This is a genomic window from Streptomyces enissocaesilis, from assembly GCF_039533765.1.
Classification (GTDB): Bacteria; Actinomycetota; Actinomycetes; order Streptomycetales; family Streptomycetaceae; genus Streptomyces; species Streptomyces enissocaesilis.
In genome coordinates, this window is record NZ_BAAAUD010000002.1 from 1 (window position 1) to 57,671 (window position 57,671).

Annotated in this window: 40 protein-coding genes and 6 pseudogenes (1 of these 46 running past the window's edge); 16 read left to right on the plus strand and 30 right to left on the minus strand. The window is 69.2% G+C overall.

What is annotated here, in order from left to right:
• Positions 1 to 349 precede the first annotated feature (349 nt).
• Positions 350 to 823, plus strand: coding sequence for an ATP-binding protein (locus ABD374_RS00395; RefSeq protein ID WP_344488760.1), 474 nt, complete (start codon positions 350 to 352; stop codon positions 821 to 823).
• A gap of 506 nt (positions 824 to 1,329) precedes the next feature.
• On the opposite strand, the gene ABD374_RS00400 is transcribed toward ABD374_RS00395, so the two are convergent.
• The 13 genes from ABD374_RS00400 to ABD374_RS00460 all read right to left on the minus strand — a co-directional run bounded on the left by ABD374_RS00400 (position 1,330) and on the right by ABD374_RS00460 (position 28,655).
• Positions 1,330 to 1,599 carry a hypothetical protein gene (locus ABD374_RS00400; protein ID WP_344488763.1) on the minus strand — a complete coding sequence of 90 codons (270 nt, stop codon included), beginning with the start codon at positions 1,597 to 1,599 and terminating at the stop codon, positions 1,330 to 1,332.
• A gap of 157 nt (positions 1,600 to 1,756) precedes the next feature.
• Entirely contained in the window at positions 1,757 to 2,392 is a 636-nt protein-coding gene (locus ABD374_RS00405; RefSeq protein ID WP_344488766.1) for a hypothetical protein, read from the minus strand.
• A 1,599-nt stretch (positions 2,393 to 3,991) separates the two neighbouring features.
• Positions 3,992 to 5,458 (minus strand): HAD-IB family hydrolase, encoded by a 1,467-nt coding sequence (locus ABD374_RS00410; protein ID WP_344488769.1) that lies wholly within the window; start codon positions 5,456 to 5,458, stop codon positions 3,992 to 3,994.
• Complete coding sequence (locus ABD374_RS00415; protein WP_344488772.1) at positions 5,455 to 7,311, minus strand: 1-acyl-sn-glycerol-3-phosphate acyltransferase; 1,857 nt, start codon at positions 7,309 to 7,311, stop codon at positions 5,455 to 5,457. The genes ABD374_RS00410 and ABD374_RS00415 overlap by 4 nt, the downstream gene beginning before the upstream one ends.
• 79 nt (positions 7,312 to 7,390) lie before the next feature.
• A complete protein-coding gene (locus ABD374_RS00420) occupies positions 7,391 to 16,078 on the minus strand; it encodes a beta-ketoacyl synthase N-terminal-like domain-containing protein (RefSeq protein ID WP_344488775.1) in 8,688 nt (2,895 codons plus the stop codon).
• A 167-nt stretch (positions 16,079 to 16,245) separates the two neighbouring features.
• Entirely contained in the window at positions 16,246 to 18,579 is a 2,334-nt protein-coding gene (locus tag ABD374_RS00425; RefSeq protein ID WP_344488778.1) for an SDR family NAD(P)-dependent oxidoreductase, read from the minus strand.
• The gene (locus ABD374_RS00430; protein WP_344488781.1) at positions 18,576 to 19,301 is read right to left on the minus strand and encodes a phosphopantetheine-binding protein; all 726 of its coding nucleotides are present in this window, start codon (positions 19,299 to 19,301) and stop codon (positions 18,576 to 18,578) included. The genes ABD374_RS00425 and ABD374_RS00430 overlap by 4 nt, the downstream gene beginning before the upstream one ends.
• 121 nt (positions 19,302 to 19,422) lie before the next feature.
• Positions 19,423 to 22,314, minus strand: coding sequence for a type I polyketide synthase (locus ABD374_RS00435; RefSeq protein WP_344488784.1), 2,892 nt, complete (start codon positions 22,312 to 22,314; stop codon positions 19,423 to 19,425).
• A 510-nt stretch (positions 22,315 to 22,824) separates the two neighbouring features.
• Positions 22,825 to 24,246 carry a PfaD family polyunsaturated fatty acid/polyketide biosynthesis protein gene (locus tag ABD374_RS00440; protein WP_344488787.1) on the minus strand — a complete coding sequence of 474 codons (1,422 nt, stop codon included), beginning with the start codon at positions 24,244 to 24,246 and terminating at the stop codon, positions 22,825 to 22,827.
• A gap of 311 nt (positions 24,247 to 24,557) precedes the next feature.
• Positions 24,558 to 24,917 carry a response regulator transcription factor gene (locus ABD374_RS00445; protein WP_344488790.1) on the minus strand — a complete coding sequence of 120 codons (360 nt, stop codon included), beginning with the start codon at positions 24,915 to 24,917 and terminating at the stop codon, positions 24,558 to 24,560.
• A gap of 160 nt (positions 24,918 to 25,077) precedes the next feature.
• Entirely contained in the window at positions 25,078 to 26,448 is a 1,371-nt protein-coding gene (locus ABD374_RS00450; protein WP_344488793.1) for a wax ester/triacylglycerol synthase domain-containing protein, read from the minus strand.
• Between the two features lie 39 nt (positions 26,449 to 26,487).
• The gene (locus tag ABD374_RS00455; RefSeq protein WP_344488796.1) at positions 26,488 to 27,963 is read right to left on the minus strand and encodes an alpha/beta fold hydrolase; all 1,476 of its coding nucleotides are present in this window, start codon (positions 27,961 to 27,963) and stop codon (positions 26,488 to 26,490) included.
• Between the two features lie 506 nt (positions 27,964 to 28,469).
• Positions 28,470 to 28,655, minus strand: a complete 186-nt coding sequence (locus tag ABD374_RS00460; RefSeq protein WP_344488799.1) for a hypothetical protein — start codon at positions 28,653 to 28,655, stop codon at positions 28,470 to 28,472.
• A gap of 233 nt (positions 28,656 to 28,888) precedes the next feature.
• Here ABD374_RS00460 and ABD374_RS00465 point away from each other — a divergent pair, with 233 nt between their 5' ends.
• Positions 28,889 to 29,122 (plus strand): hypothetical protein, encoded by a 234-nt coding sequence (locus ABD374_RS00465; protein WP_344488802.1) that lies wholly within the window; start codon positions 28,889 to 28,891, stop codon positions 29,120 to 29,122.
• A 116-nt stretch (positions 29,123 to 29,238) separates the two neighbouring features.
• Here ABD374_RS00465 and ABD374_RS00470 read toward each other — a convergent pair whose 3' ends face one another.
• From ABD374_RS00470 to ABD374_RS00490, 5 genes are all read right to left on the minus strand, one after another.
• Positions 29,239 to 29,868, minus strand: a complete 630-nt coding sequence (locus tag ABD374_RS00470; protein WP_344488805.1) for a hypothetical protein — start codon at positions 29,866 to 29,868, stop codon at positions 29,239 to 29,241.
• Positions 29,869 to 30,045: 177 nt separating this feature from the next.
• A complete protein-coding gene (locus tag ABD374_RS00475; RefSeq protein WP_344488808.1) occupies positions 30,046 to 30,432 on the minus strand; it encodes a magnetosome magnetite crystal formation protein family in 387 nt (128 codons plus the stop codon).
• Between the two features lie 494 nt (positions 30,433 to 30,926).
• On the minus strand, positions 30,927 to 31,217 hold the full coding sequence (locus ABD374_RS00480) for a hypothetical protein (RefSeq protein ID WP_344488811.1): 291 nt from the start codon (positions 31,215 to 31,217) through the stop codon (positions 30,927 to 30,929).
• 517 nt (positions 31,218 to 31,734) lie between these two features.
• Positions 31,735 to 32,544, minus strand: a complete 810-nt coding sequence (locus tag ABD374_RS00485) for a transposase family protein (RefSeq protein ID WP_344488814.1) — start codon at positions 32,542 to 32,544, stop codon at positions 31,735 to 31,737.
• Positions 32,545 to 32,652: 108 nt separating this feature from the next.
• Entirely contained in the window at positions 32,653 to 33,108 is a 456-nt protein-coding gene (locus ABD374_RS00490; protein WP_344488817.1) for a hypothetical protein, read from the minus strand.
• A gap of 159 nt (positions 33,109 to 33,267) precedes the next feature.
• On the opposite strand from ABD374_RS00490, the pseudogene ABD374_RS00495 reads away from it, so the two are divergent.
• Both ABD374_RS00495 and ABD374_RS00500 read left to right on the plus strand, forming a co-directional pair.
• Positions 33,268 to 33,742 (plus strand): annotated as a pseudogene (locus tag ABD374_RS00495) (transposase); the annotation flags it as partial.
• A 27-nt stretch (positions 33,743 to 33,769) separates the two neighbouring features.
• Positions 33,770 to 33,934, plus strand: a complete 165-nt coding sequence (locus ABD374_RS00500) for a hypothetical protein (protein WP_344488949.1) — start codon at positions 33,770 to 33,772, stop codon at positions 33,932 to 33,934.
• Positions 33,935 to 33,961: 27 nt separating this feature from the next.
• Here ABD374_RS00500 and ABD374_RS00505 read toward each other — a convergent pair whose 3' ends face one another.
• Complete coding sequence (locus ABD374_RS00505; protein WP_344488820.1) at positions 33,962 to 34,414, minus strand: hypothetical protein; 453 nt, start codon at positions 34,412 to 34,414, stop codon at positions 33,962 to 33,964.
• Between the two features lie 255 nt (positions 34,415 to 34,669).
• On the opposite strand from ABD374_RS00505, the gene ABD374_RS00510 reads away from it, so the two are divergent.
• Positions 34,670 to 35,065: a hypothetical protein gene (locus ABD374_RS00510; RefSeq protein ID WP_344488823.1), complete on the plus strand. Its 396-nt coding sequence runs from the start codon at positions 34,670 to 34,672 to the stop codon at positions 35,063 to 35,065.
• A gap of 278 nt (positions 35,066 to 35,343) precedes the next feature.
• Here ABD374_RS00510 and ABD374_RS00515 read toward each other — a convergent pair whose 3' ends face one another.
• Positions 35,344 to 35,808: a hypothetical protein gene (locus ABD374_RS00515; protein WP_344488826.1), complete on the minus strand. Its 465-nt coding sequence runs from the start codon at positions 35,806 to 35,808 to the stop codon at positions 35,344 to 35,346.
• Between the two features lie 400 nt (positions 35,809 to 36,208).
• Here ABD374_RS00515 and ABD374_RS00520 point away from each other — a divergent pair, with 400 nt between their 5' ends.
• Positions 36,209 to 36,460 carry a hypothetical protein gene (locus ABD374_RS00520; protein ID WP_425577082.1) on the plus strand — a complete coding sequence of 84 codons (252 nt, stop codon included), beginning with the start codon at positions 36,209 to 36,211 and terminating at the stop codon, positions 36,458 to 36,460.
• A 36-nt stretch (positions 36,461 to 36,496) separates the two neighbouring features.
• Here ABD374_RS00520 and ABD374_RS00525 read toward each other — a convergent pair whose 3' ends face one another.
• Together ABD374_RS00525 and ABD374_RS00530 are read right to left on the minus strand one after the other, a co-directional pair.
• Complete coding sequence (locus ABD374_RS00525) at positions 36,497 to 40,918, minus strand: nSTAND1 domain-containing NTPase (protein WP_344488829.1); 4,422 nt, start codon at positions 40,916 to 40,918, stop codon at positions 36,497 to 36,499.
• 16 nt (positions 40,919 to 40,934) lie between these two features.
• Positions 40,935 to 41,315: a CU044_2847 family protein gene (locus ABD374_RS00530; protein ID WP_344488832.1), complete on the minus strand. Its 381-nt coding sequence runs from the start codon at positions 41,313 to 41,315 to the stop codon at positions 40,935 to 40,937.
• Positions 41,316 to 41,605: 290 nt separating this feature from the next.
• Here ABD374_RS00530 and ABD374_RS34485 point away from each other — a divergent pair.
• Positions 41,606 to 41,820: pseudogene (locus tag ABD374_RS34485) on the plus strand (S8 family peptidase); the annotation flags it as partial.
• A gap of 284 nt (positions 41,821 to 42,104) precedes the next feature.
• Here the strand turns inward: ABD374_RS34485 and ABD374_RS00540 are convergent.
• Complete coding sequence (locus ABD374_RS00540; protein WP_344488838.1) at positions 42,105 to 42,821, minus strand: TetR/AcrR family transcriptional regulator; 717 nt, start codon at positions 42,819 to 42,821, stop codon at positions 42,105 to 42,107.
• 181 nt (positions 42,822 to 43,002) lie between these two features.
• On the opposite strand from ABD374_RS00540, the gene ABD374_RS00545 reads away from it, so the two are divergent.
• Positions 43,003 to 44,607 carry a CocE/NonD family hydrolase gene (locus ABD374_RS00545; protein WP_344488941.1) on the plus strand — a complete coding sequence of 535 codons (1,605 nt, stop codon included), beginning with the start codon at positions 43,003 to 43,005 and terminating at the stop codon, positions 44,605 to 44,607.
• A 236-nt stretch (positions 44,608 to 44,843) separates the two neighbouring features.
• Positions 44,844 to 45,308, plus strand: a complete 465-nt coding sequence (locus tag ABD374_RS00550; RefSeq protein ID WP_344488841.1) for a hypothetical protein — start codon at positions 44,844 to 44,846, stop codon at positions 45,306 to 45,308.
• 105 nt (positions 45,309 to 45,413) lie between these two features.
• Here the strand turns inward: ABD374_RS00550 and ABD374_RS00555 are convergent, their stop codons facing one another.
• On the minus strand, positions 45,414 to 45,692 hold the full coding sequence (locus ABD374_RS00555) for a hypothetical protein (protein WP_344488844.1): 279 nt from the start codon (positions 45,690 to 45,692) through the stop codon (positions 45,414 to 45,416).
• Positions 45,693 to 45,857: 165 nt separating this feature from the next.
• On the opposite strand from ABD374_RS00555, the gene ABD374_RS00560 reads away from it, so the two are divergent.
• Positions 45,858 to 46,091, plus strand: coding sequence for a hypothetical protein (locus ABD374_RS00560; protein ID WP_344488952.1), 234 nt, complete (start codon positions 45,858 to 45,860; stop codon positions 46,089 to 46,091).
• On the opposite strand, the pseudogene ABD374_RS00565 reads toward ABD374_RS00560, so the two are convergent.
• The 5 genes and pseudogenes from ABD374_RS00565 to ABD374_RS00585 all read right to left on the minus strand — a co-directional run.
• A pseudogene (locus ABD374_RS00565) lies at positions 46,052 to 46,652 on the minus strand (IS3 family transposase); the annotation flags it as partial. The gene ABD374_RS00560 and the pseudogene ABD374_RS00565 overlap by 40 nt on opposite strands.
• A gap of 184 nt (positions 46,653 to 46,836) precedes the next feature.
• Positions 46,837 to 47,733 (minus strand): tocopherol cyclase family protein, encoded by an 897-nt coding sequence (locus ABD374_RS00570; protein WP_344488943.1) that lies wholly within the window; start codon positions 47,731 to 47,733, stop codon positions 46,837 to 46,839.
• Positions 47,734 to 47,867: 134 nt separating this feature from the next.
• Entirely contained in the window at positions 47,868 to 48,860 is a 993-nt protein-coding gene (locus ABD374_RS00575) for a polyprenyl synthetase family protein (RefSeq protein WP_344488847.1), read from the minus strand.
• 74 nt (positions 48,861 to 48,934) lie between these two features.
• Complete coding sequence (locus ABD374_RS00580) at positions 48,935 to 49,987, minus strand: prenyltransferase (RefSeq protein WP_344488850.1); 1,053 nt, start codon at positions 49,985 to 49,987, stop codon at positions 48,935 to 48,937.
• On the minus strand, positions 49,984 to 51,084 hold the full coding sequence (locus ABD374_RS00585; RefSeq protein ID WP_425577083.1) for a methyltransferase: 1,101 nt from the start codon (positions 51,082 to 51,084) through the stop codon (positions 49,984 to 49,986). The genes ABD374_RS00580 and ABD374_RS00585 overlap by 4 nt, the downstream gene beginning before the upstream one ends.
• 232 nt (positions 51,085 to 51,316) lie before the next feature.
• On the opposite strand from ABD374_RS00585, the gene hppD reads away from it, so the two are divergent.
• The 5 genes and pseudogenes from hppD to ABD374_RS00610 form a co-directional block, all read left to right on the plus strand.
• Positions 51,317 to 52,441, plus strand: a complete 1,125-nt coding sequence (hppD, locus tag ABD374_RS00590; protein WP_425577087.1) for a 4-hydroxyphenylpyruvate dioxygenase — start codon at positions 51,317 to 51,319, stop codon at positions 52,439 to 52,441.
• 38 nt (positions 52,442 to 52,479) lie between these two features.
• Positions 52,480 to 53,211 (plus strand): demethylmenaquinone methyltransferase, encoded by a 732-nt coding sequence (locus tag ABD374_RS00595; RefSeq protein ID WP_344488856.1) that lies wholly within the window; start codon positions 52,480 to 52,482, stop codon positions 53,209 to 53,211.
• Positions 53,208 to 54,509, plus strand: a complete 1,302-nt coding sequence (locus tag ABD374_RS00600; protein ID WP_344488858.1) for a geranylgeranyl reductase family protein — start codon at positions 53,208 to 53,210, stop codon at positions 54,507 to 54,509. The genes ABD374_RS00595 and ABD374_RS00600 overlap by 4 nt, the downstream gene beginning before the upstream one ends.
• Positions 54,510 to 54,602: 93 nt before the next feature.
• On the plus strand, positions 54,603 to 56,768 hold the full coding sequence (locus ABD374_RS00605) for an MMPL family transporter (RefSeq protein ID WP_344488947.1): 2,166 nt from the start codon (positions 54,603 to 54,605) through the stop codon (positions 56,766 to 56,768).
• Positions 56,769 to 56,876: 108 nt separating this feature from the next.
• Positions 56,877 to 57,056, plus strand: a pseudogene (locus ABD374_RS00610) (RNA polymerase subunit sigma-24); the annotation flags it as partial.
• 178 nt (positions 57,057 to 57,234) lie between these two features.
• Here the strand turns inward: ABD374_RS00610 and ABD374_RS00615 are convergent.
• Positions 57,235 to 57,558, minus strand: a pseudogene (locus ABD374_RS00615) (Dps family protein); the annotation flags it as partial.
• 18 nt (positions 57,559 to 57,576) lie between these two features.
• Between ABD374_RS00615 and ABD374_RS00620 the strand changes: the two are divergent.
• A pseudogene (locus ABD374_RS00620) lies at positions 57,577 to 57,671 on the plus strand (IS5 family transposase); it runs 700 nt beyond the window's last position.

A 57,671-nucleotide genomic window follows, 5' to 3' on the forward strand; every position in this document is an offset into this window, starting at 1 on the left:
CGCAGATTGCGCGCCACGACATCGAGGGAGCCCACCGGCGCGGCCTCCTCCGCCGCTGCCAGCACCTCAGCCAGTCCGATCCGATCACCAGCCACAACAGCCTCCCTAAGTTGGAGACTCTCCTTCCCACCGAAGCGGCGGCATCACAGTTGCGACATATGCCTCAGAACGCACGGTGTCTTGGCGAGGGGTCCGATCAGATCTCGGTTGGACACATCCACGGTTCGCTGTCCAAGGGCAAGCAGGCCCAGTCGCCGCCCCTTCTGTTTGGCGTGCGTACGTGTGATGTGAAAGTTCGGGGGTAAACGGGTTGCGGCATGACAGGGCGCTTGGGGGAGGGCGGGTCGGTATGGGGCAGACAGTGGGCGGTGGGGGCCGGGAGACGTTGCTGGGAGACGTGATCTCGGTATCCGGCGTGTTCGAGGGCAGCGAGGGCATTGCCGCGGCCCGTGATCTGGCCCGCGCCTTTCTCGCCGACGTTCAGGCCGTGCATGGGCTGCCGGTGTCCGGGCGCGCGATGGGCATGGTGCAGCTCGTGGTCAGCGAGCTGGTGACCAACGCCCGCAAGTACTCACCCGGCCTGTGCCTGCTGACGCTGGAAGTTGGTGGCGGCGCGGTCGAGGTGTCCGTATGGGACAGCAACCCGACGCCGCCGGCGATCCTCGCGCCCGACCCGACCCGGATCGGTCAGCACGGGCTGGAGATCGTCATGGCGGTCGGTCAGAGCTTCGCGGTGCACCGCGAACCTGTGGGCAAGCGGATCTCCACGGCCATCGTGCTGGCCGATGACCCAGGTGGGGACGCCGCCGGCCGCCAGCGTTGACGACATCTGAAGCCAGATGCTGCCCGCCCACTGGCCAACGATCGCGCCGCCGTCGGCCCCACCCGTGGGCGGCGTGCGCTGCGGACATCCAGGCATGGCCCCCACGACCCGTTCTGGGCTCAGTCGGCGGTTTTTAGCCCGCTCACCCGCGACAACGACGCAGGCCAACCACGAGTCCAAGTACCCTCGCGGATGCACCAACGTGTGCGTGAACGCCTGATCCCTCATTTTTGTGCTGGAAGCCGCCCCCGCCACCCCTGGCTCGTCGCGCGAATCACGCGCCGCAGAGGAGTGCCGGAAGGCGAAATGAGGCTTTCGGTCTGGCGCCACGGCCTGCACGAGGCAACGTCACGGCGTTCCCGCGCGGCTGCGTCTTGGCCGGGGAACCGCGTGGGGTTACGAAGACTCTGTGGCCGGCCCGGTGCGGCGAGGCCCGGGCCGGCCACATTCGCTGCGAAGCCCGGGCGACGGGCCTGAGCGCCCACGAGTCCCGGGCGCAGCGCGTGTCAGCTGCCGACGGGTGTGACACCGAACATCAGGGCGCGGCGGCTGATGTCGTAGTGCACCGTTGACGTCTCGGAGAGCAGGTCCTGGAGGACGTCCGCGTCCTCAGCGTTGACGGTCAGTACCTCTTCCCACGCGCCTTCGTCGAGCACCAGCTGCAAGGTGATGGTCCCTGGGGTGCCTGGACCACTGGCGACCCAGGTGAACTGGTAGTGGCTGAGCTGACGCACCTTGATGCTGTCGTCGGTGACAGGCTGCGTGACCTTGGCCATGAGCTTTCTCCTTGAGGGATCAGGGTTGGGCGGGATGGGTTCACGACTACTGGATGATCTTGTGGAACCCCCGATACGGCCCGTCGGCATGATGGGCCGCGAAAGCAGGTTCCGGCTCGGGCGCCGGGACGGGAGCCCGGCGGCCGGGGACGGTGCATCACGCGTCGCGGGACCGTCCCGGCACGCCGCGCTTACGCGATCGCCGAGCGGCAGCCAGACCGGCTCCCCCAGCTGTGGCGAAGGGTGAGGCGGCCCGGCGCATCACCCCCAGATGTTGCTGTTCGGGGCGCTGCTGCTCACCGTGCAGGGCGTTGAGGACCAGCACACTTGCGGTCAGCGCCGGTACGGCCCACTGCAGCAGCACGAGCTGACGCTGCGCCTGTTCGAGCTTGACCGGGTGCTCCGCGGCCATCTCGGCGTCCCTGGGGTCCAGGGACGAGGCGAGTTCGACCTTCTTGCCCACGACGCGGGTGTAGGCGGTCGCGGCCAGGGCCGCTCCCGTGAGCACCAACTTGGCCACAGTGGAGGCGCCGACCCCCTGTTGGTAGGCCACCCGGGCGCTGTTCGCACCCAGCAGACCGGCCCCTCCCACCAGATGAGCACCGATCGCTGCTGCGTTCACCGGTGTCCAGGCTGCCCAGCCGGCGCTGGCGATCCGCGCGGTGGACATTTCGTCGTCGGCGGATCTGTTCGCCGCCCCATTGAGGCCGATGGCACCCATCAGGGAACCACCGAACCAGGCCGCCAGCCCGATGTCGTGCAGGCTGCGCAGAACCGTGTTGCGTTCTGACATCCGAATCCTTCCAAGACTTGTGCCCCGCGACCCAGGGCACCGCAACCAGCTTCGGCGTGATCACCCGCACCTGCCAGGCAAGGCGCGCATACGAGCTACCAGCCCAGCTCAAGCCCCTGTCGCAGGGTGACTCGGTCACGGAGTTTCGGCGGTGAGGGCGCGGCGTCACCGATTCCTCATGTGTTCCGTCAAGGCACGGGTGTGGTGGGTGGCAGACGGGACCGAGCGGTTCGCTCGACAGACCCGCTCGGTGCTAACCGGGGAGCCTCGAGGCCGCCCAGCAGCTGCGTCGCCCGCCCGGAAGACGCGGCGGCGGTGCGCGCTCATCGCGCTCGGTGAGCACCCCTCGCCGCCGGTGCCGGCACCGGCGGCCAGGCGCCTTCCGACGCCCGTCGGCGCAGCAGCCGATCACCGATGTGGGGGGCGCCCCATCCGGTGCCCGAGAGACGGCCCTGCGTTCCCTCCTCCCTGCGGAGCTGCGGCCGAAGAACGGGGCCTGGGAAGACGACTCGGTGCTTTTCGCGATGGAGCTCCCCGGTCAGGCCGGGTCTGCGTCGCGGTCGTCCTGGACGGCTGCTGACGGTCGATCGTCGGACGGCAGCCCCCCACTCACCTGTGGGCCGGCCTTCCCCTGCACGCCCCGGAGACGGTGCTCCCGGTGCAGCTCAGAGTGCGACTGGGCAGTTTCGGCAACGGGGTATGTGACAGGAGCGGAGGGGGCGTACGGGCAGGGGGGTGGCGTTCGGCAGGCAGATGGCGTCAGGACGCCGGGCTCGGAGCCTTCGGGACAGACCGTCTCAGAACCCCGGGGCGTTTCGGAAAGGCCGGGCTCTGCCGCGAAGGCGTCCCCGATGTTCTCCCGCGGGGACCCGGAGGGCCTCGGTGCTGCTTGCAGCGGATCCTCGGCGGACGCGGATGTCCGTCCCAGGTCCTCAGTGTGTGGGGGAGTGCGCACGCTCGCCGGCTCACAGGGGTCGCCGTCGGGTTCCGGCTCGCTGGGCACGGCAGACACCGAAGCCGGGAGGGAGGGCGTGGGGTGTGACGAGCCCTGCGGGAGGGGAACGGCCGTCGGTGAGAGCGGAGCGGCCGATGTGACAGGGCTCCCGGCGCGCGACGGCGTTTGTTGTGACGGTTGCTCAGGGGGCGGTGTGAGCCACCGGGTCGGGCCCTGTGTACTCGCCACGGTGGGAAGGAGCACGGTAACGCCGTGCGGGGCGGGCGGCGGCGAGTGCTGAATCCGGTAACCCACGGCGGTGAGCAGACCGGCCAAGGAGACCACGAAAGCGGTGAGCATCTGTCGTACGGACATTGGTGTCCCTCTGTGCGGAGTCGTCTCAGGAACTGAGTTCTTCGAAGTAGCGCCTGGCAGATCGAAGGAAGTCGACGAACCCGCTGAACAGGTTCTGGGTCGCCTCGGCGAATGCTTCTGGGACGGTGAGAATCAGGTAGAGACTGGTGAGAGTGAGTAGCCAGAAAAGAGGGCTACGGCCGCGCATGAACACCTGTGCCTCCTGTATGTGGTGCGACGAGTTCCCTCTGCGGTACGCAAGAGGGAGGCGGGAAGAGGGAAGCGGGGCAGTTGTCTGGCTCCCGCACCCGTCAGGCGCGCAGGGCCTCTACGAGTGACTGACGCACGCGGTCTGCCTCCGTGCGGATCCTCGCCGGATCCCAGCCCCGGGTGTCCACCGGAGGCAGGACGGTGACCTCGATCGTGCCCGGCCGCAGGGTCAGTCCCGATCTCGTCATCACATCGGTGGCGTTGTGGATCGCGATGGGGACCACTGGAACACCGGCACGGGCAGCGATTCGGAACGCGCCGCTCCGGAAGGGCCCGACGTCCGGGGTCAACGCCCTGGTGCCTTCGGGCAGTACGAGCACGGAGCGGCCCGAGGACAGGCGCTCGACGGCCCTGTCCAGGAGGCCGGCCGATTGGAGTGGCCTGTTCCGGTCGACGAACAGGGTGTCCGCGAACCTCAGACAGGAACCCAGCACGGGGACGCTGCCCAGCTCCCGTTTCGCCACAGCGCACCAGTCGCCCTCGATGAGGCGTGCCAGGACGACGGCGTCCAGTGGGCTGGTGTGGTTGGCGACGTAGACGGCGGGCCCCACCTGGGCCGGTCGCTCACCGCCCCGGATCGCCACCTCGACCCCGGCAGCCCGCAGGATCAGGGCACTGCCCAGACGGAAGGCGCTCGAAACGACAGCGCGCGGTTCGCATCCCGCTCCCGCAGCGGAAAGGGCCACCGCGAGAGAGACCGTTGCCGCGCCGGCGGCCCCTGCGGTCGACCTCAGCCTGCCAAGAACCGAACCGCGGGACCGACCGGCCAGAACGGCGGGCCAGCCCTGTCTGCTCGCTTCGGCGGCCAGAGCAGCCCTGGCACGCACCACCCTGGGCCTGCCGACCGCCTGAAGCAGGGGGATGTCCTCGTAACCGTCGCAGTACGCGTAGCTGTCCGTCAGCTCAATGCCGTGGCGTCGGGCGTGCGCGCGTACGGCGGCCAGTTTGTCCGCCCCAGAGCACATGGTTGGCAGGGTGTCGGTGACCACCCGCCCGTCGACCACGGGAACCGGTGTGCAGAGAAGCTCGGAAACGCCCAAGGAGGCGGCCAGCGGCGCCACTTGTGCGGAGCTCGCCGCGGTCGCTACGCACACTGAGTGCCCTCTGGCCTGATGGGCGCGTACCAGGGCCCACATGTCGCGGTCGATCTTCGGAGCGATCTCCTCCGCGAAGACGCGCTCGCTCAGTGACCCCAGTTCGTCCTCGGCGCGTCCGTGCCAGCACGCAGCCGCCGCAGCTGCCAACCGGGCCGCCGCGCAGGTTTCGACCCCGGATCGGGCGCGCCACAAGTCGGCGGCGATGTGGTGAGGCGCCGCCGAGGTCAGTGCGTGCCAGGCTTCGGCCGGCCATTCCCCATGGCGCAGACGGTTGATGCAGAACGCGATCGAGGAGTGACCGTGGATCAGGGTGCCGTCGAAGTCGAAGTAGGCACCGGTCGCCGGCCCGGGCGGCGAGTTGTCGATGTCGGCCAGCAGTTCGCGCAGGGCGAGTGCGGGTGCCCCGGTCACGGCCGGTCTCCGCCGGGCCGGCCGGGCACCGGGGGCAGCTTCGCGGTTCGCCGGATCAGAGCGATCGTCATCAGGTCGGCATGGAGTTGCCTGGCCTCGGCGTGAGCGTGCCGGCGCCTGCGCGCCGCGTCGAGGCCCGTCTCCAGCAGGCCCGATCGCCGGGCGTCCAGGAGCAGGGAGTGATAGAAGCCCGGCGCGTGCGGGGGGACGAGGGACGCGCTCCCGATGGTGTTCGACCTGGTTCGGGCGCGAGCCAGTATGCGCGGAAGCACGACGTCGGGGTCGATCGTGTGGCTGTCCGGCTCCCGGGCCAGTTCCTGGAAGGCTACGAGTTGGCCTGCCGATGCGTCGGACAGAACGTCGGGGGCGATGAGTGCTTCCGCGGGAGTGAGCGGAATCGGGAACGTCCACAGGCCCTCTTCGGTGCCGTCCGTGGATGTGGCGAGCCGCTTCAGCTCGACCACCCCTGTCGCCAGCAGACTCGACTCGACGCCCAGTCCGGTTCCGCATGCGGCAGCCGTCAGTACGCTGCGCAACTCCTGCACGGCTGCGTCCCACGCGTCCATGGGTGTCACACGGGCGGCCCGGAGGGCGGCGACCTCGGCCGCCGCACGTGGCCACAGCCAGTGGATGCCCTGGTTGCGGTAGAAGGTGGCCACCGCGCGGTGCTCGCGGACGTGCGCGCGCAGGACCGGGGGCAGCCCCCGTCCGGCCTCCGAAACGGATGCGTCGGTCCCCGTCAGCGACACTGCTCCGACGTCTCGCAGACACAGGAGAGCCCTGCGCACTCCCTGTTCGGTGCGCAGGTCCTCGGTGTCGAGTGTCGGTGCGTCCGATCGTTCGAGGCTGTCCAGGAGGGGTTGCGCCCGCTGGTGCACCTGTGCCGTCGTGGACCAGTGCCCCGCCGCCGACACGGCGAGAGCGACCAGGGTCTGCCCGGTGACGGGAGTGACCCGGCAGTGTGCGCGGCTCACCTCGCGAGCCATGATGCGGGTGGCGGTGGGCTCGGAAAGGGTTCCCCTCGCGTGTTCTACGAAGTCGTCGACCGACAGCGGGGCTGCGAACCGTACGTGCACCACGCCCCGGGTGCGGTGCTGTGCTTGCAGATAGCGCAGGAACCAGCGGAGGGACTCGGGGCGTTTGGCCTGTCCGTTCCCCTCCCTCGCGAGGGCGGTCGCGTCGGGCAGGGAGGAGAAGGACAGGGCGACGGGAACGAGCCAGACCTTGCTGCCCGGCATGTCACGGACCGCGGCCAAGGTGTGCTCGAGCAGCCCGTGCCGGGGTGGTCCGGGCAGCCCCGTACGCGACCTGCCGCCCTCCTGGTACCACTCCAGGGTCTCGCCACTGCCGACGAGGTGCCGCAGATACAGCCGGAGCGCGCTGCGGTAGTCCTCGTCGGCGGGGGAGGCGCGGCGCAGGAACACCACCCCGGCGCGGGCGGCAAGCGAGGCGATGAGGGGGAGCCGCAGGTTGTCACCCGCGAACCAGAGTGGCCGGGGCCTGCCGATGTCGCGCAGAGCCAGCGACACGAAGAGCGGATCGGTGTACGCGCGGTGCTGCGGGAGGAAGATCAGGCAGGCGTCGGTCGCCGCCGGCCCCAGCAGCATCCGCCGGTCCTCCTCGAGGATGTTCACTTCCCAGGAGGGGACGAGCGCACGACACATGACGCGTGTGAAGAGGCCGGTCCAGGGTGTCCCCCGAACGGTAACCATCTCGCGCAGACACCGGCGCACGCGACGGCGTGCCACCGTGGCGTCGACGCCGGTGCGCTGTGCCAGTGCGAGGATCTCGTGGGATGCGTGGGGATGACGCAGAACGGTGTCCACCTCGGTGGAGCGACGGCGCTGGAACATGTGCTGCTTCTCCCTGTCTGCCGGGTGATGCCGAGAGGCCCCTTCGGCGCGTGGCCGGGGGTGTGCGGGCGGCGGGGCGTCACGTCGGTTCCGTGACGATCCGGCGGTGTGCGTGCCGGTGTTCCGCGGCAGCGGTTTTCGCCGCCGCGCCCGAGAAGCGTTTGCGGACGTCGCGCGCCCATGCCGTGTCGGAATCGGACATGTCGCCGGTGAGCAGGGCCTCGAAGGTTCCCCGCGGCCTCGGCAGCCCTCGGACCAGCGCCAGCAGCAGCGAGTCGTCCGGATCCATGCCCGTGTACGACGGATGACGGGTGGCGTGGGCCCGGGCGTCGTCCAGCGCGGAGGAAACGACGAGGGCGGGAGGCGGGGGGACGAGGGCGAGCGCCGACAGTGCGGCTGCCAGCCCCGCCCGGACGTCCTGGACCGTACCGGCGGGGCAGGGCGCGGCCACGTGATGCGTGGCGGCCACACGCAGGGCGCCCACGGCGACGTGTTCCTCCAGCCCGTCGGCGGAGCGCACCGGCCGGAAGCACACCGGGTGCACGGGTACGCCGGCGCGGACGGCGGCTGTGAGCACCGCTTCGGATCCCTCATCGCCGGTTCGTCCCAGACCTGCGGGGAGGACGATGTCGCCGCCGTGCGCGAGGTGGGTCAGCGCCCGCCGTGCCAGGGGGGCCCTGTCGGACGCGCAAGGACAACGGCGGAGATCGGTACGGGTGCCCGGGCCGTCGAAGAGCAGGCGCAGAAGCCCACGAGCGGTGCGGGAAGGAGCGGGAAGCAGCGTCTGCTGCCCGCGCAGGGCGGAGTTGGCCGCCGCCAGGACCAACGCCGCGGGTTCGTGGTCCGGTCCGTAGGCGTAGACCCGGCCGGGACCCGGGCACCCGTGGGGCGGCCGCGGCACCCGAACCAGCTCGTCCGACAGACGGATGCCGCCGAGGAAACCGTGGAGCAGGGCCGAGAGGAGGTCCAGGGCCGGCCAGTCCGGGCCGTTCTGCGCGGCCCACCAAGCGGTCGGTCGCGCCAGGTCGAGGGAAGGGGGCGCCGCGTCACGAACGCGTACCTCTGTGCCGCGCCGCCGTACGGAGAGGTGGTGCGTCGTCATGGGCAGGTTCGGAGCATGGGCCTGGGCGCGGGCAGTGCTGGTCACCAACCGGGGGTGGATCGCGCTGTGGCGGGCGACATGTTCCCGTAGGGCGATCGCGAAGGGCAGTTCCTCGTCGTCGGTGTTGTCCGCCAGTCCGAAGGCGTGCGTCAGCGTATGGGGAAACCAGTCGAGGGCCCGCAGGTCGTCGTCGGTCAGCACGGTGTGGGTGCCGCGCACCTCACTGATGCCCTCGCCGGGCAGATTGGCGTCCCCGCGCAGGAAGGAGAGACGGTCCTCGGGGGAGTGGGCGGCCAGCCTTCCCAGGCCCATCATCCGTAGCTCCAGTCGCATGGTGACCAGGGGAGTGCGCCCCTGGTAGAGCCAGAGGTCGAGCAGCGGACGCATCGGGTCGTCGTCGGCGAGCCCGGCGTACCGGGCCTCGGTGCGCAGGGCGCCGTGCGACGGGACGGGCGCGTGACGGCGCAGGTGGTGGAAATGGCGGGGGTAGCCGGCGTGACCGGACGGGATCCGGGGGTCCCACAGTTCCAGCTTCTGGAAGGGGACGACGTGGAGGGCACCGTCCAGAAGGCCGGGGTGCAGGGTCCCCGCAGGGACCTTGCACCGGCGGGTGTCGAGCACGCCGCTGCTTCCTGCGTCGCCCATCCGCAGTCCGACCAGGGAGCGGAACGCAGGTCCGTGAAAGAGGTGCCCTTCCGTGTAGGGAGAGCTGAGCACCGGCCGGGTGCCGGACAGGCTGGGGGGCGCCGCGGGCGGGGAAGGCGGTTCGTGTCGGATCTCCGCCCGGGCGACTCGCTCGTACCGGGAGAGCGCGGGCCGCCCCGCTTCGCGCCACACCAGTAGTTCGACTGTCGTGCCTTCCCGGCGGGCCCGTACCTCCGTCATGAGGTGGCGCGGACCGTCGAGTACCACCCAGCGTTCGAGGGTCAGGGTTTCGATGGAGTGACAGGTGCGACCGGTGTGCCGCTCGGCCGCCGAGGCCAGGACATCGGCGATCACGGTGGCGGGCAGGGAGGGGTCGGCGCAGGTGGGGCGGTGGTCGCGGAGCCAGGTGTCGACGGCCGGGTCGAGCGTCCGGGTGCTGAAGTGCCGGGGGAGTGCCCGGGGACCGGTGTCCGTCACGCGCAGGGTGATGTTGTCCACACGGTACGCCCACACACCGTCCACGCCGAGCCAGCCGTTGGCGACGGCGTACCGTCCCTCCGCGGTCTCACCGGTCTCGGTGATCTCCAGCCGGAAGACGACGTGACGTGACGCGGGGCCGACCTGCCCGCGGTATTTCCAGGTCAGCGGTTTGCCCATGTTCGCCGCCTCGAAGCGCGGCGCGCGCATCCCGGCGCCGAAATCCTTGTCGATCATCAGGACGCGCAGGAGTTGGTACAGGCCTTCCACACCGAGTGAGCCCGGCTGAACAGGGTCCTGGAAGAAGTGCGCCCTGAAGTACCAGTCGTCGGCCCTGACGTCCTTCTCGCCACGGATGCTGCCCAACCCGGCCGCGCCGCCCCCGGTGTCGCGATGGGTGGCTCGCTGGGGCACGACCAGGCGGCTGTGCCCGATCCTCAGGGGCCCCCCGCAGTACTTCTCGGGGCGGGTGGTGAGGTCGACGGGGGCCGGAGCGGAGTGCGCCTCCGCGGGCTGGGACTCCGCGTCGTCCGAGGAGGGAGGAGCGGGCAGACCACTCGCGGACTCGAAGGCGCCGTCTGCGAGGTATCCGAAGCTGGTGGTGCAGTTGAGCACCGGGACGCCGTCTGCGCGGCACTCGATGTCGAAGAAGGTGAGCACCATGTCGTCGGCCACGGTGTGGCCGGTGAGCTCGACCCGCGTACGCAGCGTGCGCGTACCTTCGGGTACGGCTTCCAGAAGCGTGGTGGCCCCGTCCAGGTTGCGGAAGTACAGACCACGACCGTTGTCGGGGGCGCAGCCCGTGAACTGGGCCAGCCAGCCGCAGGGTTGCAGGGCGGCTTCCATGAGGATCGCCGTGGGGAGTGTCGTGCCGCTGTCCTTCCAGTACCAGGCGTCGGCGCGCAGTTCGAATTCGGCCTCCGCCCAGCTGCCCTCGACCGGTTGTGCGGCCTGTGCCCCCAGCGCGACGACGCGGTCCACGCACAGGTAGGGCGGGCCGGGCAGACGGGGGATCCTGCGCCCGTCGTCCTCTCCGACGAAGGCCGGCCCCGGGTACTGACGTGCCGACCCCCAGACCAGCCCCAGCATGTACTCGCGGTCCAGGGCTGTGCCGTCCAGTACGTACGCCGTCCCTTCCGGCTCCACTCGGGCCAGCTCGTTCGGATCGACCGGCATGGGCGGACACTGCGCCGAGGGCAGGGCGCGCGCCTGGCCCCGCCAGTGGGCGAGAGGGGTGTCGGGAACCAGCCGCAGGGCGAGGCTTGCCGCGTGGAAGGACGGCCTTCCGTCGACGGTGCACAGCAGATCCGCGCGCAGGACGGGTTCCGGCCCCTCTTCGAGGTCGGTGACGAACAGCTCGTAGACCAGGAGCGAGTTGGCGGGCACCGCCTGGCCCCGGCATCGCATCCGTGAGGTCTCCTCCTGGACGGGCTCGAAGCGCCAGCCGTCCCGGGACGCGGTCAGGCCGAGGGCCGCCAGATGGAAGGCCATGGCCTGGTAGCCGCCTTCCAGCATCAGGGTGCCCGGCATGCAAGGGTCTTCGTGGAAGTGCCCTTCGAAGAACCAGTCGGCCTGGGTCAGGTCCAGTTCCGCGCGCAGGTAGCCGGCCCCGGTGGGCCCGCCCCGCGGGGCGAAGTCGGTCACCTCGTGGAGCAGTTGCAGATCACCCCCGTTGATGCGCGGGGTTCGCAGGTGGGTACGTGTGATCTCCCATTCGGAGCCGAAGCAGTCGGCGGGGCTGCCCAGCGCGAAGGCACGCACCTGCTCGGCCGAGAACCTCCGCACCGTGTCCCCGGTCGGAGGCAGCGGGCCCGTCCGTGCTGCGCGGGGCAGCTCCGAGGGTTGCCACAGCACGCCCGCCGATTGCTCCAGTTCCGCATCGGTGAAGAAACCCGCCTGACCGTTGCGCACGCTGATGCGCAACTCGTCCCCCACCCAGCAGTCGTACTGGAAGAAGAAGAGGCGCACGCCCGCGTGCTCCGCGTGTCCGGTGATCTCGATGCGATAAGTGAGGGTTTCGCCGGGCCGGGGCAACGGTCCGTGGAAGGTGAGATCGCAGCCGAGCAGACGGTAGACACGGCCGTCGTCCGGGCCCAGGTTCACACCGAGCCAGCTGATCAGCAGAAGGTCCGCCTGGCCGGCTTCGACCATCAGCGCCGGAGACATCCGCCCTGCCGGGTCGAGGTACCAGGAGTCGTGGGTGACGTCCGTCTGCGTCCAGATCACTCCTGTGCCCATGGTCGCCGGCTCCGCCTCGATGGACGTGACGCGGTCGACCAGCAGCATGGGGGGCTTGGGCAGCCTGGTTTGGCGCCGCCGACCGTCCTGAGCACGGAAACGGGAACCGAACAGGTGGGAGACCGGTTTCTCGGCGAGGTACTCGAGCTGAGCACGGTCGAACAGGACGGCCGGGGAACCGTCTTGTACGGCCGGGGCGGGATCCGGCCCGGCGGGGCCCGATACGGGCGGTACCGAAACCGCGGGCGCGCCGGCGGACACGGGTCCGGCTGCGGAAGAAGGTCCGGCCTTGGCCGAGGCCGAAGGGAGGACGGCCTTTCGAGGGCTCAGGGCCGCGGAGGCGTGTGCCTTGCTCTGTCCCGCACCGCGGCCCTCCTTCCGGTCCCCTACCTGGGGCCGCGCCTGTCCTGACGAGACGAGGATGGTTCGGGCTGCCGCGGCGAGATGCGTGGGCGGCGGTGAGAGCCGTTGCGTCAGGGCTTCGTGGTCCACTTCGAACCCGGCCGCGACCAACTGCGCAGCGACGTCGAAGGCCTGTGAGAAGGACTTCTCGGGGGAGGCGTCCATCGCCACCGCGAGATGGTCCTTGCCGCGCAGCGTCTCGCCGATCCAGTTCGTGCAGACCTGCTTGGGTCCGTGCTCCACGAAAACGCGCGTCCCACGCGCATGGGCGTCGAGCACGGAGCCGGCGAACTCCACGGTGCCGGTGGCCTGCGCGGTCAGCGCGTCGGCCAGGGAGTCCGCCGTCGGGATCTGAGGAGTATCCGTGGCGCATGTGTAGAAGGAGACGTCGGGCAACGGGCTGAGCGGCCGGTGGTGGAAGGCCCGCCAGGTCGCGGCGACCTCCTTCACCTCGGGGGCGTGCGCGGCGACGTCGTACTCCAGCCGGAAGGCGTACCGGGGCCGCAGCCGCTTCAGCACCCTCGCGCAGCCCGCCTCCTCACCACCGATGGTGCAGTTCTGCGGGCTGTTCACCGCGGTGAGATGGACGGCCTCCTCACCTGCCAGTGCCTCCTCGACCTGCTTGCGCGGGGCGCCCACCACGTGGGTGGCCCAGCGCTCGCCGGCGATTCCTTTCCTTCGCCATTGGGCCCTCACCGCGCTGCAAGGACCGGTGAGGGCACCCGAGAACAGGGGGTCTGCGACGGAGTCGGCGATCAGCGGGCCCAGTTGCTGCCAGTACCCGAGCGAGATCAGCGCGCTGGTGGCACCCGATGAGTAGCCGATGACACTCCGCGGGCGAAGACCCAGGGTGTCCCGGGTGAGGGAGGTGTGGACGACGCTCAGGGTGGTCGCCGCCCAGATCCGCTGCATGGCGGACAGTTCCACTGCGTCGTCCTGGTCGAAAAGCCACTGCACCAGAGGCCCCAGTGGCCTCCCGCAACGCTGTGCGAGTGCGCTCAGTGAGTCGGGCAGCGCCAGCATCAGCGCGCGGCCCATCTCGGGATACGAAGCCGCGCCTCCGGTGTAGACGAACGCGACCGAGCCCTCCAGGGGCTTCTCGCGGTAGTGCACTCCCGCCGGGCGCACGCCGCCCTCGCGCAGCCAGCGGGACGCCGCCCCCACCCGCTCGCGCAGCTGGTTCTCCCCCTGGGCCCGGACGACGAGACGCGCGAGGCCGTCCCCGCCCTCGTGGTAGGCCGCGGCATTGTCCAGGAGCGCGGCCGTCCCCGTCCCCCGGTAGACGTGCAGGCGAGGAGCTCGCTCGACAAGACAGGCACGCGGCGGGGACGGCGCGGCCCGCAGCCGCAGGCGGTGGGCCTCGGCCGCTTCGGCGGGCCGCACCACGACCTCCGCCGACCGTTCCCCCAGCCACGGGCAGGCCGGAGCACCGGGCCGTGGCAGGGTGGCGCGGTCGAGGCAGATCACGGCGATCGCGACCGACACCAGGGCGTGCGCACAGTCCGCGTGACCGACGAGCTCGGACACGTTCAGGTCGGTATGCCCGGAATCCTGGCGGGCGGTGACGTCGCCCACGGTCAACGGAGCCGGGAAGGCCGGCGGTCGGGGGGCGCCGGAGGCCGGTGAAGGCGCGGCGGGAAGCAGGGCGAGTACACGGTCGCCGTCCCGCGCGGCGTGGTCGGCGCGCTTCAGGACGAGTACGACGGCCGCGTCGACGGGGTCCGCCGGCCGTCCCAGTGCTGCCAGCACATCGCGGTGAACCGGCTCGTCGGGGGTCGCCACAGCCCCGATGATCGCCGCGTCGCTCTCGCCCGCCCGGATGGAACGTGCGGCCAGACGCAGTGCCGTCAGGCCAGACGCCTCCCGGTCCGACATCGCGAAGCCACACCCGGTGAGGTCCAGAGAGACGTTGATCTGGTTCGCGAGGGTGGCCGCGGTGTGCCGCAGCACGGCATTCGCGGTCAGTGGCTCGGGCGTCGGGGCGTCCGGTGTCGCGAAGTCGGCGCCGGCGGCCACAACGGTGTCAAAGACGCGGTCGCCGGCGTAAAGAGCGTTCCAGCGTTGCCGGAAACTCGCGGTTTCCGGTGCTCCCTCCGCACCCACCAGGACGAGTGTGCGCTCCCGCGGCAGGCGCACACCGGCTGCCGCCTCCTGGCAGGCGCCCATGAGCAATGCCTGATGGGGGAGGGCTCCGGTGTAGTCGGCCGGCGGGAAGTGCAGTTCCTGGAGGGAGAGTTCGACGTGTGCCGCAAGCGTGGCGCGCCGTCGGTCGCCAGTGACGAGCCGGCGGACCAGATCCTCGACGGACCGGCCGCCCGCCAGACGGGCGCCCAGGCCCACCACCGCGATCTCGATGTCCTCGGGAGGGCCGCCGCTCGGGGGGTTCTCCTGGGGGGCGTCCGAGCACGCGGGTACGGGGTGCGGGGCGCGGGGTGCGGACTGCACGGGGCGGGTGGGCGCGGCATCGCCCGGCTCTGTGGGCATGGAGGGTCCTGTCTGCTGGGGCAAGCGCGGGCGGTCGGTCGCGTCGGGAGGCGTGGGGTACGCCGCGCCCGAAAGGCGGGTCCGAGCGGAGATTCCGGCGGGAGCCACGGAGGGGCGGGCGGGCGGGCCTTCGAGGACGAGGTGTGCGTTGTTTCCGCCGAATCCGAAGGCGCTCAGCCCTGCCAGCCGCGGCCCTTTCCACGGTTCGGGCGCGGACGGCAAGCGAAAGGGACTGTTCCGCAGAGCCCTGGACGGTGTCCGCACCCCGCACACCGGCGGGATGACGCCCTCCTCCAGCGCTGCGGTCAGTTTGAGCAACCCGACCAGGCCCGAGGCCGTCAGGGTGTGACCGAAGTTGGCCTTCGCCGCCCCGATGGGCAGGTCGCTGGCATCGGCGAACACGCGGGCCGTGCTGCGGATCTCCGCGCCGTCCCCCGACGGGGTGCCCGTGGCGTGGAACTCCAGGAGTCCGACGTCCTCGGGAGCCAATTCCGCGTCCCGGTAGGCCTGACGCATCACGAAATCCTGGACGTCCTCGTCCGGCGCGACGAAACTGCCGCGCCGGCCGTTGTTGGCCCACCCGATGCCCCGGACGACGCCGAGTACCGGAAGGCCGCCGGCGAGGGCGTCCGCCAGTCGTACCAGGGTGACGAAGGCGGCCCCTTCGGCGGGGACCAGACCGTCCGCCGCCTGGTCGAGCGGGCGGCTCCGTCCTTGCAGGCTGAGCACGGAGAGGGCGGTGAAGCCCATGTGGATAAAGAGGTTGTCCGCGCAGCTCGCGCCGCCGGCGACCATGACGTCCGCCTCGTCGTCCTGCAGCCGGTCACAGGCGATCTTGACGGCATACAGCGAGGACGCACACGCGGCATCGAGGGTGAGGGCTCCGGCGCCGAGCCCGAACAGCCGGGCCGTCTGCGCGGCCGGCTGGCCGAAGCAGAAGGCATTGCGCGGATCGACGACAGGCACGCCGTGGGAGGACACGAAGGTCTGTCCTGTTCGCTGCCGGTCCATGACCAGCTGGGCGAACTCGACGGTCGGATAGGAGAGGTTTCCCATGACCAGGCCGCTTCGGGAGCTGTCCCTCGCTTCCGGGACAGGGGCCAGCGCCTCACCGACGGCATGCGCGGTCCAGCGGAACAGCGGAGAGAAACGGGATGCCTCGTCGTGGCTCCAGCCGAGCTCGCAGGGGCGGAAGACCTTGTCGAAGTCCCGGACGTATCCGCCCACGTCATTGCAGACGCGGTCCCGGGACGGCCGGACGGGGGAGCGCAGCGCAGCGGGGTCCAGGCCCCAGTGTCCTTGCGGAAGCGGGGAGATCTCGGAAGCGCCGGAGACCACCGTTCTCCACAGCGCGCCAGGGTCCAGCGCGCCGGGCAGGACACAGCCGCGACCTACGATGGCGATCGGTGCAGAACTCATGAAAAGCCTCGTTCGTCGAGCGGAGCCAGGGAAGCCGGTGAAACTGCAAGGGGAGGTCGTCCGAGTCGTACTGACGGGCAGAGCGTGGCCTCTTTCCCGCCGTGCCCAGCGGGAGCGGCAGGTGGGCGCGACGCGTCGCGCGCACCCCTTTCAGCCTCGGCCCGCGCTCACCGCGGCCGGATGATGAGTTGAATTCCGCCCAGGGCCGCCCGCAGTCCGCCGTCGGCGTCGAGCAGGACGGCATCGCATATGGCGCGCATCCGGTCAGCCCGGCGGGCGGTCACCCGGCAGGTGACCGGGCCGGGCGCCGGGCCCGGGCGGTGCATCTCGTAGCGGTCCACCGCCATGGGCAGGTTGGGCCGGCCCGTGACCTCCTCGCCCCACACCACGGCGAGCTGTACTGCGCCGTCCACCAGTGCGGGATCGGTCCGCCACGGCTCTGCGGCGTCCCAGCCCATCTCCCGCAGCCCGTGCACGATGCCCTGTGCTCCGGCCGGGTCGCAGTGGACGACCTCTTGCAGTACCTGATGCATGGGCCCGTGGAACCGGCTCGTGCCGCCATACCGGAAGCGCCGGTTCGGGGGCGTGTACGCCTCCAGGGGCTCGGGCGTCTCCTGCGGAGCTGCCGGCGGTGCCAAGGTGCCGACCGAACCCACCGCGCTGAACTGGGGGTGACTGCCAGGCCGTCCGAGCCGCAGCGCGCACGTCCCGTCCGGGGCGGGCGAGCGCTGGACGCTGAGCCACTCGGCGCCGGGGTAGTTGTCGAACGCGAGTTTGCTCTGCACCTTGATGTCGCTGAGGACGAAGGAGCCGCCGGCATCTCCGGGCGGAACGACCGCGCGTGCCATCCACTCGACGGCGGTGGCCACCGGGACGATGACCCGGCCCATGATGGCGTGGTCCGCCAGCTCGGGCTGAAGAGTGCCATGAGTCAGCAGCGTGGCGGTCAGCTTCCCCTGGTCCGGCCCGGACTCGTGCGCTGGTGACTTCTCGCCCCAGCATCGCACTTGCTGTTCGTCGGGGACCAGCACCAGGCGTGCGGGGCCCGATCCGGCGGCCAGTTCGGCCGCGAACGCACGCGCCCCCTCCTGGACGGGGATCAGTGCCACTCCCCGGTCGGTGAAGTGCTCCTGCAGTTGAGGCCCCACCATGCCGCCGCGCCAGGCCCCCCAGGCCATGGACACCACATGGGCGTCGGGGTGTTCCCTGGCGAGGTGGGGGGCCAGATGGTCCATGACAGCGTTGGCCATCGCGTAGTCGCTCTGCCCGGCGTTGCCCACCACGGCGCTGACCGACGAGAAGAGGCACACGGTCTTCAACGGATCGTCGGCGGTGGCGTCGAGGAGGTTTCGCAGTCCGGCCACTTTGGTGGTGAAGACCTGATCGAACTGCTCGGGGGTCTTCTCCGCCACCGCCTTGTCCGCGATCACCCCGGCGGCGTGGACGAGACCTGTCACCGGCCCCCATTCGCCCCTGGCCTCGCGCAGACACACCCGTACCGCATCGGAGTCCCGGACGTCCACCGTCCGGTACCGCACGGTCGCGCCGGCGCGTTCCAGCCGCTGCAGCGTGGCGCGGATCTCCCGCGAAGCGAGCAGGCGCGCGGCCGCGGCCCGAACCTGTGGCAGCGGCCTGGACGTCCCCGCAGCCTTGTCGTACTCCAGCAGGGCCCTGATGAGCGAAGGCTCGTCATCCAGTGCGGCGAGCCGGGAGTTCTCGGACACCAGACCGGTACGGCCCAGGAGCAGCAGCCGGGGGGAGCGCCCCGTCGCCAGTGCGGCGAGGCAGTCCGCAGCGATGCCCCGTGCCCCGCCCGTCACCACCAGGAAGGAACGGGAGTCGACGGCCGTTGCGCGGTCCGCCGGGACGGGGGGAGCCGGAACGAATTCCCTCATGTACCGCTCACCGTCGGCGGCGAGTGCCACCTCCTTCTCGTCCCCGCCGAGGAGGAGCTCCTGCGAGAGCGCCTGGCCCACTTCGGTGATCGGGCGTCCGGCGCACTGCAGATCGACAGCCTTGACCGTGATGTCCGGCCATTCCCGGTCGGCGGTCCTCGCGAGGGCTGTCGCACCGTTCAACCAGGCGCCCCCGCCCTGACGGCCCGAGAGTCCGAAGTCACCGCCGCCGTCGTGGACCAGCACCACGGAGTCGACGGCCGCCGGACTGCGGGTGAGCAGCCCGAGCCGCCGTAGCAACTCACCGTGCAGCTGGGGAGACGCCTCGGCGGGCCGCCGCGGACCGCGCAGAGCATCCAGCAGGATCAGACAGCCGGTGTCCGGGGGTACGTCGTCGAACGGCAGGCCGGCGCACATCGTCTCGGCCCGCACACCGCGGGCGACGAGGGCGGCGACGACCTCCGCGGCGATGCCGCGTCCGTCGTCGGTGACGAGCACCCGACGCGACAGACCTGGCAGAGCGAAACCGGGCGACTGCTGTGGACGGGGCGTGAGGACCAGTCGCGTCAACTCGTGCGGGGCGGCGTGCCCCCCGTCGTCGGTCACGAATCCTGCCCGTGCACAGCCCCGGTGAGCTCACCGAGCCGCTGGGCGACGTCGGCGATGGTACGCAGCCTGGCCATCTCGGCCCCGTTGGCGTCGTCCAGGCCGGGAACCTGGTCACGGACGATCGCGAGGATCTGTACACGCTTGATGGAGTCGATGCCCAGTTCCTCCTCCAGGGACATGTCCGGAGTGAGTACGTCCTCGGGATAGCCCGTGACATCGGCGATCACCGACAGGAGCAGCGGAGTGAAGTCCGTTCCACCGCTCGCTCGTCCGGGCGGGGTGGACGCGTCGGAATCTGCGGGAGGCTCGGGGACGGCGGGCGCCGCGGAGCTGGTGAAGGCGGACCCGGGAGGCGGAGTCATGGGCTGTTCGCCGGATCCGGCGGAAGCGGTCGCGGACTCGGGCAGCGGCTGCTCCGCCGACGGGGCGACCGCAGCAGAAGCAGTGCGGGTGGGATCCGAAGGCTTCGCCGGGGAACCGCGGTCCGAGGCAACCGTGGCAGGGACCGTGTCCCTGGCGGAGGCCTCCGCCAGGAGGGTGTGCAACCGCTCCAGGGTGGTCAGAGAAGTCCGGTGCTGTTCCTGGAGCTGCGTGAGGGGGCCGATCAGGCTGCGCAGTACGGCAGGCCAGTCCTCACAGCTCTCGGGAGCGGCATGTGCGGCGCCGTTGCCGTTGGCGTTGGCGAAGGAGGAGGCGTCGCGGTGCGAAAGGGAGGTCATGAGTGCTCCGTGGAGTGAGATGGGTGGGGCGTGGGCAGATGGGCTCGGTACCGGTGTGCGTCAAGGCGGCATCGCCGCTCCCCCTTCTGTCGAGCCTGCGCGAGGACGGAACGGGCGAGGATCAGGCCAGGGACGTGCGGGAGCCTCCTGCCGCAGCTGCGTGCCGGCGTGCGGGATGTGCCGTCTGTCCGGCGTCGGCGGCGTCGGGCGGGTAGGGCCGCCCGTAATTGCTGCCGCGGATGGGTACGGTCATTCCGCGCCTGCCGGGCTTCCTGGGCGGCGCGTCGGTGGCCGCGAACGGAGCCCACAGCGGCGCGAAGTCGAGAGGCCTGGCGCGGTGCACGGTGAGGCGCGCCAGGGTGTCCTGGAGACCGGCGAGAGCATCGGTTCCCCGGTGGTCGACCGCGACGGCGAGGTGCGAACGGTCGCCGAGGTTGCGGGAAACGAGACGGGTGAGCGTGCTGCCTGCTCCGAGTTCGACGAAGTCGTGCACCCCGCTGCGCCGCATGGCGTCCACCTGCTCCGCGAAGCGTACCGGCGACACCATCTGTGTCCCGAGGAGACGTCGTACGGCGGCCGGCTCTTGCGGATAGAGCTCCGCGGTCACGTTGGACCACACGTCGATGCGGGGCGCGCGCAGGGCGGTGACGTCGAGGAACGCGTCGAAGGGGGTGGCGGCCGCGGCGACGGCGGGACTGTGGAAGGCGGCGCCGGTGGAGAGCTTGGTGGAGGGCACCCCGCACCTGCTGAGAGCGTCCGCCGCGGTCTGGACCGCCGCGTGTTCCCCGGCCAGTACCATCTGCTCGGGAGCGTTGAGGCCCACCAGCCAGAGCCCCTTGGGAAGGTGGGGGCCGAGGACGTCCCGCAGACGGTCGGCCGAGCATTCGACGGCCAGCATCCCGCCCGGTTGTTCCGCCCCGGCGCAGGCCATGAGTTCACCGCGTCGCGCGGCCAGCCGGAACAGGGTGGGCGCGTCGTAGACACCGGCGACGTGGAGGGCGACGAGCTCGCCGAAACTGTGTCCCCCGGTGCAGTCGGGGCGCAGGCCCATGGACGTCAGTACGGACAACTGGGCAAGGCACTGCACGGCGAGCGCGGGCTGGGCGTGTTCGGTCTGCGCCAGCGCTTGGGCTTGCCTGCGCCGGGCGGCCCTGTTGAGGGCGGGTGGCGGGAACACCAGTCGGTGCGGGGCACAGCCGAATTCGCCACCCCAGTCCGCTGCGCGGTCCCAGACCGCGAGCGCCTGTGGGCTGTGCAGGGCGAGTGCCGCGCCCATGCCGACGTACTGGCTCCCCTGGCCGGAGAAGAGAAAGGCGAGTCTGCCCGGTTCGCCGACCGGGCCCGCGTAGTGCGCCCGGCCGGGGTGCGAGACACTGCGCGAGGGTTCGTCGCGGAGGTGGTCGGCCAGCGAGCGCAGCCGTTCGGTGGCCTGGGCGCGGTCCGCCGCCAGGACGGCCAACCGGTAGGGCCGGCCGGCGTCGAACGAGAGCTGGGTGGCCCGCGCGTCCTCGTCGAGGGGCGCGGTGGAACCGGAGAGCCGCAGGGCTGCGCCGGCCAGTTCCGCGGGTGAGTCGGCGCCGAGCAGAAGGAGCTCGCTCGTCACGTTGCGCAGCATGGGCGCCCGCCCGGGGCGGTATTCCTCCGCCGTGACATGGAAGTTGCTGCCGCCGAATCCGAAGCTGGACACCGATGCCCGCCGGGGGTGGCGGCCGTCCCGTACCCAGGGCCGCAGTTCCGTGCTGACATACAGGGGGCTGCCGCGGTCCGCGAGGAGCGGGTTCGGCGCGGACACCTTGATGCTGGGGGGGAGCGCTCGCTGGTGCAGCGCGAGCACCGCCTTCAGGAGACCCACCGCGCCGGCCGCAGACTTGGTGTGGCCGAGCTGGGACTTGACGGACCCGACGGCGCACCATGGCTCGCCGGTGGAGTCGTCGGGCCGGTCCTTGCCGAACACGTCGGTCAGCGCGGTGAGTTCGACGGAATCGCCGGTCCTCGTGCCCGTGCCGTGCGCCTCGACGAGTTCCACGGTCGAGGGACCGTAACCGGCTTGTTGGTAGGCACGCTCCAGGGCGATCCGCTGCCCGCCGGGGACCGGTGCGTAGATCGCGCCACCGCCTCCGTCGGACGAGGAGCCGATTCCCTTGAGCACGGCGTAGACAGGATTGCCGTCGCGTTCCGCGTCGGCCAGCCTCCGCAGAGCGAACATGGCGAGCCCTTCGCCGAGCATCGTGCCGTCGGCCTCGTCGGAGAAGGGCCGGCAGTCCCCCGAGGGGGACAGTGCCGGAGTCTTGCTGAAGCACATGTACATGGCGATGCCGTTGAACGTGTCCACCCCGCCGGTGAGAACCGTGTCGCACCTGCCCAGTTGGAGTTCGCTCACCGCCATGGACAGGGCGGCCAGCGATCCGGCGCACGCCGCGTCCACGGTGCAGTTGGGGCCGTTGAGGTCGAACCGGTTGGCGATGCGCCCCGCGACGACGTTGCTCAGCAGGCCGGGAAAGGTTGCTTCCTGCCACGGGGTGTAATGGTCGGCGATGGCGTCGCAGAGCCGGTCGGCCTGCTCGTCGTCGATTCCGTGCTCACGCATCGCCTTGCGCCAGACAGGCCGTTGCAGCCGGTAGCCCATCTCGGTGAGCTGTTCCAGGCCCGAAGCCCCGAGGATGACCCCGGTGCGCGTCCTGTCGAGCGAGGACAGGTCGTTTCCAAAGGCATCGGACAGCGCCAGTTCGGCGGTCATCAACGCCAGGAGCTGTGTGGTGTCGGTCGCCGGGATCATCTTCGGCGGAATCCCGTATGCCAATGGGTTGAAGTCCACGGGGTCCAGGAAGGCTCCCCGGGTGGCATAGGTGCGGTCGGGGGCGCTGGGGTCCGAGTCGTAGTAGTCGCCGACGAGCCAGTGGGACGGGGGCACCTCCTGCATGAGGTCGCGGCCCGAGGAGACGGTGCGCCAGAAGCCGGTCACCGACTGTGAGCCGGGGACCAGTGCGCTGACGCCTACGACGGCGATGTCCAAGGGGGAGGTGGGTGAGGGGGGAACCTGCGCGGGGGCAGCTGGGACTGACGGGGCGGCCATAGGGGCTCCGTAGGGGATGAAGGGCCCGGAGGGGGCCGGATTGTCACGTGGGGGACCGGTGACGCCTTGTACGTGACCGGGCGCGCCTCAGGTGTGGGGCGGCGGTCCGATGCGCCCGCAGGCGGAGCCGGCGCGGTGGTCCGGAGCGGCGCGAGGAGGCGCGGTGGTCCGGAGCGACGTGAGGAGGCGCGGGAGTACCGGCGGCGTTGGACGGACGACTGGCCGCTCTTGCTGGGCGGCGAGGGTTCTCACGCGCCGGGACGGAGTGAGAGGGTGCTTCCGATGCCGATCGCTGGGCCCCTGGAGGGCGGTGACGGGCATCAGGGCCGGGGGACGGGGCACCGGCCGCGGTTTCGCGGCGCTGGGCTGCCCGTCATGGTGGACGGGCCTTCGGTTCGTCCGGCCGGTCTCTCGTCCGGTCCGATGTCGGCTGGGCGTCTGACGCTTCGGCTACGCCGCCTGGCGCAGAGGCCGCGGTCGGAACGTCCATCCCTGGGCCGGCAACTGAACACCGTGACAGCGCAGTTGATGGGCACGGGCGAGGCAAGCCGTCCCTTCCAGCAGATTGAGACCCACCTGGACCACGGAACGTTGCCGGGTGTCTGCGAGGAAACTCCCCGCGACCCAGTGGTTGAACGCGCCCAGTGCGGGACCGCACCACAGTTGGAAGTCCACTGCCCGGCCCTGCTCGCCGCGGATGGCCCAGTGACTCGACTGGCCCAGGTACCAGCGGAACAGCAAGGCCATGCGGTGTTTGGGGTCGGAGGCGGCCCGCTCGATCTCGCCCTGGTCGCGGACGGACCAGAACTTCTCGGTCTGTTCCCAGATGTCGGCGAGGGGAGCCCGGAAGATGTCGCGTTCGAGCCGGCGCCGTGTCTTCTCGTCGAGCTGGTCCAGGCTGTCGTACTGGTCGTAGAGCCGGTGGAGCAGTCGCGCCCGCTGGGCGAACATCGTCCCCTTGCCGAGGACCTGTACCTTGACCCCCAGCTCGAACATGTCCGCGGCCGGCGCCATGACCATGTCGGGAAGGTCGGCGGCGGCCAGCAGAGCGCGGGCCTGTTCGGAGATGCCGGACTCGCGCGTCGTCTGATTGACCGAGCCGGTGACCGCATAGGCCGCGCCGGCGGCGAAGGCCGCAGCCAGGGCGTGCGGCGTGCCGAGTCCACCGGCCGCTCCCACGCGCACGGTGTACCCGTGGACGCGGGCGACGCTGTCGCGAAGTGCCAGCAACCTGGGCAGCAGCGCGGTGAGGGGCCGGTTGTCGGTGTGGCCCCCGCTGTCGGCCTCCGCTGTGATGTCCTCGGCCACCGGGACCCGTGCGGCCAGACGCGCCTCTTCCTTGTTCAGCAATCCCCTGCCCACCAGCTGTTCCAGCAGGGCGGCCGGCGCGGGCGTCATGAAGGCCTTGGCGGTTTCAGGGCGCGAGACCTTGGCCAGGACGCGTACGGGCCGGTGCACCGAACCGTCGGGGCGCTCACTGATTCCGGAGAGCGCCAGGCGCAGCACGGACGGGGTGAGCTCCATGAAGGCGGACACCGACACGCTTGGGACGCGCTCCCTCAACAGCAGTTCCACGACGGCACGTTCCACGGCGGGCTCGGTGGGGCTGTGGATGAGATTGACCGCCCACCCAGGACCTGGCCCGAGCTCCCGCCGGATACGCCCCAGCGCTTCCTCGACCTGCTGCGCGGTCAGTCCCGCGGCACCGAACACGCCGAGAAATCCGCCGCGCGCCGCCGCGACGACCATGTCCGTCGTGGCGATGCCGTTCGCCATCTCACCGACCACGTAGGGGAACCGGACTCCGTGCCGGTCGGCGAACCCCGGGTCGCCCAGCCATTCGGGGAAGACACCGGGAAGAATTCCCTCCACGTTCCATTCGCTGGTGTCGAGTGCTTCCAGCGAGTCGTTGTCGGGGAGAAAAGCCTGACGCCTTCCGTCCTTTCGATGGCTCAGTACCCATACATCTGAACGCGGGGATTCGACTGCGCGAACCGCGAGCTCTTCGGCCTCGGAAGCCTTTTTCGTGTCCTGCGGTGGGAGAGGTGCAGTCAGAGAGGCGTCGACCGGCACTTCCATTTCTTATCCTTTCTCTTGGCTCTTCTATTCTTCCTGGAAGTTAATGGTGTCAGTCGAGTACGTAGGTACTTGTGCCTGCCCCGAAAGTCCTGGCATGCCGTGTGCTACGGGCACTCGGTGGGGTCTTGTCCGCCCTTGCGGGTCCAGTAGTAGGCGGCTTCGGTTCTGCTCTGCACCCCGATCTTGCGGAATACAGTGGACATATAATTCTTGACCGTCTGCTCGGACAAGGCCAGTTCGCGTGCGATCTGCCGGTTGGAGAAACCGCGGCTGGTGAGCTGGAGTACGCGGATCTCCTGCGGACTGAGCGCGGACTTGGGGGTTTCGGAGGGTACCGGTGAAGGGTCTCTCCGGTTGTCCGGCGCGGGCACCCGCTCTGCGAGGTGAGCTCCTTGGGGCAGCAAGTGGGCCAGGTTGGAATGCAGCTGCTGCACGGTCTCGCTGAGCCTTCCGACAGCGGTCAAGAGATCGTGAAGGTTGTGCCGGTGAAGATCGGCATGCTGGGTGCGCTTCTCCGGGGGGTGGGCTCCACGTGTTTCCACAGGTGGTGTTCCTTTCATACTGGAACAGACTCGGTGTCTGTTCGAGGTAGGGCGTGGAAGGGGCACGGAGGTGTTGAATCGGCTACCGACCACCGAGGGACAGGACTTCGTCCAAACCTGCCCGAAGGGAACTGTGTAGCAGTTCGACGTCCTTTACTGCTCTCGGGTCGATATTCACACCGATGGCGCACGTTCCGTCGTATGAGCACATCGCTACGGAGAGTGCGCTGTTCACCACAGGCGCGAAAGCGAAGAGTCGGGTGAGGCCTTTTCCGGCAATACTCCTGCGCTCATCGGGGCCCGGTACGTAGGTGCAGTGGGCGTCGCTCTCCGTGACGAGGTCCGTCAACACCCGTACCGCCTTCGCCGGGGCGGCCGCCAGCAGGGGGGAGAGGGGACCGAGCCGGTCGGGGTCGATCGGGGGCAGGGCCCGGGCCGCACGAACCGATCTGTATGTCTGTTCCAGGCGGCGTCGCACGTCCTCCTCACCGGTTGCTCCCGCAAGCCGTACGCCCGTGAAACGGTTTCGCGCCTCGCCCGGCCACGCGGGCAGTGCGACGGCGACCGCCATGGGAACGCGGTCCCAACTGAGGCCGACCGCACGGTGGTAATGGTGCAACCCACCCACCACTGCCGCCAGGAAGGCGTCGTGAGTCGTCCCGCCGACGGTGCGTCCCGCCCGGCGCAACTGCTCCTTGGGGGCGGTAAGCGTCAGGAGCCTGCGGTCCTGGGACCGTCCGGCGAGAGCGGGGGAGTGGTCAGCCGGGAGGCAGAGCGCGGACCGGGACGCCTGCAGCCCGGCTCCCGCCGTCGCCATGTGCCGCACGCCACTCCCCAGGAACCGAAGTCCCGCACGGACCGCTCCCGCGCCGACGCCGTGCCACGGGAGGCGGCCGTCCAGAAGGGGGCTGTCCGCCACCTCCTGCTCCTGAGTGATCAGACTCAGCCGATTCGGGCTGGGCGGCGGCGCCAGCTCGTCGCACAGCGAGGAGAACAGTTCCAGCGCGCGAAGGCCGTCCACCATGGCGTGGTGCAGGCGCATGACCAATGCGGCGTTGTCCCCCTGCACCCTTTCCACCAACAGCACGTCCCAGAGCGGTCGGTTCTTGTCGAAGGGAGCCGTCGCCGCTGCCTGCGCCAACTCGAGCAGTTCCGTCTGGCCCGCCGCACCCGGCAGAGCGGTGCGACGAATGTGGTGGGAGAGGGCGACTTCGTCCAGCGCCTCCCACCGGGGGCCGCCCAGGAACAGACGCGGCCCCGTCACCCGGGACCTCAGCAGTGCGTTGTGGCGGATGATGCGCTGCACCGCGGCGGTCAGGGCGGTGAGGTCCGGGGTTCCGTCCAGTTCGGCGACGCCGATGACCGGTAGCCGAAGTCCTGATGTCTCGGCCTGCCACAGGAGCGCTTCGGACGTGCTGAGTGCACGCGATCCTTCGCCGGCGGCTGTGCCCATCGGAATCCCTCCTTCGATTCGGTGTGGGTGGGGGTGCGTTCAGTTCAGGGGCACCGTGAGCGAGGCCTGGTGCTCTTCCGACGAGTGGAGGACCACCTTGCTCAGAGGGCGTGTGGCTCCCCGGCAGGTGGGGTCCCAGGTGCCGACGATCAGACCCAACCGGTGGCCCGTGGGCACGTCGCACACGGCGGTGCGCAGGGTGAGGGAGAACGGTGCGGGTCCTTTGCCGCCGGTGGCCAGCGTCACCGCCCCCTGGCTGCACAAACGGCCGACACCCGAAGGCCCCACCGCGTAGAGGTGCGCAGTCACCGTCACCTGTCGGGCGCGGCAGCTGATCGAACCCTTCAGTACGGGGGAGCCCCGCAGCTTCCTGGGCCGGTCCAACACGGCCGTCGTCCACGACGCAGCCGCCGGACCGGGAACAAGGGGAAAATAGACCGACGGGGGGTACCCGGTGACACGCTCGACCAGACGGGACAGGACGGGAAAGCGGTCGGTTGCTCCGGAGGGAAGAGCTCCCCGCAACCCGGCCTGCCAGGTGGACCCCTCAGCGCCCATGCGGCCAGGACCGAGACGGCGCGGAGGCCCCAGTTCATAGACCTGGGTGCGGGCGGGAACCGTGTGGCAGGCCGTGGTCCGGCTCGGCAACGGGCGTTGCCTCGCGGGACTGCCCAGCACCTCGACTCCCTCCGTGGGAACGCCACGAGGCAACCCGCGCAGTTCCTGGTCCAGCCAGTCGCCCGCGCGACGCCAGATTTCGCGTCCCGATGCACTGGTCAACTGGGACCAGGGCAGGAGGGGATGTTCGTCGGGGTGCAGCAGTAGCCGCGATCGGCAGGGCAACTGCTGCTGAAAGGCAAGTACTTGCTCGGGTCGGAGGACCGTGTCGTTCCACCCCGCAGCGAGCAGGACGGACAGTCCCGGCCGGTCGAACCGCTCGATGTGCTGAGCGGCAGAACGTTGAGCCGCCCAGGCGTGGAGTTGGGCGCGCCCCGTGCCGCTGTAGAGCAAGAGGGACTTCAGGGCGACGTCGGGGGAGAAGTGTCCCCCGAGCGCACCCGCCACCAAGAGGGCCGTGCTCAGTCGAGGAGTTTCCCCCGCCAGGAGGGCAGAACTGAGATCGGCCCACCCGTCGACCGCGACCACAGTGGCGATGCGCGGCTCGAACGCCGCCGCAAGCAGACTGATGCCGGCGCCGTAGGAGAGCCCCACGGCGGCCACCCGCTCGGTGTCGGCGCACGGGTAATGCTGTTCCACCCAGTCGATCAGTCTGCTGAAATCCTGAACGTCCGAATGAGATGCCGCTTCGACGCGGCCGCCGGACCCGCGGAAACCACGGGGTGAGTAGGCGACCACTATGTAACCCGAGTCGGCAAGCCACTCCAGGAACCATCCGAAGCTGCTTGCGGAAGCGGCCCAACTCGCGGGCAGAACGACGAGCGGCCTGCCGGCTTCCTCTGTATTCCCCGCGCCCCGGACCTCGACGTCGAGCGGAAAGCCTTCCTCGGTGAGCACCCAGTGCTTCTGGCCGCTCCTCCTGGCGAAGGGCGACAGGGAGAAATTTTTACCTTCGGCGGGCGAGAACAAACGCGAAGATAATTTTTGATGCGGCCGCATGGTGTCCCATCGAAGAGAAAGCAGGATCTCTGATGCAATTCACGGTAGGAGCTGTTCGTTGCAGGTGGCAACTAGTACCTTCTTACGGGTACGAAGGAAGCTGTTTGGTGGGGAGAGGTACCGGACTCACGGTTCGCCCCGGCGTCGTCGCCCGGCACGGGAGGAGACACGCTTCATTCCGAGAGCGGCCAACTCCTGTCCCCGACGGGCGGGGTGGAGTGCGAAAAGGTTGAATGCATCCCTGTCCTGTGGTTCGGCACGGACAACGGGAGCAACCCTGCTCCCTGACGGGAAACCCTGCACCGTGTGGACCGCAACCGCTTCTTTCGCCGAAGTGCGTCCACGGATTCACGGAGTCGTTGATGGGTCTTGACCCAAGGCCGGTTGGTTAGCGTTTTCACTGGTCACGCTAGGGGTGTTGGGGGCCATGTCGTGGCGGCGCAGAGGCCGGGGCCGAGTTTGTGGATGAGGCCGGTCTCGGCCCGCCCGGAGAGCTGCCGGTACATGGTCTCCACGGTGATGTCGCCGAAGTGGGAGGCGATCCCCCGGGGGCGCCGGAGGCGGGTGGGGTCTTCTTCGAGCAGGGGCATGATTCGGTGTCGGCGACGCTCGGTGGGGGCGGTATGCCGGTCGTCGTGGGAGACCGGGGGAGGGATGAGTGCGGTTCGCAGGGCTGGATGACCGTGACGGTGAGGTGGATGATGGTGCGGCTGGTGTCGGGCCTGCCGTCGTCGTGACGCGTGCTGTAGCGGGACATCGACGACTTGACCTTGCGGGTGCTGACCCGCTGCCGTCGGGGCGGGAGGAGACGGGCCAGGATTCGGTGCCCGGTCAGCCCGCCGCGACCGGTATCGGCGGGGACGGTGACGATGCCGGCGGCCTGGACGACCTGGCCACGCGCGCTCTGGAGGGCGACGGTGAAGCAGCAGCAGCAGCAGCAGTGGTCCGGGTCGGTGCCGGGCTGGGACGCGGCGGCCTCGACCAGCACGGCTCGCGGGGCCTGGTAGAGCGTGAGCAGGGCCCACATCTCCTGCTCGACGCCGGCCGGGTCACCTGAACGCAGGACGCGCCCGTTCGTGACCGTGTGGCGGAGCGCGTAGTACGCGGATTCATGTTCCCACCGCTGGTGGTGGAGGCCCGCCAAGGCGGCCGCAGGATATTGACGGGCGTCGGTCAGGTGGTGGCCAGCCGGTAGGAGCCGGTGAAGACGTGCCGTCCGCGCAGGTCACCGCGATGTTCGCGTCGATCACACGTACCTTCTCGGCGGCGATCACCGACAGGTACGAGCCGTCGGCGAGACGTGTGAGGACCGGGGGTACGCCGGTTGCTGCGGAGTCGGCCCAGGAACTGGGCGCGGATCGCGGTCACGGCGGCGAGGAAGCCGTTGCCGTCGAAGCCCTTGTCCCACAGGACAAGCATGTCCGGCCGCAGCAGACGCAGCAGGCGCGAGGCGCAGCTGGTCTCGCCGTCGGCGGTGGGCCCGAACACCACGCCGATCAGTGGATCCTCAGCCGACCCGAGACGCTGACCGAGATCGAACAGCTCCGGCTCGAGGCCGTCCTGACCAACTGCCCTGAACTCGACGCCCTGACCGGTCACGTCCGGTCCTTCGCCCAGATGCTCACCGAGCGCCAGGGCGAACGGCTCCCGCAATGGCTCGACGCCGTCCAACAGGACGACCTGCCGAGCCTCCACACTCTCGCCGCATGCCTCGACCGAGACCGCGACGCGGTCCTCGCCGGACTCGACCGCGGGCACGGCGGCGAGGCGCAGGGTGTAGACCTGGCCGCGTCGTAAGGTCACCCCTTGGCCGAGCGTGGCGCGCCGGCGGCAGGCGGCGGGGAGGCCCGCAGGCGATGAACAGGACGTTACGTCGGCCGGTGAACGGCGGCCTCGGGACGTCATGGCTCTGGTGGCCCCGGGGCCGCTCCTCCGACCGCCGGTGAAGGGGCGGAAGACGGCGTCGAAGGTACGCTGCGGTCAGCCCAGCAGGCGCAGGGAGATGGACTTGATGAAGTGGAAGTCCTGTCCGCTCCCGGCACGTACGGCTCCGACCAGTAGCCCGATGAGTCCGACCAGGATGTAGCAGAACACCGGGTACATCGGCAGTGGCTGGGACTGCGGGTAGGACGGCGGTAACCCGATCAGGGCCGAGAGCAGGGCGCCACCGAGGATCGCCAGGAATGCGGTCAGACCGAAGTTCGCTGCGTGCGTGGCATGTTCGTGGGTCCACGAGTTTCTGGTCCGCGACCGGATGGCCAGCGGGACCAGCCAGATCACGAATATCCCGACGCACGTGAAGCCCACGAGCGCCGCACCCAGATACGCCCCCACCGCTCCCGACCGGCTGCCGGTCCGCTCTGCCATGACGCCCTCCTGCTTCTCATCGGCCACTGTCGGCGTACACCGCTGTATGCGCCAACCGGTACCACCCGAAGTGCTCCACTGGCAGGCCCCTCTGGGCTGGTGAGGACCCGGAGCCACCCGATCTCCGAGTGTCCGGCGCTCGGGGCGCAGTCAAGGGCGCCCTTCGGGCGTCGCTGCCGCGACAGCCCTGCGGGCCACCCTGGACTGCGCCCCGAGCGCCTTGAATCTGCCGGCTATCGGGCGGCCCCGGCTCTGTGGGGCACGGCGATGGAGCACGTAGCCGTGCACCGAGTGGAGCCTTCACGTGAACGCCGACAGCCACTGTCCTACCGCCAACGGCCCGGGACGGGTTCCGCGAAGAGGCCCGCACGACATCGCGGGGACCCCTCGGGCTGCATCCGTCGCCAGTGGACGACCTCATGTGACACCGGCCGGAGGATCCCTTGGCGTGGGCTACCTGGGCGCCGTGACCTGTCAGGTCAGGGCGCGGCGAGTCACCTCCAGTTCACGTGGAGGTGCCAGATGTGCTTCGACTCCTCCTCACACATGTACTGGAGGACGTTGGGGTTGGTCCGCGCCAGTTCCCCACCTGCGGCGTGGCAGTTGGTGAAGCTGAAGTACCAGCTGTGGTAAGCCCACCCGGAAGCCTGCGCCGGGACGGCGACAACGGAACTCTTCGACTGCCCGGTGTGCTGGGCGGTCTCGGCCTGAGCCGCGCTGGCTCCCGCCAGCAGCGCGGTGCTCACCGCCAGAGCGGAGACAGCCGCCGTGAATGACTTATGCATGGATGGTCTCCCGTCGTTGTGGTCTGCTTCCACGAGTACAGCCCCGTCGGCATTTGTTCAGCAGCCCCCTTCAACGTGAGAACAATGCTCCACCTATACGCCCCGAGGGCCACGGTACGAGATCCCGCACGACTGCGGCCCTCCAGGACGCTGGGAAACCTTCCCAGGTCACACCGAATCCCGCGCACGCTCAGCGGCCTGTGCCCACGCCTTCGGAACCCCTACGAGGGGAGACCCACCGCAGAAGCTGCAAGATCCCTGACAGAGTCATGCCGAGGCAGATTCGGCCAACCTTTCGTCGACTCTGTCCGTCAACGAGCTTGATCGCTACGTTGCCCACGGTGGGCGATCGTCCGATGCCATGAAATTCCACGGGAACCGTGACGATCTCCACGCGCATCAGCACCTCGTCCCCGGTGTTCACAATGAAAGGAAAACACGATGCGACGACTGGCCGCTGTGCTCTGCGCCCTGATGGCCCTGTCAGGGGCGATGACTGAGGTTTTCTCAATGAAGATCACTTCCACTGGTGGTTGAGGGCAAGGGCGGCACGGGCTATGTCGCCGATGCGGCCGGGGCTCAGGGTGACGTGCTTCAGCGTGCGCCAGCGTTCCTCGAGCTCGGCGGCGGTGCGCTCGCCGAGGGCGCGGAGGTCTCTGATCATGGTGTTCGTGGTGCGCGTGTTGGCGTCGAGAGCCCTTTCCGGCTTCCCTTTGGGGCGGCGGACCGGGACATGGATGCCGATGCCGGCACCGATGTAGCCCTTGTCGGCCAGAGTCGGCAGTCCGTCGGCGGCAGCCTTGTACAGCGCGGGCAGGACATGCAGCCGGGCTGCGGTGATGTCCGGGGTGGATCCCGGTTCGGCGTCGGAGACCCACAGCGGGGTGCCGTCCGGGCCGGACAGGAACTGGACGTTGCCGCCGAAAATCTTGTGTTTCTGGCTGAACCACACGTCGTTGCCGTTGTCCCGGATACCGGCGAGGCGGTCGCTCTCGACGAGCATGCCGTCGAGGATCACGTGACTCATCTCCTCGGCGCGGCAACGGTCCAACACCTCGTGCGGATCCGGGGCTTGATCCGCGAGGACATCGATCCCCTCGTGCAGGTAGCGGTAGCCGGTGGCCTGCGATACGTCGGCGTCCCTGGCCAGACAATGCACGCAGCCGCGCTCACGGAACCAGCGCAGCACCAGGACGGCCTGCCGGAACGTGCCCAGGGCCCGCGACCCACGAGGGGTGTTGAGGCCGCGGCGATGCGCGGCGAGCAGCCTGGACAGGTACATCACGATGTGGCGCGGAACGTCGAGCGTGGCAGCATAGGTGACCAACGTGAAGCCTCTGGTTTTGCGGACGATCTTGTGGTGAGAACCGTCCTACCAGGGGTTTCACGTCTGTCTACGACCGGCCCCCCGAGGCGCAGTTTCGCTGAGAAAACTTCAATTCCTCACCGCGTTGAACTGCTGGCCGCAGTTGGTGGGGCTAGGAGTGCACACGGTGATCCGGACCCGGTCGATACCGCCGGGCAGATCGGGGTTACCGATGACGAAGTTATAGGGCTTCTCCCCGTACGCGGAGCTATTGACGACACCCCTGCTCTCGGTATCGATCTTGGTACTGCCAGCGAAGGCTTCGAAATGAACAGTGGTGCCGACGGTGGTCCAGTCCGCGACTCCACCCTGCACGGTCGCCGTCCGGTTTCCCCAGATCACTGTGCCCCAGGCGCCACCGAGTACGCAGTCCTTTGAGCACACATCGAACGGATCATTGGCCCACGACGCCGCACTGGGCCCGGCTTCGGTAGAGGCCAAGGCCGACGGGGCCGCGGCCAGCACCAAGACCGTCACCAGCGCCGAGACCGCGCTCAGATTGCCATTCATACGTCGTGTCGCCACGTGTACCCCTTCAGAGCCGCGGAAGCGGCGTCAGTTCCTCACCATGCCGACGACGGCCGTCGCCACAGGCAATCTCTCCGGCTGTGAGCGTCATGCACACTCGGACCTTGATCTGGTCGACCCCACCGGGCAGGCCCTTCTCACATCAACCGATACCGCATGGCCAGCGTCTCATCCGGTGAACCACGTCGAGAGTGTCATTCAAGTCAACTTGGACTTGACCGGCCCATCCCACCCACCGCGGTACGCGAAGCATTGCGCTCGCTGACCACCACCGAGCTGGTTCGGCAGCTGACCGCCGTCCGTCCGGGCACCGATCTGGCAGAGCCGGCTACAGCCGTCAAAGTCGCCCTCAAGCGTCTGGCCAAGCGATATCGGCACTTGAGCGAGGAGATAGCGGACGCGGACGCCGACCTGCGCGTCCTGATCACTCGCACCGCACCTGACCTGCTCACGTTTCCGGGTGTCGGGACCGAGACCGCAGGGCAACTGCTGGTCACCGCTGGCGACAACCCTGACCGGCTCGCCTCAGAAGTTTCTTTCGCCCACCTGTGCGCCGCCGCCCCCGTGCCAGCTTCCTCCGGTCGCACCGACCCACCGACTCAACCGCGGCGGAGACCGCCAGGCCAACCGGGCACTGCACACCATCGTGTTGGTCCGCATGCGTCACGACCCGCGCACCCGCGATTACGTGGCACGACGCACCCTCGAAGGACTCAAGACGAAGGACATCTTCAGATGCCTCAAGGACTTCGTCCCACGAGAGGTCTACCGCCACCTGATCAGCGCATCCAGCACCGAACCATCAGCATCCACCGCGACTTGACGATCTATAGGAGCTTCAGAGTTAAGCTCAGCTTGTTTCGCAGACCAGGGTTTCGGAACGTGTGTACCTGGTGCCGTTGACCTCTACCCACCCACTGACGTAGGCGCATTGAGTATCAGCTTCGGAGACGTAAATTCCTCCGGCATAAGTGTCGTAGAGGCCGGTGTCATTCCAGGACGTCGCCCACTTCCAGTGGCGCAGACGAATCTCCATTTTGTGCTGGCCCGACCGATTGTCGTAGGTCTTCGCGCAGTATGTACCGCTACCGGCACTGTCATACCAGACCTGGATCTGGCCCACATTGTCTGGAAGCCCGATGGTCCTCACCAGGCTGCCCTTGCACGGGCCATCGAACGGACCCGCGTAGCCCGCCGGAGCCGCGGACGCGGTGCTCACCCCACTCAACGTGACACCTACCACGACCCCGCAGATCGCAGCGCCGGATAAGATGTTCCTTTTCATCGTAGATATCTTGCTCACTGATTTCCCTCCTTGTCCGCTTAGTCAATCGGGCAGACCTCCCGATCGGTGTTCGAATATGCACCGTAGCGTCGCCGGGCGCTGCAGCGCATCTGCCTGCACCGAGATTGGCTAGTAAAAGCGCTCCTGGCTTACATTCACGGAGGAAACGATCATGCGACTGCACGACCAGGGCCAGCCCGATCCACCCGGGCATGCACCGATCAACCCGCTCGGCGAAGATCATTTCACTGAGAAAACCTCACTGGGGCGACAGTGAATGCCGCGACCACCGCGACCAACTGCAACTCCGCCTCCGGGACAGGAACCTTGGTCTCGACGAATTACGTGCGCATATTGGGAGACGGGGCGGCCGTCGGCGCTGTGCAGCTGTGTAAGAGCAGCGGATACTACTGGGGCTACGTCGTCTTCTATGACGCCATGCAGCCGAACAACTGGGGCCAGGTCAGGCTCGACCGCTACCAGGGCGGTAGCAAGGTCGCCGCCTACACCTGCGATACGGTGGGCGGCAACGGCTACGTACGCCCCGGCCAGACCCAGTGTTGGACGTCCAGAATCAGCGGTGGCTCATCCGATAAATTCCAGGCCCTGGGCTACTCGTGCTACGGCAGTAGCCACCCCTCATGTCCTGATGTCAACTTGGACGCCTGAGGGCGCAGGGCCCTCACACGCTGACGGGATCTTCCCAGGACGGCCAGACCCGGCCGGCGAGGCCCCACCGCGGGCATGGTGAATCCGTCCTTTCTGGCCTCAACGGCACGGGAGCCTCGTGCGTCACGGAGACCGTTCCCGTCACCCGATCAGTGACCACGTTGAAAGAGCTCACTGCGTGGGACGGCCCGCCGTCCTCACGCGCGGCGGGCCAGCGAGCGGGAACCGGCGGCTGACAACTACCTTCGGCTACTCCTTGGCCTGCGGGCACGATGGTGTCAGCTGAGCTGGAACGAGCTTGCTCGGTCGTACCAATTGGTGGAGGGGCAGTTGCCGGTTCCTGATCCGCCCAGATGGGTGCAGCGGTCGATCCACGGCGAGGAGGAGCCGCTGTGGTTCGTGCCGTCGAACAGCTTGATGTCGCAGGACTGTGCGGTGTAGGTGCTGACCGAGCTGTAGGTGTTGTTCTCGCTGATCCCGCTGGGATTGTTGTGGTCGTACGTCTCTCCGACGAGGGTGGGGAGCGCATAATCGACGTCCGTGGTGGTGGCCGTACATGCGTGATCGCCGTACCAGATGCTGTAGCCGCCGGCTTGGTTGTAGTTGATCCAGTTGTAGACCGCGACGAGCGGGAGCGACGCCAGGGTGGAGCTGTAGTCGGTCAGGGCCTGCTCGGAGGTGAAGCAGGCCTTCTTCTGTGCGGTGAGGTCGATCGCGCAGTACTGTCCGGTGGCATCCGCCACGGGATTCTGCGGGGCCGAGGCGGAGGCGGAACTGGCGACGGGGACGGCGAGTGCAAAGGCCGCACAGGCCGCGAAGAGAATTCTTGCCGGTGACACTTTTCCAGGAACTCGCACAGGTTACTCCTGAGTGGATATCCGTCCGGTGTCGTCAGGATGCCCGGCGACCGGCCCGGTCGACAGGGCACTTACCGGCCACAGGATCGGCCCGGTTCGGCTTCGACGCGTTCTCGCGTCGGCCTGCAACGATGCGTGGGAGAGTGTCGTTAGGGCCTTGTGGGGCTGATGATGCCGATTACTGGCGGCCCGCAGACGGCTGGTTTGCTCGTCTCCTGACGCTCGGAGGGGGCCTGTTGGTGTGCGGGGTGGCGGCTGACCTGGTGTGTCGCTGGTTCGCGGAGAGATGGAAGCCGTCCTCCCCGGGCACGGGCCCGCCGCCACCCGCGTGGCCGTCCTCCTGGGCCCGGCGGCCGCCCGCCGCCGGGCCGGAGCCCCGCTGCCGCCCGCCGAACGCGCCGACGCCGACCGCGTCACCGCCTCGGCGCGGGCCGCACCGGGGGAGGATGCGTTCTCGGAGGAGTACGAGAGGGGCGCCCGGCTGGGCCCGGCGGAGGCGCTCCACCGGGCCCGTACGGAACATTCCCCGGGGCGCTGACCGGTGGCCGGCGGAGCCGGCCCGTTCCTCGCGTGCTTAGCGGCCGTCCGGCGGGCAGATCCGGTCCGGCAGCCAGACCGGCAGACCCCGGCGTTCGTCCTCGGAGAGGTCGCGGCCGAGGGTGTCGCACAGCTCCTTCTTCCAGAGCTCCGGGTCGAGGTGGAGGATGTCCACGGTGTTCCCGTCGTCGGTGCGGAGCAGGGTCCTGCCGTCGCCGGAGACCGCAAGGAACGTCTGCTCTTCCGCGAATACGTAGGACTCACCGCGGTTTTCGGGGTCCGCCGCGTCCTGGAACCGCATGGAGTTCCGGTTGGCCAGGAAGTACACCGAACTGCCGGTCTGGAAACCGTGCCGGTACTTCCAGCGGTTCAGTGGCCCCATCGGGCCGAGCACCCTCTGTGGCGGCTTCCCCGTCCGCCCGACCGACCACAGTTCCATCATGGACCCCTTGGTCTGCACGGTGGCGAAGCGCCCGGTCCGGTCGAGCACGGCGGAGTCCGTCTCCGGTCCCAGCTCGATGCGCAGTCTTCCGTTCTCCCGGCCCGTGCGCAGAGAGAACGCGCGGAGGAACCTGTCACCGTGCACCGAGAGCTGTACGTGTCCCGGCTCCGGGTGGAAGGAGGCAGTGAAGTCCGGTGGGTCGGTCGCCGTGAGCCCCAGGTCCCGGACGTCGAGCGGTTTCGACAGGCGTCGGCCGTCCCGGGCGTTCCAGTGCTCGATGGTGGAGCCGGAGACGGTCAGCAGCTCGTCACGGGGGCCGAGATAGATCCCCACGCCCTCCTTCGGCCCGTCGGGACCGCCCTCGGGAGGAGGCATGCGGACGGTGATGTCGGTGACGGTCCGCAGGGAGGGAAGCTCCCAGATCCGGACCTTGTTCCAGCCGATGAGATCGGCCGCCAGCGTGCCCTCCCGGTCGACCTCGATGCCGGGTGCGATATCGACGAAGACCGACGGATTGTCCCTCGGAGGACGCCTCACCGCCTTGAGGACGGTCGTCGACCCGTCCGTGTCCCTCCGTACGATGCCCAGGGTGTCGGCCCGGTCGCCCATCCGGACCAGCATTTCCCCCTCCTCGCTCCAGGTCGTGCCACCGAGCAGCACCGGGGGGCCGTCTGCGTCGATCGGGTCCATGTCCAGGGGTTGCCCGGTCACCGAGGTTTCGTCCCGGACGATCAGGACGGGGTCCGCCGGATCGCCCACGAGGGACAGGTCGTCTTCCTCCAGCCGACTGCCGGGTCCCTCGATCTCCCGCACCTCGGCTCCGGGGCGCGTCCCGACCAGAGCCCACGCGGTCTGCAGCTTGCTCACCGCGAAGTGCTCCCCGGTCCCGTCGATCGCGATGCTGCTGCACGAGCTGCTGAACCCGCCCGGCCGGTACCGGGTCAGCATTCGTCCGTCCGCGACCCGGACGGCTTCGTACGTGACGCCTTTCCCCGGCCGCCCCTCCCGACAGACGACCAGCACCGCGCCGTTGCCGGACAGGGCGAGACGGGGCTGCGACGTGCGGACGCCGTCCGCCAGCTCACGCGGCCTCCCGGCCCCGGTCCCGATGCCGATCGCCACCAGGGACGGCTTCTGCGCCGTGCTCGGTCCGGCGCCGGACCGCGGTTGAGCCACGAGCGTGTCTTTGTCCGGCCCGAACCACACCGCGTCCACCGCGGGCACCTGGCCGGGCAGCTCCCGCGTCCGCTCCGTCGCCAGCTCCCGGATCCTCACGCGCCCGTTCGTCGACGTGACCACCTCGCGGGCGTCCGGGGAGAGGTCCGCGAGGCCGAGGCGCTGGGAGAGCGCCGTCCCCTGATCCCCGAACTCGGCGCCACGCATGCTGCGTTCCCGGCCCAGCACCGCCGACTCGTCCGTACCCGAGCGGTCCACGTCGTGCCAGACCAGGGTCCCGCCGTCCTTCGTCGACAGGTAGGCGATCCTGCGGCCGTCCCGGCTGACCATCGGGAAGAAGGCGTCCTCGGCGAGGGGGAGGCGGGCGCGTACGATCCGCTCGCGGGCGCCCCGGACGAAGAGCACCACACCCCCCTTCGAGCTCGCCGCCCCTCCCAGCTTGGTCGTCACGAGGACCACCCGGCCGTCCGTGCTCGTCGCCACCTGGTCCACCTGTGCCTCACCCAGGGTCAGGGCCCACCGGTCCTGCACGAAGTGGTCGTAGCGGCGCAGCAGCGCGTTGCTGGCCTCCTGGGTGGGGGAGAGGTCGTGGGCCGCCATGGCGACCAGGGCGGCAGCGCCCGGGTCCCGCTCCACCAGATCCTCCGAGAGGCTCGCCAGCGAGCGCGACCGCCCCTCCGCCTCCCGCTCCGCGCCGACCCGCGACTGCTGGACGAGGAAGGTGCCGAGCCCGGCGATGAGCGCGAGGACGAGCGCCGCGGCGCCCCAGGCGACCCGCACCCGGGCCCGCCGGAGACGGTGGCGCCTTGCGGCCAGATCGATGAATGCGCGTTCCTCCGGGGAGAGTTCAGCCTCCCGGGCGTGTAACCGGCCGGTCAGAGAGGCCAGATGGATCGGGCCGGGCAGCAGGTCTGGGGAGCGCCCCGCCGTCTCCCAGCGGTCGAGGTCGTGGCGCAGCTCCGCACGGGCCGCCAGCAGGTCGCTGTCGGTCCGCACCTGGTCGGCGAGCGTCGGCCAGGCGCTGGTGAGAGCCTCGTGGGCGAGCTCGGCCGTCTGCGGTTCACCCTCTTTCCCGCGCAGCACCAGCAGCCGCCGTTCGGCCAGGGCCCGGGCGATTCGCCAGCGCGCCTCACCCGTCTCCTCGCGGGTGAGCATCCGGCGCAGCGGGGCCTCGCTGCCGGGCAGCACCCGGACGAGTCCGGTGAGCAGTCGCAGCGCGTCGGCCTCGTCCGCCGGGCGTACGCACTCCCGCCACGCCTGTTCCGCGTGGCGCGCCAGGGCGCCGTGGACCCCGCCGATCTCGTCGTACGTCGTCAGGCGCAGCCGGCCTCCGGACTGCCGGTCCCACAGCTGGGTGAGGACGAAGCCGAGCAGGGGCAGGATGCCGGGCGCCCCTCCGGCGTCGTCCAGGATGCGCTGCTCCAGCCCGGGGTCGTACGCCACGGCCGGCAGGTGCCTGACCGGCTCGCTGATCACGTCCGCGAGCTGGTCCCCGGACATCGGGGTGAGCGGGACGGTGGTCCCGTCCTTCAGCGCCGGTCCCATGACGGGGTGGTTGAGCGCCGCGTCCACGAAGTCGGCGCGGAGGGTGAGCAGGACGCGGACGTTCCCGGGCTTCGCCTTCGGGAAGAGCAGCCGGGCGGCCTCCGCGACCTCGGCCTCGGTGCGGTCCAGGAGGGACTCGGCCTGGTCGACGACGACGAGGACCCGGGCTGCCGTGGGTCCGAGTGCACGGTGGAGGGCGTCGGCCAGGCCCCCCTCCGCCAGCTGCGCCTCCATGTGTCCGGCGCTCTCCGCTCCCTCCGGCTCCCGCGCCCGCGCCAGCCGGTACAGCTCGGTGGCGAGCGCGGAGCGCAGGGAGGCGATGTGCCCGGCGTTGACGACCAGGACCGCGTACCCCGCCTCCCGCATCCTCGGCACCACCCCGGCCAGCGCCAGCGAGGACTTGCCGCAGCCGGAGGGCCCGTACAGGGTGACGGGCGGCCGGTCGCCGTGCAGGGCGGTGACCACCTTCTCGATGTCGTGGCCCCGCCCGAAGAAGACGCCGGCGTCGGCTTCCCGGAAGGTGGCGAGACCGCGGAAGGGGGTGGGCGGGGTGACCAGGGAAGCGAGTTCGGGCAGCTCCCGCAGCAGCGTCCGGGTCCGCAGGGCGAATGCCTGTTGGGCCTCGCGTCCGGGCCCGGCGGCCACCATCAGGCCGACGGCCGCGCCGAGTTCGTCGTCCCAGACGGGGCTGCCGCTGAAGCCCCGTTTGACGTACACACCCTCGCCGTCGCCCCGCGACAGCTGGACCCACCCCTCCCCGGTCGGCCCCCGGAACGTCCCGCTGTGCCAGATGCCGCCGGGGTGGTCCTCGGTGAACCCCACGGCACGGGCGTGGTGGTGCCACACGCCCTGCGGGGGATCGGCCAGGGGCAGCGGCCGGGCGCCGGGTATCGGGTCCCGCAGCCGCAGGAGGGCCAGGTCGCCGGTCCGGTCGGCCTGGACGGGTATCCAGCGCCGCACTTCGGCTGTACGGTCACCGCCGTCGTCCCGGTCCCCGGTGTCCCCGGTACTCCCGGCGTCCCCGGCCAGCGGCAGGTCGACGGCGACCTCGGCCCCGGGCTCCACGGTCTTCTCCCGGGGCCGGTCGAGGGCGTCGGAGACCACATGGGCGCAGGTGAGGACGAGATCGTCGGCGACGAGGAAGCCCGCGCCGGCGATGACCCCGTCCCGCCCCTTGACGCGAACGACGGCGGAGACGAGGGCGGCCTCGGGGCCGTACGCGGGATCGGGGGCCCGCGAGCCCCCCGGACTCTCCTGCCGGCCGGCTCCGTCCCTGCCCTGCGGTCTCCGTGTCACTGGGCCCCCACCCGTATCAACTGCCCTGCTGTCCCACAGTATCGGCGTCCGCGCCCGGCCTGTCGCTCCTGTTCCAGGTCAGGGTCACGGAGAAATTGGCCGCCGTCGCGGTGCTGGCGATGACGACGTCGGCCTCGGCGGACAGGGACACCCCGAACTCCAGGGTGATCTCGTCCGGCGCCTGGGCCATGCCCGAGAACCGGCCCACGAAGCTCTCCGCCACGGGCCGTACGGTGTCCAGCATCTGCCCGAGCGTCCGCTCGGCCCGCGCCACGGTACGGCCGCCCCGCCCCACGCGGACGAGAGCCTCGTCCACCTCGCGGATCTGGACCCGGACGGTCTCGTCGCTGCCGTCGCCCAGGGGCACTTCCACCGTGTGGACGGGGCGTTCGCTCATGGCGGTACTCCAATGCTCGGGAGCTGAAGATCGTAGCGACAACGGCCGGCCGGGCGGGGGGTGGCCCACGGGGATCAGTTCGTGCACTGCGCGCGACGGCCATATTGCCATGCCTGCAAAAAGAGTTGACACTCCATCACAAATATGGCGCGCTCATGACATATCGCCGGTCGTCCTCGCGTCGCTCGAACCGGCGGCGCCATCGTCGGACTGCGGCGGACGAAACCCCGTACGCCGCATTCCCCCGGCGGGTGAACCCCTGGCGCGCCACCGTTCGAGGAGAATTCTTCATGGCAGCAGTGCGCACCACCCGGCGAAGGATCGCCGGAGCGATTGCCGCGGCCACGACACTGGCGCTCGTCGTCGGAGCAGGCGCGGCCTCACCGGCGCGGCGGCTCCCGCCCCCGCGCTCCAGGGCGGAATCCTGCACGCGGGAGCGGCCGGCACGGTCCCCGGCAGCTACATCGTCACGTTGAAGGAGACGGCCGGGTTCAGTGCGTCCGCCGTCCTTGATGTACAGGAGTTCGCCCCGCTCAAGGCCGACGTCGAGGCACTGGTGGGCGCCCCGCACCAGGCCACGATGGAGAACCTTCACCTGCGCCAGCAACTCGCCGACCGCCATGCTGTGATCCGCGCGCTGCCCACGCAGGCCCCACTCGGCAGGTAGCCGGTCTACCGCCGAGAACGGAGCCGGCGGCAGCCTTCGTCGCGGCCGTGGCCTTGGAGAGGCCGATGGTCTGTTCTCCTGGGAGGTGCCGCGGGCGGGACGGCAGTCACAGCTGCGTGGCATCAGCCAGTATCGAGGCCGTCGATCAGACGGTTGAGGAACCGGGTGAAGGTGGCGTCGGGAGTGAGGGGACGTCCGGGAGCGGAAAGGGCTTCGGCGAGTTCCGGGTGGCAGCCGTCGGCGGCAACAGCGGCGAGGTAGCGGCCCTCGGCAGCGGCCCGGGCTGGTGATCGTGAGACTGCGGCCTGCGCGATCTCATGAGCGACGTGCCCGGCCACGAATGCGGTGATCTGGGCGAATACCTCCAGCTTCGCCGCACCGTCCAACCCGGTGGGCCGCAGGGCGGCGAGCGCGTGTTCCAGGAAGGCCAGCGTCTTGGGGCCCGGAACGCGACGGGTGAACAAGGCGACGGGCAGCCAAGGGTGGCGCAGCATGTGGGCGCGCTGCAGTCGGGCCACGGTCTTCAGATCGGCACGCCAGTCGCCGCTGGGTGGGTCCGTGACCGTGAGCTCGCCGCTGACGTGGTCGACCATCAGTTCCAGCAGCGTCTCCTTGTCAGGGGCGTAGCTGTAGAGCGACATCACGCCCGCTCCCACCTCGGCGGCCACCCGCCGCATGGTGACCGCGTCGAGTCCTTCCGCGTCCGCCAGACTGACGGCCGCCGCGGTGATCGTCTCCCGGCTGAAGGAGGGCCTGCGGCCCCTGCGGGGCTCGGTGGGACGCAGCCAGAGCTGTTCGGGATCGACGCTCTCGGCACCGGACTTTCCGTCACCGGACACGGCCTCGCACTCCTTCCCCTGGTTGTCGAGGCGACTCTTGCCAAGGTCATCCAAGCATCCTCTATTCTCGTACATCGTACGAGAATAGAGGAGGGGAACGATGCCATCACGCACGCCCGACGCCGTAGCCAGACCAGCCTGGGTGCCACCCGCCGGAAAACCGCCGCTTTCCTCGCGGATGATGAGGGCGACCTGGCGAGGTCTGCCGGCGAAACGTCATGAGGCCGGATGGGAGCCGGGACTGTTGGTGCCGGCCGCCGACGGCAGCCCGTTGATCACTGACCATTACTTTCCGCGCACCAAGGGCGACTTCCCCACTCTCCTGGTCCGCTCGCCTTATGGCCGAGGCCTGCCGTGGTCACCCCAGTACGGCTTGCTCTTCGCCGAACAGGGCTTTCACGTGGTCCTGCAGAGCTGCCGCGGCACCGGAGGCTCGGGCGGCATGTTCGATCTGTGGCGCAACGAGGCCGCCGACGGCCGGGCCACGATGTCCTGGCTGCGCGAGCAACCCTGGTTCGACGGAACACTGGGGACCGTCGGCCCCAGTTACCTGGGCTACGTGCAATGGGCCCTCGCTTTGGACCCACCGCCAGAACTGAAGGCAATGGTGGTGCAAGTAGGGCTGCACGATCCCTACGCCCTGTTCCACGCAGGCGGTGCGCTTCGCCTGGAAAACGCCCTTGCCGTGGGCGTGGGCATGAACTACCAGCACCAGGGCATGGCACCGTTCCTCAAGGCGACGCTGCGTCTGCAGCGCCGCCTGCGTGACGTCACCACCGCGCAGCCTCTGCGTGGGGCGTACCTGCCAGCCCTAGGAAGCGAGCTGCCTTGGTTGGACGACGTGATGACACACCCGGACGCCAAGGACGCCTACTGGCGCGGCGCGTCGTTGGCGGAGTCGGCGGAGCGGCTCCGCGTGCCCACCGCTCTGATCACCGGATGGCACGACGCACTGGCCGACCAGACCTTCGAGCAGTACGGCCGGCTGCGCCAGTCCGGATGTGAGACCGCCCTGCTCGTCGGTTCCTGGACCCACACTTCCGCCCTGCAGCAAGGATGGCCCGAGGTATTCGCCGAAAGCCTCGCGTGGCTGCGCGCCCACCTGTACGCCGACCCCTCCGGCCTGCGTCCCACTGCGGTACGTGTGCACATCGGCGGCGAGGACACCTGGCGGGACCTCGACGACTGGCCGCCAGCCGCGGCTGCCGCCTCGTGGTACCCCATCCCCGGCGGGCATCTCACCCAGCAGGTCCCCGCAGACTCCGCACCCGTGACGGCGTTCCGCTACGACCCGGCCGACCCCACCCCCTCCCTGGGCGGACCGCTGCTCTCCCGCACCGCCGGTCCCCGGAACAACGCCACCCTGGAGGCCCGAGACGACGTCCTGACATTCACCGGCCCGCCACTGACCGAGCCCATGGACATCATGGGCCCGGTCTCCGCACGGCTGAGCATCTCCACGGACACCGGACACGCCGATGTCTTCACCCGCCTGTGCGACGTGGACTCACAAGGCCGCTCCGTCAACATCTGTGACGGGTTCGTCAGACTCCGGACGGCCGAACAGGCGCCCTCGCAGGTCACCGTGCCGATGAGCTCCACCGCCCACCGCTTCCCCATCGGCCACCGCATACGCTGGCAGATCAGCGGAGGTGCCCACCCACGCTACGCCCGCAATCCCGGCACCGGTGAGTCAACGGTGGACGCCACCACCTTCACACCGGTGCGCATCACGCTCCACACGGACTCGGCACTGGTACTTCCCAGCAGCTCTGGTCTCGCGTAATTCGGTCAGCCCTCCGGGGAACAGTCGACGGGCCGGGCCGGGCCGGCCCGGCCCGGCTGCTGCTCCATGCCCTCTTCGGTATTCCTTCTGTCACCAGTGGCGAAGACCGAAAGCCTCTGGCTCCCTGAGGCGATTCCATGCGGCGACACTTCCTCACAACCGCGGCCTGCTCCTGTGCGTCCTACTACTGAGCGTCGGCAGGAGCCGGCCGCCCCGGGGGGAACGGGACGCGAGCCATGCAGAAGTACGCGATCGTCCAGCACATCACACGGTTCTTCTGGCTCCCGCGTGGTGTGAGCCGACAGCCACCCATGACCGTCCGGCGACTGGTAGGGCTCTGGCTGTTCGCGCTCGCCTTCGGGACCGGGCTCACCGGGCTCGGCTGGGACGATGAATTCGGTGGCAGCTACCTCGTGGAGCTGCTGCTCCTCTTCCATGTCTTCGGCGACATCATCGAAGGAGTACGGCACCGCTGGCCGGCCGCACTGGCCGCAGTAGCGGCCCTGTGGGGCGCCAGCCGGCTCACCGGCGCCGCCCTGCCCGGCTCCCTCGACAACGCCTGGGCGCAGACCATCGCCGCCGCCGTTGGCGTCACCCTCGGGTTGGCAGCGAGCGCCGCGATCACACGGCTTCCCGAGCGCGGGCCGCATCGGCCAGGCCGGAACCACGACCCCGGGTTCGACGGGGGACCCTCGCGCTAGTAACTCCGAGGCGAGCTTGAAAGGGGCCAGGGGCGAGGTGGTGCGCAACGTTCCTCTGTGGTGTCAGCGAGCGTCGCGCCGAGCTCACCGCGACGACGCGTCCTCTCACCGGGTTCTGGGGCGGCCCCCGGCGCACAGTGCGTGGTCGATCAGGGCGCTGGCCGCGTTCTCCTGCTCCATTATGTGCTGCGGGGTGTCGCCGCGTGCCTCGGACATGGAGACCACGGCGCTTCGCCCGCCGTCGTCGGTGACGCCGTTGAGGGTGATGTAGCCGCCGTCCCCTCCCTCATGGCTCCAGTAGGTTCCTCCGCAGCTCAGGGGGCGTTCGACCAGGCCGAGTCCGTATCGGCCGCCGGGCCACAGCTTTTGGACCTCTGCGCTCACGGGGACGGTCTGCTTCATCTTGGCCAACTGCCGTGCCGGCAGTAGGCGGCGCACCATGGGATGAGAAACACGCACTCACCGCGCGCGGGTGGTGCGCGCACTGTCCGCGCCTTCACATCGGCGGTGCGCACGACTCCAGGCCGTGCGCACCGACCCGGTGCCACCATGTCGCTGGGCAAGCTGATCAACAAGGTCGGCGCCTGCGACCGCTACCGCCACTACACCCACCGACCCACCGGGCCGCGCACCGCACGCTCCGCCGGCGCGGGCCCCGCAGGACTGCCGGACTGGTGGACCCGCCACCCCCGGGCCGGAGCAGAGACGAAGGGCCCCTTTCCCGTGGTCGTGGACACCGGTTGTCATGCGGCGGTGGCCAGCGTAGTTGATCGCTGTTCGTAGCTGATCGGGCTGATCTGACCGGGGCGGGAGTGCCTTCGCCTGGTGTTGTAGCGGGTCGCCCATCAAAAGACCGCGGGCCGGGCCTCACGGGCCCCGTTCCACCGTTTCCGTTCCTGGCGCGTCTCACGTTTCATGATGGCGTTCAGCGATTCCGCGGCGGCGTTGCCGGCGCTCGTGCCCACCGGGCCGCGCGATCTGGTCACGCCGAGGTCCGAGCAGACCGGGGCGAACTCCTTCGATACATATTGCGCCCCGTTGCCGCTGTGGAAAATCGCCCCGCGCAGGCCGTCGGCACCGCGGGCCGCCGCAGCGGCCCTGAGCGCGTCGGTGACCAGCTCCGTGCGCATGTGGTCGGCGATCGACCAGCCCGCCAGCCGCTTCGAGCACAGGTCAAACACCGTTGCTGAATAGAGGAATTGGCCGTCCCCGATGGGGAGGTAGGTTATGTCGCCCACGTACGTGGTGTTCGGCGCAGTCGCGCCGCAGCAGGTCCGGCACCGGTGTCGCCGCCGGCTCGGGAACGGTGGTGCGGACCTTCTTACGCAGGTGCAGCCCGCAAACTCGGCCCCGGCCTCTGCGCCGCCACGACATGGACCCCAACACCCCTAGCGTGACCAGCGAAAACGCTAACCAACCGGCCTTGGGTCAAGGCCCGACCTCCTCGGTCATCGAGTCGTCGAAGCGCACATGGGCCACGAACACGGCGTACGACCGCACCGCGACCGCTGGTGCGGTCGTACGCAAGTCACCGCAGGTCCGTCGGCCACCGGGTGCGGCTTGAACCGGTTTCCAGGCTGGCCAGCGCTGACTGTCCGGCGTAGTACAGCTTCCCGTCGCGGAAGACCTGCAGCTGAAGGTTCCCGGCCAAATGCTGCGTCGAGTAGCCGAAGCGGTGCGGGTCCAGCAGGGGAATCGGCAGCCTCGAAGGGCGACTGCCGGTTCCCTCTCCTACGAGCCGAACCCGATAGCGGTGGTTGCGGGCCTTGATCGTCCACCGGCCGTCACGTTCGCCGCCTTGCACCATCGCGGCGGGCGGAACCAAGCTGATCATTCTGTTGCCGACACTGACCACTACGCCGCCGACTGGCAGGGTCAGCCGCCCTCGGCCGAGCAGACCGCCGGCGAAGGCGACGCACATCTCCCCGCGGTCGAACCCATGGGCCTGGCCCCACCACCAGGTGTGAGGGAAGCCTCGTCCCCAGCTCTTCTCGGCGTAGACATGGCAGTCGGACAGGTCCCACACCTGGTCGCCCAGCCGGGCTGCCCCTCGGACCTTCGCATCGAACAGGTGGGGATGCCAGTAGTGGTTGAGTCCGGGCACCAGGGAGAAGATCCCACTGCCGTGGAAGGTACGCCGAGGTCTCGACCGGGGCTCGCGGAGCACACAGTTGATGTGCAGGTCGTCACCCAGCCGGACATGGAGCGCACCGGCGTCGTACCGGAGTGTGGCCGGGACGCAGATCTGGTAGCTCTGTGTGCTGGCCCAGGCTCCGTCGACACTCGTCGACCGGACGGTGCCAAGGGGGTCCGCAGCGACGACAACGGTGCCCCACGGTTGGCGGGAATGGTGGTTGATACCGCATGCGACAAGAAGCACCCGGCCCCGGCGTGTGTCGGTGAACCGCCACAGATAGCCCTCCATCGGCGCCTGGTGCGAGGGCAGCGGATCTCCCCAGGGGAAGTCCGCGCCGGTCCTGCGCCAGCGGTGCCGCACTCGTCGGCGTGCGCTCCGGGTGATGGCCTCCCAACGCTGCGGAGTTCCGTCGGGTCGTGTGTTCACCTGTCACGTCTTGTCAGGTAGAGCGCCATGGCGTTGAGTTCTTCGCGCGCCTGGGAGGAGATGCGCAGTGGTGCCAAGGCGTGGATGGCTGCGGTCATGTGGCGCTGGGCCTCCGCCTCGGCGGCGGCCCGGCCGCCGGCCACGTCGACGAGGTGGAGGGCTTCGGGGAGGTCGTTGGCGGTCAGCGGTTCACCACCGCGGGACAGGAGGTCAAGCAGGCCTCGGGCGGCGGGCGTGTCGGAGGCGAGCGCGGCGATGATCGGCAGGGTCTTCCGCGCTGCGAGCAGATCGCCCCCGACCGGCTTGCCGGTGCGTCCGGGTTCCCCCCACAGGCCGATCACGTCGTCGGTACATTGGAAGGCGATGCCGAGATGTCGTCCAAAGGCTGCAAAGCGTGCCACGTGGCGAGGATGTCCTCCGGCGAGGACCGCTCCGACAGCTGTGGAACAGGCGATGAGGGCCCCGGTTTTGGCTGCCGCCGCCTGACGGTACTCGTCTGGTGTCACAGCTGCCGGCCCACTCCAGGGGCGTTGGGTGAATCCGAGATCCTTCGCCTGGCCGTGCAGGGTGGCGATCATCGCGCGCGTCAGGAGGCTGACCGCTGTTCTGGCCCGGTCGGTGTGCTGGCTGAGCAGGGTGTCGATGGCAAGGATGTGCAGCCCGTCTCCGGCCAGCAGCGCGGGTCCGGTCCCGAATTGCTTCCACAGCGTCGGGCGGTTCCGACGCATGATGTCGCCGTCCATGATGTCGTCGTGGACGAGGGCGAAATTGTGGACGAGCTCGATGGCTACGGCACCGGGCGTGGCGCACCGCGGGGGGCCTCCGAGTGCTTCAGCTGCGAGATAGGCAAGAGCGGGACGGACGGCTTTGCCGCTGCTGGGGTCAGTGAGCGCGGTGCCGGCCGCATTGTGCCAGCCGAAGTGGTAGGCGCTTATCCGTGAAAGGGCGGCCGGGAGCCGTTTCACCGCGGCACGCAGTGCGGGTTCCATCTGGCGACGTGCGCGATCACAGGCCGTACGAGCTTGCCGGTGAGCCGCACTACTGGATACGGTCGCTGCTGCGGTCATGGCGCACCGTTGCCACGTCGGGTGGCGTGGACGGTCTGTCGCAGCCACAGGGCGAACATGAGGGTGGTCGCTCCCACGATGGAGGACCAGAGCATCGGTGCCGGGCGGCTGTTCAGCGAGAGGTCGAGCAAGAGTCCCACCATGGTCAGGCAGGTGGTGAGGGGCAGTTGCATCGAGGACCAGAACGTCACGGCATTGGCCTTGGCCGGATCGGCCATCGCGCCGCTGGACAAGCTGCGCACCACGAAGATCGCTACAGGCGCGACAGCCAGTTGGGCCAGGGCCACCGTCGGCGGCAGTTGGCCGCGAGCCGCCAGGACGACGACGCCGACGTAGAGGGCGAGCTGGCCGACCGCATAGGTGAAGGCCAGGCGGCGCGGCCCGAGTACACCAGCCAGCGTCTTCTTGCCGACGCGAGCATCGCCCTCGATGTCCGCCAGGTTCATGATCAGACATCGCAGGACCTGAAGGGCGGCGACGAAACCGGTGCCCCACAAGAGCAGCGAGCTGAACTGTCCGGCTTGCAGATACGCGGCAAGCAGCGGTCCCATCCCGTACAGCACGGCTGCGCATGTCACTTCCCCCAAGGCGTGGTAGTTCAGCCGCAGCGGGGGAGCCGTGTAGAACCAGGCCAGGGCCATCAGTGCGGTCGCGAGGATCCGCGCGGTCAGGGACGGCATGACGACGGTGAGGACGACCGAGGTGAACAGGAGGGCGAACGCCGCTCCGATACTGACGGCGGGCTGCAGCAGACCGTCCACCAGGACCCGGCTGCCGCCGGTCCACGCGGTCGGGGACAGATTGGCACGGTCAGCCTCAAGGTCGAAGTACTCATTGCAGAAATGAGTCATGAGATGGGTCGACCAGGCGAAGACCAGTGTGAGCAGGTACCAACGGAGAGAGAAGGCTCCCGTCGAGTGGACGGCCAGGGTAACGCCGAATCCGGTGACCATCATGCTCTGGAAAAGGAACTTGACCCGCGCGAGCTTGATGAAGGCGGCGAGCGAGCCCGCGCCGGGGCTCGCGATCGCCGCTCGCGTCATGCTCATGGGACGTGCTTGGTCGCAACGATGATGCCGTGGGGAGTCCAGCCTGGCACCGCGATCCGCTCGGCCGAGGAGAAACCGGCGTCGCGCAGGCACTGCTCGTACAGGCGCCACGGGTAGATCATGCCGCCTTCCGCCGGCAGGGCCGCGAAATAGACACTGTCGAGGGCCGCGATCAAGGGTCCGTCGCCTGCGTCGTTCGACATGGAGTTGAAGATGACGACCCGGCCGCCGGGCTTGAGAGCCTTGTATGCCTTACGAAGCAGCGTCGTGTTCTCCTCGGGCGTCCAGATGACGAGCTGATGGGCGAAGAGCACACAGTCGTTGTCCGAGGGGAATCGCTCGGCAAACATGTCGCCCGGATGCACCCTGATCCTGTCGGACAGACCAGCTTCGGCGATCTTCTTCTCGGTCACGGCGGCTGAGGCGGGGATCTCCAGGATGGTGACCTCGAGACCGGGATTGTGCTGGGCCAGGGCGATCGCGTTGACCGCGTCGCCGCCACCGCAATCAAGGAGGTGCGTGGCGTTGCCGAGGTCCAGCGCGGCAACGAGGTGCTCGTTGGCCAGCTGGGACCACGATCGCATGTACCGGTAGAACACCGACTCCAGGTGCGGGTGCTGGCTGAACCGGTGGTACAGGTCGGGGTGGTCACCGGGGATGCGGCGCAGTCCCACATTGGTGTTCTCGCGCAGCGAGTCCACGAAGTCGGCCTGCCCTTCGTAGACGATGTGCTGTTCGAATGCCACCGTGTCCTTCAACTTCTGCCAGATCCCCTCCGCGTTCAGGGAGCTGATCAGCGGCGCGGCGCTGTAACGGTCGCTTTCCTTGACCGTCAGTCCGAGCGCGGTGGATCCGAGGAGCAGGATGTCGGCCGCCCGCTCGGCCAGGGCCAGTTCCTCGCGGATTTCCTCGATTGTCAGGGCACCGCGTTCCATGAGCAGGTCAAGTAGCTTCAGCTCGCAGGCGGCATTGAGGTATTGGAAGGCCGCGTGTCCGAAAAGCATGAAGGACAAGCGGTCCATGTCCAGCACCTCGGCTGCCGGTGTTACCGGGGATGAGGTCGAGTCCATCGGGTCTGTCGTCACAGAAGTGGTCATGTGTTCCTCCAGGGGACGTGGGACCTCGCTGGGCAAGGTTCATCCAGAGCCCCGACACGGCGCACGTGCTGTTGACCCGAAGGGCACAGAGAGCACCCGAACGGATCACGCAGCACGCGCATCCCCACACGGGGGGGTTACTTTCGAATCCGGTGTTCTCCGATGTTGCTCATCTTCAGCGCAAGGGATTCCAGCCTTGAAACACACCGCCCTCGGCCTTTCCCCCATCGCGATGGAAGAGCGCCGCACCGTTTCGACGCGCCCCTGGGACATCATCGCCATCGACCACGTACGAATGTGCGTCGGTAACGCCCGGCAGGCCGCCTACTTCTACGTCTCCGCGTTCGGCATGGAGATCACTGCACGCCGCCGCCCCACGAGCACTCGCGACGGCCATGCCGAGTACGTCCTCTCTTCGGGCGATGTCCGCTTCGTCCTCACCGGGGGCAGCAGCCCCGACAGCAGCGCTTCACGATGGGCGGCAGTACACGGAGACGGAGTCAGCGACATCGCCCTCCAGGTGGCCAACCTGGACGAAGGTCTGGAACACGCGGTACTGGCCGGCGCGGTGGTGCTTGAGGAACCCCACGACACCGAAGACGAGTTCGGCACGGTGCGTACGGCAGCCATCGCCGCCTATGGGGAACTTCGGCACACCGTTGTCGAGCGACGTTCCTACGACGGACCGTTCCTGCCAGGCTTCGAACCCCCTGGCCCCGGAGGGCCCACACCCGCCGGGCCACAGCTGTTCCACCAGATCGACCACGTGGTGGGATGCGTGGAACTCGGGCGTATGGACGATTGGGTCGACTTCTACCGACGCACGATGGGGTTCTCCTTGATGGCGGAGTTCATCGGGGACGACATCGCCACCAAGTATTCGGCGCTGATGAGCAAGGTCGTCGCCGACGGCTCCCGCAAGGTCAAGCTGCCCCTGAACGAGCCGGCGCCGGGACAGCGCCGCTCGCAGATCGATGAATACCTCGACCACCACCGAGGCCCGGGCACCCAGCACATCGCTCTGGAAACCCACGACATTCTCGCTGCCACCGACGCCCTACGCGCGGCCGGCATCGACTTCCTGCCCACACCGGACACGTACTACAGCGACCCGGTGCTCCGCTCGCGGATCGGATCCGTGCGTGTAGGCATCGACGAGCTGCGCGACCGGGGGGTGTTGGTGGACCGTGACGAGGACGGTTATCTGCTGCAGATCTTCACCCGCCCTCTGGTGGACAGGCCGACGTTCTTTGTGGAGCTGATCGAACGCCACGGCTGCCAGGGGTTCGGGAAGGGCAACTTCAAAGCGCTTTTCGAAGCCGTGGAGCGCGAGCAGGAGCAGCGCGGAAATCTGTGACGGCCGTGTCAGTGATCCCATCGATCAAGGAGGAGAACATGGCTCGGGCAACGCTGGCCAAGCGGCCGGATGACGTATCGCGCATGTTCGACCAGGCGGCCCACCGTTACGACCTCACCAACACGGTGCTCTCCGGCGGGCGGGACCGGATGTGGCGCACCCGTACGCGCGAAGCCCTCGCGCTGTGCCCTGGGGAACGGTGCCTCGACGTCGCGTGCGGCACGGGTGTGTCCACCGAGGAACTGGCACGGTCGGGGGCGACCGTCGTCGGCATCGACCGATCACCCGGCATGGTGAAACAAGGAGAACACCGCCCTGTCACCCTGCAGGTGGGCGATGCCCTCGCCCTGCCCTTCGACAACGCGAGCTTCGACGCAGTCACGATCATGTTCGGGCTACGCAATGTCGTCGACGTTCCCGCCGCGCTGCGGGAGATGGCCCGGGTCGTCCGCCCGGGCGGACGCCTTGTGGTCTGCGAGTTCAGCCACCCCACCTGGGTGCCCTTCCGGACCTTGTACCTGCGGTACCTCATGGGCGGTCTGCCGCGCATCGCCCGCTGCGCCTCCAGTAACCCGGATGCCTACACCTACCTGTCGGACACCATCCGCGCCTGGCATGATCAGCGCACACTCTCGGCCATGATCACAGGGGCCGGTTGGGAGCAGGTGGCATGGCGCAACCTCACCGGGGGCATCGTCGCGCTGCATCGCGCCGTGCGCCCCCTTGAACGCGACAGCGCCGACCCCCTGTTCACGGAGGCACACACATGAGTCGGATGCTCCAGACGGATGCCCAGGTCATCGTGGTAGGAGCGGGGCCCGGCGGTGCCGGCGCCGCCTACCACCTGGCACGCCAGGGGGTGGACGTGGCGCTGCTGGAGAAGGCGGAGTTCCCCCGGGAGAAGGTCTGCGGTGACGGCCTCACACCTCGCGCCGTCCACCAACTGGTGCGTATGGGCATCGACACCACCGCCCCGGGCTGGAAGCGCAATCGGGGCCTCAGGTTCGTCTCGCGCGGGCGGACACTCGAACTGGACTGGCCGCAGAGCGGCCGCTTCCCCGGCTACGGTCTGACCCGTACCCGCCACGACTTCGACCAGATCCTTGCCGAACACGCGGTCGCCGCCGGAGCCCGGCTGCACACCCGGACCAAGGCGACCACGCCGCTGCTGGACGCCGGCGGACGGGTCGTAGGTGTCTCCGCCGTCGGCCCCGACGGGCAGCCCATGGACTTCACCGCCCCGCTTGTGATCGCAGCAGACGGCGTGGCCGGCCGGCTGGCCCTGGCAGTAGGGATCTCGCGGCTGGAGAAGAGACCTGTCGGCACCGCTGTCCGACGTTACTTCCACAGCCCCGCGAAACATCAGGACCCCTACCTGGAATCGTGGCTGGATCTGCGCCGCCCTGACGGCCGAGTGCTGCCTGGATACAGCTGGATCTTCCCCATGGGCGACGGCCGGGTCAACGTCGGCCTCGGCGTCCTCAACGACTCCCGCACCGGCTCGATGGAAACCCGCACCATGCTGACCACCTGGCTGGCGCGTACACCCGAGGAATGGGGGTTGCGCTCCGAGGAGAACGCTGACGGTCCGCTCCGTGGTGCAGCCTTGCCGATGGGATTCAACCGTCTCCCTCATTACCGCAACGGCCTCATGCTCATCGGTGACGCAGGCGGCATGGTCAACCCGTGCAACGGTGAGGGAATCACCTATGCCATGGAGTCCGGCGAACTGGCCGCGGACATCGCGGCCCAAGCGCTCGCCCGGAACGCCGGAGCCTCCCGCGAGCGGGCCCTGGAACGCTACCCGTCAGAAATGGAGGCCCGCCTGGGCCGGTACTACCGTCTGGGATGTGCCTTCTCGGCGCTGATGGCCCGGCCCTCGTTTACTTCGCTGGTCACCCAGAACGCGGTCAGGTCCCCGCGAGCCATGCGCTTCATGGTGCGGCTGCTGTCAAATCTGACCGACAGCCCCAGCGCGGATGCCATGGACCACATCATCAACACGATGATCCGTCTCACCCCTTCAGGTTCAGGTGGAAAGACCACGAACCGGCCCCGTTCGGCGTAACCAGTGCGGTCAGTGACCCCCTCAGCCCTTGCGGCCGCGGCCGCCGGGTGGGCCACCCGGCACAGAGCCCTCGTCCTCCTCCTGGCTGCGCTGGTGGTCTGTACGGGGGGCTGGTCGGCACTGGATCTGACCAGCCGGCTCGGCCTCGGAGGCACCACAGCCACCGCGAGTGAAGCCGCGCGTGCCGAGCAGTGGATCCGCACACACACCGGGACCAGTCAACCTGACCTGATCCTCGTCGTTGCCTCTCGCGGAGGCGGTCGTGTCGATACCAGCACGGCCACGAGCGACGGCACCGCTCTGGTCAAGCGCGCTGCGACACTGCCTGGCGTGGAAGTGGCAACGACGTGGTGGGACTCCAGGCTCCCCGAGTTGATCTCGGACGACGGGACCACCGCCTTGATCCTGCTCCAACTGACTGGAGACAGCAGCGACGCGGCTCGATCGGCGAACCGGATCATCCGCGAACTGTCAGGGGATCAGCGGTCCTTGACCGTCATGGCGACCGGTCCCGCTGCTGCGGGCGCACAGACCATGGAACAAGTCCAGCATGATGCGGAGCGCAGCGAGCTCCTCAGCGCACCTGCCGCATTCGCGGTGCTGACGCTCGCTCTCGGATCGCTCCTGGCCGGTCTGCTACCGATCGTCGTCGGCCTGGTGGCCGTTGGTGGCACTCTTGCCCTGCTCCACCTGCTCGCCCCGGTCACCGAAATCTCGCTCCTGACCGTCAACCTCACTACCGCGCTCGGATTCGGACTGGCAGTCGACTACAGCCTGTTCATCGTCACCCGCTACCGCGACGCACGGCAGCGCGGGCGCACCGGCCCGGAGGCAATCCTTGAAAGCGCGAGGACCGCGGGCCACACCGTGCTGTTCTCGGCAGGCGCCGTTGCCCTGTGCGCGTGTGCCCTGTTCTGCTTCCCCCTGTACTTCCTCAGCTCGATGGGCCTGGCCTGTGTCATCGTCGTCACCCTTGCCGCTGCGGCCTCAGTCTTCGTACTTCCTGCACTACTCAGCCTGTTCGGGGACCGCTTCAGCAGGCGCCAGCGTGCGCCCGTTCTCCGCGCCGTCACACTGTGGGGCAAACTGAGCCAGGCAATTCAGCGTCACCCACTCCTGTGGGGCGGCGCCGCCCTCGGCATGCTGGCGGTCCTCGCTCTCCCGGCCACTCAGGCCCGATTCCAGTTGGCCGACGACCGCGCCCTGGCAAGCACCTCCTCCGTGCACGTCGCTGGGGAATACATGCGTCGCCACTTCGACGAGGCGGCGCTGAATCCGATCACTGTCGTACTGCCCGGGCTTGACCCCGGAGACAGCCTGCACGCCCTGACCGCATACTCGGCCCGTCTCTCCGAGGTGCCTGGAGTGGCCCAGGTCGTCTCCGCCGCCGGTGTGTTCCACACGGGCACGGCCACTCCAGGAACGGCTTCCCTCCCTCAGTACGCCAACTCGGCCGGCGCGTGGCTGCAGGTTGTCCCAGTACCGTCAGTCACACCGACCTCCAGCGCCGCAGAGCGTCTGGTCATGAACGTGCGGGCTGTCCAGACCCCGGCCGGCCCCCACCGGATGGTGGGGGGACAAGCAGCGCTGTTCGCAGACACCAAGGACGCCCTGGCGCACCGCCTCCCCATGGCCGCGGGGTTCGTGGCCCTGAGCATGGGCGCGGCTCTCTTCCTCTACACCCGTAGCGTACTTGTGCCGATCAAGGCGATCCTGGTCGCAGCCCTGAGCCTCTCCGCGATCGCCGGGATCATGGTGACAGTCTTCCAGCAAGGGCACCTGCAATGGCTCCTGGGGCCGTTCACCGTCGTAGGACGGCTGGAGATGTCCACTCCCGTCCTTGTCCTGTTCCTCGCCTTCGCCCTGACCATGGACTACGAGATGTTTCTCCTCGCACGCATCATGGAGGAGTACCGTCGCACCGGCGACCATCCGGGTGCCGTACGCCACGGGCTGGAGTCCACCGGTCGCCTGATCACCCTCGCCGCCGCTGTTCTCATCCTGGCCGTGGCCGTGCTGGCCACATCGACCCTGACCGTTGTCAAACTCTTCGGATTCTCTCTGGCCGCGGCACTCTTCCTGGACGCCACACTCGTGCGTGCTGTGCTCGTCCCGGCGATCATGCACCTCGGTGGCCGGGCCACATGGTGGCCCCATCCTTCCCATCCACGTACCGACAGCCAGAGCGCACCGCTTCCTCGAGCTCTGTCAGGCGGTGGCAGTGACCGGGGTGCGAGGGCGAGAAGGTCCGCGTCGTAGGTGCGGTGGTGGATGCGGATACCGGAAGCGGTGATCGCCTGCCAGCGCACGGGCAGCAGCTCGAGGTAGTCGCGGCCGGTCAACGGGACGGGTGCGTTCCCTGCAATGGCTGTATTCAAATGGTCGGCGGCCGACCGTTCCCAGGTCGCCGACCACAAGGCCTACCTGACCCGGATCGTCCCCAACCTGGCGATGGAGCGGCTTCGTTCGATTCGCCACCAGCGCGAGACCTACGTCGGGCCATGGCTCCCCGAGCCGATCCCCACCGGCCCGGACACCGCTGACGCAGGGCAGGGGAGCCGGGTGCGCGTACGGCCGCGGCCAGGACGACGGGGACCATGCCCAGCCTGCGCTGGACGAACGCCAGGATCTCCGCGCTGGACGCGTCCACCCACTGGTGCACCGGGAGTCGGGGTGCGGAGGGCTTCCGTGGCCGGAGCCGTGTCGGATTCCGGGGACGGTGCCGTCAGGTGTGGGTCAGCGGGGTGTCCACCAGGTGCTCGGCGAGGAACCAGGTCTGGGCCTCGCCCGCTCGGACGACATCGGAGACGATCAGGTCGTTGGTGCCGTCGTCGCCGAGTTCCGCGATGCGGCGTGCCGCGTCCCGCGCGTCGATGAGGATCGTCTCGTGCGCTTCCAGGAGCCGGGAGAGCATCACGGGTACTTCCTCGGCGCCGTCGGGCGGCCGCGGGACGCGGGTGAGCTCGGCCGCGTGGCGGGGGTCCGCCACCGCGACGCCGCCCAGGCTCTGGACGTGTTCGGCGAGGGTGTCGACGATCGACAGCTGTTGCTCGCCTTGATCGAGCCGATGATCACGGCCTGGAAGCAGGACAGGGTGGCGCGGTCGGCGACCGGGGATCCCGGGGCCTGCGATCTGAGGGAGATCGTGAATGCGATCTTCCA

Bases quoted from the DNA above. Each gene is read 5' to 3' on its own strand.
- hppD (WP_425577087.1), top strand. From the start codon at position 51,317: ATGGAAGAGCGCCGCACCGTTTCGACGCGCCCCTGGGACATCATCGCC.
- ABD374_RS00450 (WP_344488793.1), bottom strand. From the start codon at position 26,448: ATGGGCACAGCCGCCGGCGAAGGATCGCGTGCACTCAGCACGTCCGAA.
- ABD374_RS00585 (WP_425577083.1), bottom strand. From the start codon at position 51,084: ATGACCACTTCTGTGACGACAGACCCGATGGACTCGACCTCATCCCCG.
- ABD374_RS00520 (WP_425577082.1), top strand. From the start codon at position 36,209: ATGGAAGCCGTCCTCCCCGGGCACGGGCCCGCCGCCACCCGCGTGGCC.
- ABD374_RS00600 (WP_344488858.1), top strand. From the start codon at position 53,208: ATGAGTCGGATGCTCCAGACGGATGCCCAGGTCATCGTGGTAGGAGCG.
- ABD374_RS00560 (WP_344488952.1), top strand. From the start codon at position 45,858: ATGTCGCTGGGCAAGCTGATCAACAAGGTCGGCGCCTGCGACCGCTAC.
- ABD374_RS00530 (WP_344488832.1), bottom strand. From the start codon at position 41,315: ATGAGCGAACGCCCCGTCCACACGGTGGAAGTGCCCCTGGGCGACGGC.
- ABD374_RS00405 (WP_344488766.1), bottom strand. From the start codon at position 2,392: ATGTCAGAACGCAACACGGTTCTGCGCAGCCTGCACGACATCGGGCTG.
- ABD374_RS00460 (WP_344488799.1), bottom strand. From the start codon at position 28,655: ATGCCCCTGCTCGAAGAAGACCCCACCCGCCTCCGGCGCCCCCGGGGG.
- ABD374_RS00545 (WP_344488941.1), top strand. From the start codon at position 43,003: ATGAGGGCGACCTGGCGAGGTCTGCCGGCGAAACGTCATGAGGCCGGA.
- ABD374_RS00430 (WP_344488781.1), bottom strand. From the start codon at position 19,301: ATGACCTCCCTTTCGCACCGCGACGCCTCCTCCTTCGCCAACGCCAAC.
- ABD374_RS00395 (WP_344488760.1), top strand. From the start codon at position 350: ATGGGGCAGACAGTGGGCGGTGGGGGCCGGGAGACGTTGCTGGGAGAC.
- ABD374_RS00415 (WP_344488772.1), bottom strand. From the start codon at position 7,311: ATGTTCCAGCGCCGTCGCTCCACCGAGGTGGACACCGTTCTGCGTCAT.
- ABD374_RS00500 (WP_344488949.1), top strand. From the start codon at position 33,770: ATGCGTCACGACCCGCGCACCCGCGATTACGTGGCACGACGCACCCTC.
- ABD374_RS00420 (WP_344488775.1), bottom strand. From the start codon at position 16,078: ATGAGTTCTGCACCGATCGCCATCGTAGGTCGCGGCTGTGTCCTGCCC.
- ABD374_RS00550 (WP_344488841.1), top strand. From the start codon at position 44,844: ATGCAGAAGTACGCGATCGTCCAGCACATCACACGGTTCTTCTGGCTC.
- ABD374_RS00595 (WP_344488856.1), top strand. From the start codon at position 52,480: ATGGCTCGGGCAACGCTGGCCAAGCGGCCGGATGACGTATCGCGCATG.
- ABD374_RS00400 (WP_344488763.1), bottom strand. From the start codon at position 1,599: ATGGCCAAGGTCACGCAGCCTGTCACCGACGACAGCATCAAGGTGCGT.
- ABD374_RS00580 (WP_344488850.1), bottom strand. From the start codon at position 49,987: ATGAGCATGACGCGAGCGGCGATCGCGAGCCCCGGCGCGGGCTCGCTC.
- ABD374_RS00480 (WP_344488811.1), bottom strand. From the start codon at position 31,217: ATGCATAAGTCATTCACGGCGGCTGTCTCCGCTCTGGCGGTGAGCACC.
- ABD374_RS00575 (WP_344488847.1), bottom strand. From the start codon at position 48,860: ATGGAACCCGCACTGCGTGCCGCGGTGAAACGGCTCCCGGCCGCCCTT.
- ABD374_RS00570 (WP_344488943.1), bottom strand. From the start codon at position 47,733: ATGGAGGGCTATCTGTGGCGGTTCACCGACACACGCCGGGGCCGGGTG.
- ABD374_RS00475 (WP_344488808.1), bottom strand. From the start codon at position 30,432: ATGGCAGAGCGGACCGGCAGCCGGTCGGGAGCGGTGGGGGCGTATCTG.